Annotated in this window: 50 protein-coding genes and 2 pseudogenes (1 of these 52 running past the window's edge); 21 read left to right on the top strand and 31 right to left on the bottom strand. The window is 50.9% G+C overall.

The window, feature by feature from the left end; all coding sequences use genetic code 11:
• Positions 1 to 18, bottom strand: the start of a protein-coding gene (locus tag JCR24_RS06205) for a VanZ family protein (protein WP_238980305.1). Its footprint begins 435 nt before the window's first position; 18 of the gene's 453 nt are visible here — the first part of the coding sequence; the start codon lies at positions 16 to 18; the stop codon falls past the left edge of the window.
• 551 nt (positions 19 to 569) lie between these two features.
• On the opposite strand from JCR24_RS06205, the gene JCR24_RS06200 reads away from it, so the two are divergent.
• Positions 570 to 800 (top strand): hypothetical protein, encoded by a 231-nt coding sequence (locus JCR24_RS06200; RefSeq protein ID WP_238980304.1) that lies wholly within the window; start codon positions 570 to 572, stop codon positions 798 to 800.
• 182 nt (positions 801 to 982) lie between these two features.
• Here the strand turns inward: JCR24_RS06200 and JCR24_RS06195 are convergent, their stop codons facing one another.
• The 6 genes from JCR24_RS06195 to JCR24_RS06170 form a co-directional block, all read right to left on the bottom strand.
• Positions 983 to 2,167, bottom strand: a complete 1,185-nt coding sequence (locus JCR24_RS06195; protein WP_238980303.1) for a M20 family metallopeptidase — start codon at positions 2,165 to 2,167, stop codon at positions 983 to 985.
• Between the two features lie 33 nt (positions 2,168 to 2,200).
• On the bottom strand, positions 2,201 to 3,430 hold the full coding sequence (locus JCR24_RS06190; protein ID WP_238980302.1) for a Zn-dependent hydrolase: 1,230 nt from the start codon (positions 3,428 to 3,430) through the stop codon (positions 2,201 to 2,203).
• 156 nt (positions 3,431 to 3,586) lie between these two features.
• Positions 3,587 to 4,915, bottom strand: coding sequence for a helix-turn-helix domain-containing protein (locus JCR24_RS06185; RefSeq protein ID WP_238980361.1), 1,329 nt, complete (start codon positions 4,913 to 4,915; stop codon positions 3,587 to 3,589).
• A 256-nt stretch (positions 4,916 to 5,171) separates the two neighbouring features.
• Positions 5,172 to 6,545, bottom strand: a complete 1,374-nt coding sequence (locus JCR24_RS06180) for a UDP-glucose dehydrogenase family protein (protein WP_020279260.1) — start codon at positions 6,543 to 6,545, stop codon at positions 5,172 to 5,174.
• A gap of 242 nt (positions 6,546 to 6,787) precedes the next feature.
• Positions 6,788 to 8,134, bottom strand: a complete 1,347-nt coding sequence (locus tag JCR24_RS06175; protein WP_238980301.1) for an N-acetylmuramoyl-L-alanine amidase family protein — start codon at positions 8,132 to 8,134, stop codon at positions 6,788 to 6,790.
• A 409-nt stretch (positions 8,135 to 8,543) separates the two neighbouring features.
• The gene (locus tag JCR24_RS06170) at positions 8,544 to 8,786 is read right to left on the bottom strand and encodes an SEC-C metal-binding domain-containing protein (RefSeq protein ID WP_238980300.1); all 243 of its coding nucleotides are present in this window, start codon (positions 8,784 to 8,786) and stop codon (positions 8,544 to 8,546) included.
• Between the two features lie 120 nt (positions 8,787 to 8,906).
• On the opposite strand from JCR24_RS06170, the gene JCR24_RS06165 reads away from it, so the two are divergent.
• On the top strand, positions 8,907 to 9,617 hold the full coding sequence (locus JCR24_RS06165; protein ID WP_011232727.1) for a plasmid pRiA4b ORF-3 family protein: 711 nt from the start codon (positions 8,907 to 8,909) through the stop codon (positions 9,615 to 9,617).
• Between the two features lie 86 nt (positions 9,618 to 9,703).
• Here the strand turns inward: JCR24_RS06165 and JCR24_RS06160 are convergent, their stop codons facing one another.
• From JCR24_RS06160 to JCR24_RS06145, 4 genes are all read right to left on the bottom strand, one after another.
• A complete protein-coding gene (locus JCR24_RS06160) occupies positions 9,704 to 11,038 on the bottom strand; it encodes a YecA family protein (protein WP_042382200.1) in 1,335 nt (444 codons plus the stop codon).
• 96 nt (positions 11,039 to 11,134) lie between these two features.
• Positions 11,135 to 11,350, bottom strand: a complete 216-nt coding sequence (locus JCR24_RS06155) for a hypothetical protein (RefSeq protein WP_050367909.1) — start codon at positions 11,348 to 11,350, stop codon at positions 11,135 to 11,137.
• A gap of 214 nt (positions 11,351 to 11,564) precedes the next feature.
• The gene (locus JCR24_RS06150) at positions 11,565 to 13,760 is read right to left on the bottom strand and encodes a YecA family protein (RefSeq protein WP_238980299.1); all 2,196 of its coding nucleotides are present in this window, start codon (positions 13,758 to 13,760) and stop codon (positions 11,565 to 11,567) included.
• Positions 13,761 to 14,057: 297 nt separating this feature from the next.
• Positions 14,058 to 15,374, bottom strand: a complete 1,317-nt coding sequence (locus tag JCR24_RS06145) for an SEC-C domain-containing protein (RefSeq protein ID WP_370643313.1) — start codon at positions 15,372 to 15,374, stop codon at positions 14,058 to 14,060.
• Between the two features lie 216 nt (positions 15,375 to 15,590).
• Between JCR24_RS06145 and JCR24_RS06140 the strand changes: the two genes are divergently transcribed.
• Positions 15,591 to 17,237: an SWIM zinc finger family protein gene (locus tag JCR24_RS06140; protein WP_238980360.1), complete on the top strand. Its 1,647-nt coding sequence runs from the start codon at positions 15,591 to 15,593 to the stop codon at positions 17,235 to 17,237.
• On the top strand, positions 17,234 to 19,993 hold the full coding sequence (locus tag JCR24_RS06135; protein WP_238980297.1) for a DEAD/DEAH box helicase: 2,760 nt from the start codon (positions 17,234 to 17,236) through the stop codon (positions 19,991 to 19,993). Before JCR24_RS06140 ends, JCR24_RS06135 begins: the two co-directional genes overlap by 4 nt.
• Before the next feature lie 750 nt (positions 19,994 to 20,743).
• On the opposite strand, the gene JCR24_RS06130 is transcribed toward JCR24_RS06135, so the two are convergent.
• The 10 genes from JCR24_RS06130 to JCR24_RS06085 all read right to left on the bottom strand — a co-directional run bounded on the left by JCR24_RS06130 (position 20,744) and on the right by JCR24_RS06085 (position 31,098).
• Entirely contained in the window at positions 20,744 to 21,307 is a 564-nt protein-coding gene (locus JCR24_RS06130) for a Uma2 family endonuclease (RefSeq protein WP_025948761.1), read from the bottom strand.
• Positions 21,308 to 21,701: 394 nt separating this feature from the next.
• Entirely contained in the window at positions 21,702 to 22,673 is a 972-nt protein-coding gene (locus JCR24_RS06125) for an MTP-1 family protein (RefSeq protein WP_238980296.1), read from the bottom strand.
• A gap of 274 nt (positions 22,674 to 22,947) precedes the next feature.
• A complete protein-coding gene (locus JCR24_RS06120) occupies positions 22,948 to 23,436 on the bottom strand; it encodes a macro domain-containing protein (protein WP_020755180.1) in 489 nt (162 codons plus the stop codon).
• Between the two features lie 22 nt (positions 23,437 to 23,458).
• Positions 23,459 to 24,772 carry an AAA family ATPase gene (locus JCR24_RS06115; protein WP_238980295.1) on the bottom strand — a complete coding sequence of 438 codons (1,314 nt, stop codon included), beginning with the start codon at positions 24,770 to 24,772 and terminating at the stop codon, positions 23,459 to 23,461.
• An 84-nt stretch (positions 24,773 to 24,856) separates the two neighbouring features.
• Positions 24,857 to 25,744, bottom strand: a complete 888-nt coding sequence (galU, locus tag JCR24_RS06110) for a UTP--glucose-1-phosphate uridylyltransferase GalU (protein ID WP_238980294.1) — start codon at positions 25,742 to 25,744, stop codon at positions 24,857 to 24,859.
• Between the two features lie 281 nt (positions 25,745 to 26,025).
• On the bottom strand, positions 26,026 to 27,084 hold the full coding sequence (locus JCR24_RS06105) for a BtaManbiosPhlase (protein ID WP_238980359.1): 1,059 nt from the start codon (positions 27,082 to 27,084) through the stop codon (positions 26,026 to 26,028).
• 2 nt (positions 27,085 to 27,086) lie between these two features.
• Positions 27,087 to 28,034, bottom strand: a complete 948-nt coding sequence (locus JCR24_RS06100) for an MTP-1 family protein (RefSeq protein WP_238980293.1) — start codon at positions 28,032 to 28,034, stop codon at positions 27,087 to 27,089.
• Positions 28,035 to 28,075: 41 nt separating this feature from the next.
• A complete protein-coding gene (locus JCR24_RS06095; RefSeq protein ID WP_238980292.1) occupies positions 28,076 to 28,906 on the bottom strand; it encodes a carbohydrate ABC transporter permease in 831 nt (276 codons plus the stop codon).
• A complete protein-coding gene (locus JCR24_RS06090; RefSeq protein ID WP_238980291.1) occupies positions 28,893 to 29,771 on the bottom strand; it encodes a carbohydrate ABC transporter permease in 879 nt (292 codons plus the stop codon). The genes JCR24_RS06095 and JCR24_RS06090 overlap by 14 nt, the downstream gene beginning before the upstream one ends.
• A 1-nt stretch (position 29,772) precedes the next feature.
• Positions 29,773 to 31,098, bottom strand: coding sequence for an extracellular solute-binding protein (locus JCR24_RS06085; RefSeq protein WP_014195126.1), 1,326 nt, complete (start codon positions 31,096 to 31,098; stop codon positions 29,773 to 29,775).
• Positions 31,099 to 31,591: 493 nt separating this feature from the next.
• Here JCR24_RS06085 and JCR24_RS06080 point away from each other — a divergent pair, with 493 nt between their 5' ends.
• Positions 31,592 to 32,605: a substrate-binding domain-containing protein gene (locus JCR24_RS06080; protein WP_025039389.1), complete on the top strand. Its 1,014-nt coding sequence runs from the start codon at positions 31,592 to 31,594 to the stop codon at positions 32,603 to 32,605.
• 39 nt (positions 32,606 to 32,644) lie between these two features.
• Here JCR24_RS06080 and JCR24_RS06075 read toward each other — a convergent pair whose 3' ends face one another.
• Positions 32,645 to 33,538, bottom strand: coding sequence for an Rpn family recombination-promoting nuclease/putative transposase (locus JCR24_RS06075; RefSeq protein WP_013524772.1), 894 nt, complete (start codon positions 33,536 to 33,538; stop codon positions 32,645 to 32,647).
• Positions 33,539 to 33,739: 201 nt separating this feature from the next.
• Positions 33,740 to 34,672, bottom strand: a complete 933-nt coding sequence (locus tag JCR24_RS06070; RefSeq protein WP_238980290.1) for a DMT family transporter — start codon at positions 34,670 to 34,672, stop codon at positions 33,740 to 33,742.
• A gap of 294 nt (positions 34,673 to 34,966) precedes the next feature.
• Between JCR24_RS06070 and JCR24_RS06065 the strand changes: the two genes are divergently transcribed.
• Positions 34,967 to 35,440, top strand: coding sequence for a hypothetical protein (locus JCR24_RS06065; RefSeq protein ID WP_238980289.1), 474 nt, complete (start codon positions 34,967 to 34,969; stop codon positions 35,438 to 35,440).
• A gap of 43 nt (positions 35,441 to 35,483) precedes the next feature.
• On the opposite strand, the gene JCR24_RS06060 is transcribed toward JCR24_RS06065, so the two are convergent.
• Entirely contained in the window at positions 35,484 to 35,684 is a 201-nt protein-coding gene (locus JCR24_RS06060) for a hypothetical protein (RefSeq protein ID WP_011232749.1), read from the bottom strand.
• A gap of 233 nt (positions 35,685 to 35,917) precedes the next feature.
• On the opposite strand from JCR24_RS06060, the gene JCR24_RS06055 reads away from it, so the two are divergent.
• The 14 genes from JCR24_RS06055 to JCR24_RS05990 all read left to right on the top strand — a co-directional run bounded on the left by JCR24_RS06055 (position 35,918) and on the right by JCR24_RS05990 (position 50,502).
• Positions 35,918 to 36,415 (top strand): L,D-transpeptidase family protein, encoded by a 498-nt coding sequence (locus JCR24_RS06055; protein ID WP_238980288.1) that lies wholly within the window; start codon positions 35,918 to 35,920, stop codon positions 36,413 to 36,415.
• A 171-nt stretch (positions 36,416 to 36,586) separates the two neighbouring features.
• Entirely contained in the window at positions 36,587 to 37,510 is a 924-nt protein-coding gene (locus JCR24_RS06050) for an RpnC/YadD family protein (RefSeq protein WP_238980287.1), read from the top strand.
• A gap of 316 nt (positions 37,511 to 37,826) precedes the next feature.
• Positions 37,827 to 39,590, top strand: a complete 1,764-nt coding sequence (locus tag JCR24_RS06045; protein WP_238980286.1) for a PrpR N-terminal domain-containing protein — start codon at positions 37,827 to 37,829, stop codon at positions 39,588 to 39,590.
• 153 nt (positions 39,591 to 39,743) lie between these two features.
• Positions 39,744 to 40,706, top strand: a complete 963-nt coding sequence (locus JCR24_RS06040) for a 2-keto-3-deoxygluconate permease (RefSeq protein WP_238980285.1) — start codon at positions 39,744 to 39,746, stop codon at positions 40,704 to 40,706.
• Positions 40,707 to 40,727: 21 nt separating this feature from the next.
• On the top strand, positions 40,728 to 42,029 hold the full coding sequence (locus tag JCR24_RS06035; RefSeq protein ID WP_238980284.1) for a four-carbon acid sugar kinase family protein: 1,302 nt from the start codon (positions 40,728 to 40,730) through the stop codon (positions 42,027 to 42,029).
• Positions 42,026 to 43,021 (top strand): 4-hydroxythreonine-4-phosphate dehydrogenase PdxA, encoded by a 996-nt coding sequence (gene pdxA / locus JCR24_RS06030; RefSeq protein ID WP_238980283.1) that lies wholly within the window; start codon positions 42,026 to 42,028, stop codon positions 43,019 to 43,021. The genes JCR24_RS06035 and pdxA overlap by 4 nt, the downstream gene beginning before the upstream one ends.
• Positions 43,022 to 43,634: 613 nt before the next feature.
• Positions 43,635 to 45,689, top strand: coding sequence for a BglG family transcription antiterminator (locus JCR24_RS06025; protein WP_255781516.1), 2,055 nt, complete (start codon positions 43,635 to 43,637; stop codon positions 45,687 to 45,689).
• Positions 45,690 to 45,715: 26 nt separating this feature from the next.
• On the top strand, positions 45,716 to 46,204 hold the full coding sequence (locus JCR24_RS06020; RefSeq protein ID WP_238980282.1) for a PTS sugar transporter subunit IIA: 489 nt from the start codon (positions 45,716 to 45,718) through the stop codon (positions 46,202 to 46,204).
• A complete protein-coding gene (locus JCR24_RS06015) occupies positions 46,204 to 46,488 on the top strand; it encodes a PTS sugar transporter subunit IIB (RefSeq protein ID WP_238980281.1) in 285 nt (94 codons plus the stop codon). The genes JCR24_RS06020 and JCR24_RS06015 overlap by 1 nt, the downstream gene beginning before the upstream one ends.
• 80 nt (positions 46,489 to 46,568) lie before the next feature.
• Positions 46,569 to 47,837 (top strand): galactitol-specific PTS transporter subunit IIC, encoded by a 1,269-nt coding sequence (locus JCR24_RS06010; protein ID WP_238980280.1) that lies wholly within the window; start codon positions 46,569 to 46,571, stop codon positions 47,835 to 47,837.
• A 53-nt stretch (positions 47,838 to 47,890) separates the two neighbouring features.
• On the top strand, positions 47,891 to 48,925 hold the full coding sequence (locus JCR24_RS06005; RefSeq protein ID WP_238980279.1) for a zinc-binding dehydrogenase: 1,035 nt from the start codon (positions 47,891 to 47,893) through the stop codon (positions 48,923 to 48,925).
• Positions 48,926 to 49,002: 77 nt separating this feature from the next.
• Entirely contained in the window at positions 49,003 to 49,215 is a 213-nt protein-coding gene (locus JCR24_RS17530; protein WP_370643312.1) for a hypothetical protein, read from the top strand.
• Positions 49,172 to 50,215, top strand: a complete 1,044-nt coding sequence (locus tag JCR24_RS05995; RefSeq protein WP_238980278.1) for a galactitol-1-phosphate 5-dehydrogenase — start codon at positions 49,172 to 49,174, stop codon at positions 50,213 to 50,215. Before JCR24_RS17530 ends, JCR24_RS05995 begins: the two co-directional genes overlap by 44 nt.
• Positions 50,216 to 50,268: 53 nt before the next feature.
• On the top strand, positions 50,269 to 50,502 hold the full coding sequence (locus tag JCR24_RS05990; RefSeq protein WP_238980277.1) for a hypothetical protein: 234 nt from the start codon (positions 50,269 to 50,271) through the stop codon (positions 50,500 to 50,502).
• A 555-nt stretch (positions 50,503 to 51,057) separates the two neighbouring features.
• On the opposite strand, the gene JCR24_RS05985 is transcribed toward JCR24_RS05990, so the two are convergent.
• Positions 51,058 to 52,824, bottom strand: coding sequence for a GmrSD restriction endonuclease domain-containing protein (locus JCR24_RS05985; protein WP_238980276.1), 1,767 nt, complete (start codon positions 52,822 to 52,824; stop codon positions 51,058 to 51,060).
• A 256-nt stretch (positions 52,825 to 53,080) separates the two neighbouring features.
• Here JCR24_RS05985 and JCR24_RS05980 point away from each other — a divergent pair, with 256 nt between their 5' ends.
• Positions 53,081 to 53,533, top strand: a complete 453-nt coding sequence (locus JCR24_RS05980; protein WP_238980275.1) for an N-acetyltransferase — start codon at positions 53,081 to 53,083, stop codon at positions 53,531 to 53,533.
• A gap of 349 nt (positions 53,534 to 53,882) precedes the next feature.
• On the opposite strand, the gene JCR24_RS05975 is transcribed toward JCR24_RS05980, so the two are convergent.
• From JCR24_RS05975 to JCR24_RS05950, 6 genes and pseudogenes are all read right to left on the bottom strand, one after another.
• Entirely contained in the window at positions 53,883 to 54,140 is a 258-nt protein-coding gene (locus JCR24_RS05975) for a DUF2283 domain-containing protein (protein ID WP_011888351.1), read from the bottom strand.
• On the bottom strand, positions 54,109 to 54,504 hold the full coding sequence (locus JCR24_RS05970) for a hypothetical protein (RefSeq protein WP_023634263.1): 396 nt from the start codon (positions 54,502 to 54,504) through the stop codon (positions 54,109 to 54,111). The genes JCR24_RS05975 and JCR24_RS05970 overlap by 32 nt, the downstream gene beginning before the upstream one ends.
• Positions 54,504 to 54,794 (bottom strand): DUF3467 domain-containing protein, encoded by a 291-nt coding sequence (locus JCR24_RS05965; RefSeq protein ID WP_021321464.1) that lies wholly within the window; start codon positions 54,792 to 54,794, stop codon positions 54,504 to 54,506. The genes JCR24_RS05970 and JCR24_RS05965 overlap by 1 nt, the downstream gene beginning before the upstream one ends.
• 276 nt (positions 54,795 to 55,070) lie before the next feature.
• Positions 55,071 to 55,547, bottom strand: coding sequence for a transposase (locus JCR24_RS05960; protein WP_238980274.1), 477 nt, complete (start codon positions 55,545 to 55,547; stop codon positions 55,071 to 55,073).
• A gap of 5 nt (positions 55,548 to 55,552) precedes the next feature.
• Positions 55,553 to 57,080, bottom strand: a pseudogene (locus tag JCR24_RS05955) (YifB family Mg chelatase-like AAA ATPase).
• Positions 57,081 to 57,395: 315 nt separating this feature from the next.
• Positions 57,396 to 57,575, bottom strand: a pseudogene (locus JCR24_RS05950) (AAA family ATPase); the annotation flags it as partial.
• Positions 57,576 to 57,671: the final 96 nt, after the last annotated feature.

Below are 57,671 nucleotides of genomic sequence, written 5' to 3'. Positions count from 1 at the left end.
GGAAAGGAAATCTCTCATCGTTCCACCTGCCAACAACCTTTTTACCAACAAAACAAGGTATCTAAACAACAAACGAAAGTAGACACCTTGTTCGCTAAACCCTTTATCATCATAACAGGGAGGGTGATCTTTTTCCATTTTCTTTTTTGAAAGCTGCTTTACCATTGTTTTAAAATCGTTCGCTCACAGGCTGGAAAGAAGACTTCTTTTCCGTTCCCTTTTTTCTTTCCCCATTTCCCTTTTAAGAGAGATTCTCTCCCTGTTTATGCTTTCATGAACAAGGGTATAGTAGTAAAAGAAAAATCTGTACATTTTTTCTGGCCAGCATTATAATTTTTAGAAAGGAGAATCAATGAGGTGATCAATATGCCCTCCGCTTTGGAAACGAAAATGAGGGTGACACTGTCTTGCACGGAACAGGCCAACAAACCGAATAAGGATCTTTCATTTGCCGAATTACGAAAAAAAATAGCCAAACCTTCTCCCTTTGGCAAAAAATTAGTAGACATCTACAAACAAAGGACGGTAGCCGATTATGTCGTTTGTGATGACATATGAAGATGCCATAGATGAACATTTTGGACAAGCGTCTATATACATCGATGCTTGCCAACATTCAAGATTTAGCCTTGGCTCAAATGCGGCTGTTCCAGCTCGAAGCCTATGATGCCTTGCATTATGCCATTGCAACATACCACCATTATGACTACTTCGCTACGCTTGATGGCGATTTTGTCCATACTCTTTACAACCAAGACCCCGACCCAGCGTCGATTACAAAAATTATAAAAATCGCCTAGCCTTGACGTTCTTGATCGAGTCGGGGTTGAAAAAGTAAGGGAGGCAGAGAACTCTATGCCCTCCTTCATTTCTTCTCCACTCACGCGAGCTGCACCAAGTTCAACCATGTGAATTGGTGACAAAGAAAGAGCATGCAATACATATCGATCCGCCTTTATGATGTGCAAAAAAGCGGAACCGGTTATTCCGCCCCCGCCAACAGTTTCAACGTCGCAGCGACAAACATTTGCACGCCGATCTCAAGCGCGTCTTCGTCAATCGTAAAACGCGGGTGGTGGTGCGGGTAAACGATGCCTTTTTCTACATTGCCCGCGCCGACGTAGAAAAAGCTGCCGGGCGCTTTTTGCAAGAACGCCGAAAAATCTTCGCCGCCCATGTTCGGTTTCAAGCGGACCACTGCCTCTTCGCCGAACAGCTCGCACGCCGTTTCCTCCATGACGCGGGTCACTTCATCGTAGTTAATGACCGGGCGGTAGCCGTAGTCAAATTGAAACTCATACGAGGCGCCGTGCGCTTCGGTGATCCCTTTGACAATGCGCTCCATCCATTGCGGCACCGTGCGCCGCAGCGTCTCATCGAACGTGCGCACTGTTCCTTGGATTTCAACTTCCCCTGGCAAGACATTATGCGCCGTACCCGCCACAAATTGTGTCACGGACAGAACAAGCGGCTCGAGCGGGTCGACATAGCGCGAGACGATGTGCTGCAAGTTCGTCACCACTTGCGCCCCAATGGCGATCGCATCGATCGTTTGGTGCGGCATCGCTCCATGGCCGCCTTTGCCGATGATGCGGATGAAAAAGCGGTCGGGTGCGGCCATCATCGGTCCATACACAATGCCGATTTTTCCGCGCTCAAGCGGCGACCAAAGGTGAGTGCCGATGACGACGTCCACCCCGTCCATGACGCCAGCTTGCACCATCTCCTCGGCCCCGCCGGGGAACAATTCTTCCGCGTGTTGGAACAAAAAGCGAATCTCGCCATGAATTTGATCGCGAAGCTGGGCGAAAATTTTCGCTGCCCCCAAAAGCATCGCCGTATGGCCGTCATGCCCGCACGCATGCATGACGCCTGGGTTTTTGGAGGCAAATTCAAACGTGTTTTCCTCTTGAATGGGCAGGGCGTCCATATCCGCGCGAATGGCGACGACTCGGCCTGGCTGTTGGCCAATGAGCCGCGCCATGACGCTCGTTTTCGTCGGGCGGGTAATCTCGAGACCGCCGAACGATTGCAACGTCTCGTAGACAAACTGCGCCGTTTTCTCTTCCTGGAACGACAATTCGGGATGGGCATGCAAGTGGCGGCGCCAGGCGATGACGTCCGTTTTCACTTCATCGACGAGCCGTTTGATTTCTTCCTTTGTCATCCATAATCTCCCCCTGTTCGTTTGTCTTTTTCGTTATTCCCCTTGGGCTAGTTGCCACACCGTATGATAAAGCACCTCTGCTCCAGCGGCGCAGTCTTCTTTCGTGCTCCATTCCGCCGGACTATGGCTCACCCCGTCTTGGGAGCGGACAAAAATCATCCCGATCGGGCAAATCGGAGCCAACTGTACGCCGTCATGGGCTGCGCCGCTCGGCAGCCAAAACGGCGGATAGCCAAGTTTTTGGCACGCCGCCTCCGCCGCGCGCTTCACCTCATCGGAACATAGCACCGGCGCCATTTCTTGCAGCCGCTCGGTCGTGAGGCAAACGTTCCGCTCCTTGGCGATCGTCTCTGCCCGCGCGGCTATGGCATTCCATACTTGATCGCGCACCTCAGCCTTCAAGTCGCGCAAATCGAGCACAAATTCGACCCGTTCCGGAATGACATTAATACCGCCCGGATATACATGCAACTGTCCTACAGTACCGACCGTTGTCCCTGTTCGTCTTGCTTCCTCTTCGATCACTGTGATGATCTGGGCAGCCGCCGCCATCGGGTCGCGCCGCAATGACATCGGCGTGGCGCCGGCATGTTCTGCCTTTCCTTCGATAGTAAATTTCACCCAAATCAGACCGGCGATGCCAGTGACGATGCCAACTGGAAGACCAGCCTCCTCCAGCACCCGTCCTTGTTCGATGTGCAGTTCGACATAGGCTTTCACCGTTCCTGGTTTTCGTGCTGCCTGCGGCAAGCGGTCCGGGTCAAGCCCCGCCTGTTTCATTGCTTCAGCGAGGGAAATCCCTTCCGCGTCGCGGCACTCGAGCGCTTCCGGAGGCAACGTCCCCGCCATCGCGCGGCTGCCGATCATGCCGAAACGAAAGCGCGCTCCTTCTTCGTCCGTAAACGCCACTACTTCAATTGGATGGTGCGTCACAACCCCGTGCTCGTTCATCGCCTGAACAACTTCCACGCCGGCCAACACCCCGAGCGGTCCATCAAAGCAACCGCCGTTGTAAACCGAATCGAGATGAGACCCAACAAGGACGACCGGAGCATCCGGATTCGCCCCTTCTTTCCGTCCGATCAAGTTGCCAGCCGCGTCTTCATATACGAAAAGCCCCGCTTCGCGCATGTAAGAAGCGACGAGATCTTTGGCCCTCCGCTCTTCAGCAGTGAACGAGAGGCGCGTGACGCCGCCGCTTGGTTTCTTGCCGACCTCCCCTAGTTCCATGAGCCGTTGCCAAAGACGTTCCCCTTGAATCAAGCTATCCTCCCCTCACGCCAATTACGGATGATTTTCGGATATGTCCTTAATTATAATGGAAATAGAGTAAATTTTCAAATAATACAAATAATAAAAACGTCTTCAAGACAACAAAAAACTTCTGCCTGGCGCTAAAGACAGAAGCTGATCGAGCGATTATAAGAAAATGCGGTATACTTTGCGCGGACGCCCGCGCGGATACGGGTTTGTCTCCCCGGCCACTTCGGCAAGGCCCACGGTCTCCAATTGGTTTAAAATCCGGCGGGCGCTGCGCGGCACAATCCGCATATAAGAAGCCAACTCATGCGCTTCGATCTCGTTGGTTCCGCGTTTTTGCAATATGGCTTTCAATTTGCAGAGCGTCGCGGCGCTTAATCCCGTCCGCTCCGCCAGCTGCCGCAGTTCTCCGCCGCCGAGCGAATAGCGGAGGTGCACACTTTTTCCTAACGGACCCGAGATCGTTCCATCATCAAACACCACCATCCACGCACCCCGTCCGCTTTGTTTCGCATGCAAAAACGCCTTCCCAGCCTGAATTTCGGCCTCATACGCCGTTCGGCCGATGCCGATTCCGCACGCGATGACCTCGCTGTACAAGAGCTCCGTCTCCTCCGCCGAGGGGACCGTTTTATAGCCATCGGTGATCTCTTTTAATGCGCCCCTTGTCGTAAAAATGACATAGCGGCCCGGCCCGGCGCTTTTCAGCGACCCTTGGACTTTTTTTGCATACCGTAGCAATTTTTCCGTTGTCTTCATCTCCAGACGATATATGTCATCGGTCGAAAATGTCTCTGGGGAGGCCGCCTGCATCGCATCGACTTCAATCATTTGCACGGCGATTTGCGCATCTTGCACCTGCAGCATCTGTCCGGTGCGAATGATTGTTTGGATGACCGCTTCCACCGCCGAGCGGGCAGGCAATACCCGATACACCGGCATCCCGAGTTTCTCCAGTTCGAGATGGGCTGTCCGCAAACAGGTGACCGCTGCTTCCGTTTTCCCTTGTTTCCAAAGGGTGTAATGATAGTCGGACAGTTCCTGGGCCGAAATGCCTCCCTCGTAATGCTTGACGTATGGAATCGGCTCCTCGATGCCCGCCTCTTCGAGCAGCCGTTCGATTTCGCGGCGCTCGTACGTGTCAAAACTAAGCCGGCTGACCGGAATCTGCTCCGTATAGTGCGCCTGCAGCAGTGTGCGGTACAAGCTGGCACCAATATGTGGCACATAAAACAGCGGCGCATCGACCTCACTGGACTGCTTGACGATCGAATACGGCACTTGTCCGGAAAACAGCCACATATCAACTTCTGACGCGAGCGGGCGGATCAAATCGATCACTTCACTTTCATCCCAATACACAACGGGAACGCAAACAAGCTCTTTGTACTCTTGCGCCACCGCCTGAATAATTGACAGCGAATCGTCCGCACCAAACAGACCTAAGCGAATGCGGATGATACATCCCTCCTTTTGCCGCCTGCCCATAGCGGTGGGAAAAGACGGCTTCTTCAGCCGCTCTCTTCCCCGCCTGTCTCCGCTTTCAAAGTGGCGGGCCACGACCCCACGTTTTCCCATAAAACCACTGGAAACATAACCTTCTCTTTCTTTGAAACGGCGATTGATGCCCCGCGCCCGCCGGCATGTCTACTATCCCACTTCCATCGAACGGACAGACCGCCTTATTCCCTTTTTTACAAAAAAGCCGTCGTGGCGATGCGAACGGGACAATTAAGCGGCATCCCTATTCACTTTGTTTGTGGAAAAAGGCAGCTGAGGCGCACTGGAGAACGTCAACAGCCCGATCCACTTTCAGCTGCCTATGCCCCACCGGCCGACCGATCGACTCGTAGATGAGGCCGGCGGCGTCGGCTTGTTTCGGGTCGTAGCAGTTGCGCCCGTCAAGCACAATTGGCCGATTCATCAGCGTCTTGTAACGGTGAAGGTCAAATTGCAGCACAGCCGGCCATTCGGTGAAAATGAAACAAACATCCGCGCCGCGAATGGCTTCCTCCATTGTCTCGCAACAAACAACCGCATCGCCAAAACGGCGCGAGACATGACCGAGGGCGGCCGGGTCCCAGACGCGCACGTCGGCTCCTTCGGCAATGAGCCGTTCGATGTTCGCCAATGCCGGCGATTCGCGCACATCGTCGGTGCCGGGCTTGAACGCGGCGCCAAGCACAGCAACAGTCCGGTTGCGAAAATCTCCGATGTGCGGACGCGCTTTGTCAAGAAGCTTCCATTTTTGTTTCTCATTGACGTCCATCGCCGCCCACACGGTTTTGAGCGAATAGCCATGGGAGGCAGCCAACGCATAAAGCGCCTTCGTATCTTTCGGCAGGCAAGAGCCGCCATAGCCGACGCCGGCGCGCAAAAAGCGGCGGCCAATGCGCGGATCCATGCCGATTCCTTCCGCCACCGCCTGAATGTCGGCCCCTACCAACTCGCATACGTTGGCGATCTCGTTGATGTACGAAATTTTCAGCGCCAAAAACACATTGGCAGCGTACTTGATCATCTCTGCGCTTTTGCGGTCGGTGACAACGTACGGGAGCGCAAACGGGGCGTAGAGGTCCTTCATTATCCGCTCAGCTCTCTCCGATTCGACGCCTAACACAATGCGCGGCGCCTGCAACGTATCGCGCACCGCCGTTCCTTGTGACAAAAACTCCGGATTGGAAACGACATCGATACGCACCCCGCCGCGTCCGTGTTCCGCCAAAAAGCGAGCCGCTTCGTCTCCCGTACCGACTGGCACGGTCGATTTGATGGCCACAAGGCAGTCGCGTTCGGCCGACGCGGCGATGCGGCGCAACGTTTCCCATACGTCATCGAGCTTGACCGATCCGTCCGGCAACGGCGGGGTGCCGACCGCGACCATGATCACTTCCGCCCACCGATACGCTTCCGCATCGTCTGTGGTAAAGCGAAGGCGGGCGCTGTTCCGTTGGATGAGCGGTTCGAGCCCCGGTTCATAAATGGGGACGATCCCTTCATTCAACCGCCGAATTTTTTCCTCATTGACATCCACGCATATGACATCATGACCTTTATCAGCCAAGCAGGCGGCGGTCACAAGCCCAACATACCCCGCCCCGGCGATCGTGATTTTCATCGTTCCTCACACCTTTTTGATCCATTGCAGCTATTGTCGCTTGTTCTCATTATATCGAATCGCCTGGGGATTTTCATTGTTTTCGCCTAGCCGCTGAGTTCACCGGTTGTGCTCTGCGGCCAAAAGAAAACCGGGAGGAGCCACCCCCCCGGTTGCACGACGTGTTTCCGTTTGCTTGATGACGGCCGATTGATCACAAAAACGAACAGACCGCCGATCAACGATTTCTCCACCATCATTCCTTATTCAAAATAATGCCGAACCGCATCCGCAATCGCGGTCGTCACCGCTTCCTGATAGTCGTCTGTCGCCACCGTCGCCGCATCTGTGCGGTTGCTTACATAGCCGAGCTCAAGCAATACAGACGGTCTGTCGTTTTCCCGCAGCACGTAATAGTCGCCAAACGCAACGCCGCGGAAAGGCAGTGCGGCCAATCGGGAAAGCGGGTCTTCGAATGATTGCGCTAAGCCGTAATCGGCAAAACGGTCGTAATAATAAACGGTGATGCCGCTCGCCTGTTGGTCATCTGCGCTGTCATAATGCAGGCTGATAAACGCATCCGCTTGATACAGGCGCGCCATCGCCACGCGCGCGGACAGCGACACATACTCATCGCTAGAGCGCGTCAGCACGACGCGGGCGCCGTAAGATTGCAGCTTGTTTTTCAGAAGCTTGGCGGTTTCCAACGTCAACTCCTTTTCCTTGATGCCATCGACACTTTGGGCCCCGCCGTCTTTGCCTCCGTGGCCAGCGTCAAGAACGATCGTTTTTCCGGCCAGCGCCTGAACAGGACCGCGCGTCCAGCTGTCTACATAAAGGCGGGAGTCGCTAGGCGCGATGGCTGAAAGCAGCGAGCGGTCAGCCGACTGGGGCGCTTCCGCTTCCTTTTCATTGGCTTGTCCACCCTTTACCTGCACATATGCGGATGACACCCACCCATCAAGCCCTGTTTGGGAGGCAATTTTGTACCATCCCGGTTTCTTTTCCACAATCTCGACCTCTTCGCCCCGGACAAGGCGGCCGACGCGCGCTGCCTTCAATGACGGCTCAGCCCGCACGTTGAGCGAACTGACGTTGACGATTCCGGTTTGATGCGAAATCGATGACTCCCGAGCCGCAGTGAGGTATGCTGAAGACACCCAGCCGATCGCACCGTCTGCGATCACTTCCGTCCATTCCCCATCTTCCTTGATGACCCATACCGTTTCTCCCCGCGCCAAATGCCCGATAATTCGCCCATCTCGGCTCGGCTCTTGTCGAAGGCGGAGTCGGTTTTCTTGCACGACGGCCGTCTCTTTTGCCAACGCGACGTACCGCGCGGCGATCCACCCGGTTCGATTCGGTTTCCACTCGATGTTCACCCATCCATCCTTGACCTCGATCAGCCGATACGCCTCGCCGCGGTGAACGTTCGCCAATGGACGGTATGGCACCCCCGGCCCTTGGCGGACATTCACGCGATCCGCCGTCACCACAGCCAGACGCTTCGTTTCCTCCATTTCCTTTTCCCCTTTCGCCCCCACCGGCCAAGCAGCCGCAGCCAGCCATAGCAAACAAAACAACAGGGCGAGCCATGTTCCTCGCCTCATGCGCATTCCCTCCCCCGTTGTCTCCAATTTGTCTACTATATCGTTCGCGCACAACGGGGAATTTCCTGTCTGTCACTTGGGAAAACCGCTCGACAAAACTAGCGGGGCGGCATCCATCAACCGACAATAGCTCTCCTTTTTCTGCATGATGCCTCTTCACACGACAACGGCAGCCACAACGCGCAACCCAGTCGAACCATCCATCTACGGCCGACATACCACCATCGCTTCTCTAACCGATGTCCGAATGGATAAGCCGTCCCCATGAAGAAACACGCAGAAGCGCCAAAAGCGCTCCGTGCTCCAACGGGAGACGGTGTCCTTTGTCGCGCTGGAACCATTCAATGCCGCGCATTCCATTGGGAAAACGGTGAATGAACAAGTACCAAAGCGTTTCAAAACATTCCAACTATTCCAAATTCTTCATAACCTCTATTTTTTGGTAAAACGTCCGTCTCGCCGCTGCTTGTTCGTTGTAAGACAGCGATTCATCCAAAAACCGCTGCACCATTTGCGACAGCTCATATTTTTGGTCAAAAAAGCGGCGCTGGCGCACCCGTTTGATTTCATGATTCTGCTGTTTGTTCATGCAGCACTTCTTATACTTTTTCCCACTTCCACACGGGCATGGGTCATTCCAGCCGATCGACATGCGTCATCCTCCTCTCCCATCTTTCTTTTTTCAATATTTCCATCAATAATGTTTAAATTCTACTATGGACAGGATAAACTACTATTATACAAAACGTTTATCCGAAAGGAGACGAGGGCTATGAACCCCGACAATCTTGCTAAACTGATCGACGAATTGTCTGCCATGTTCCATCCGACAGAGCGGGACCGTCCACACGGCAGATGGGTTGAGGCGCCAAAGAGCGCACCCCCTTCCAAACGGCGGCGGTCCAAAACAGCCTACCAGCTGAAAATCACATTAAACGGCATCCGCCCGCCGATTTGGCGGCGCGTCCTTGTTCCCGGACATGCGACATTTCACGAGCTTCATCTCATCATCCAAGAAGCGATGGGATGGGAACAAGCCCATTTATACGAATTCGATTTCGGAAGCGTTCTCATCGGCATCCCTGACGGCTGGGATTCGTTTCAGCTGGAAAAAGAACTGATGGACGCCCGCCGCATCCCATTACAGCAATGGCTGACGGAAGAAAAACAAAAGTTTCTATATATTTACGATTTTGGCGACTACTGGCGCCATACCGTCACTGTTGAAAAGATTGAAACACTCCCAAAACCGTTGGAACGCGCCGCTTGCCTGAAAGGAAAACGGGCATGCCCTCCCGAGGATTGCGGCGGTGTCTATGGCTACCTGGAGCTGCTGGAAGCGGCGGCGCAAAAAGACTCTCTTGCCGATCCCGAATTGCGCGAGCTGGTAGACTGGATGTACGACATGAAAGGCGAAGATTTTGATCCTGATGCCTTTGACGTCGAGGAAGCGAACGAGCGGCTGGCCTATATCCGATTGTAACGCATGCGAAAGAAGGTATCCGTCATCTCTCAAGGGCACCTTCTTTCGCATCCATCTGTCCTTTGTTGCCTGCTTTGTCCATCGCCTTACAAAAATCCCCGTTCAGCAAACGTCTCCCAGACGAGCTCCTCGAGCTCCTTGCGCAACTCAGCTGCATCGACTCCTTCAAGCAACCCGTCCTTTTTCCATGTTCGGATCGCTTTGTCGATCAAGCGATGGACTTGATCAACGTCCCAGCCCTCGCAATCAAACAACTCCTCAACTTGGTCAAGCCATTCCTCAATCGCACGGTCCAGCTCATCGCCATCCTCCATCCCACCGTCGTCGAACCAGATCTCATCACCGTCATCCCCATCGTCAAAGAGCCACTCATCATCATTCTCGCCCTCATCATCTCCATCATCGAGCAACTCTGTGCGAAATAAAAACAATTCCATCACAGCGGCTTCCACTTCCTCTACAGGAACGCCGTAGTGTTCCGCAACCTTTTCCATATTGACAAATTCTCTTCCAGCCATTTCACTCGCCAAATAACGGAGTGCAGCCGCATACACAGCAGGATTCTTGATGACCGGTTCATCCATTTCGCAATATGCGCGCCAAAGGAACGCAGCCTCGCTGAGCACTAGGGAGGAGGTTGTTTCTTCCTTTTTCTTTAATTCGCGAAAAACATCATCTTGATCTCGATCCCCCCAGTCCTTTTCGCTCAGCAGCTGCCACAACAGCTCATGGACCGCTATTTCAAGCAATTCCGGAAACGACTCGCGCAAAAACACTTCACACGTTTTCGTATCCGGATTCCATTCCGCTTGAAGCGCCCGCGCAAGCCGATCCTTCCCGCTCTTTAGAATCGGCAGCACCTTCATGAAGTACGCCCACTCGTCCCCATGCGGAACGAGGCATCCTACTAGCACGTCCCCCTCCCTAGCAGACGGAAGCTCCTCCGGCGTCAAAAAACGGACGTACTTTTCTTTTCTGGTCAACAGATCGCGTACAAGGAAACGCCGCTCATCCTCGATATGAATGATCTCGTCAAACGACGGAACCGCCTCGTCCCATCGCTTCAAATGAGTTTGCACTGCTGGACGCCACCGCGTGCGGCGCCGGCTTCTCATATAGGCTGAAAAAATTGTCATCCCTTTGTCATCAACGTGTCTGTGAAAAATCGCCCAGTTCGTCAGCAATAAATTGGCGCTGGTCTCCAGCTCGTTAGGAAGCCCTTGAAATGGAGAACCAGACATCATGAAAGCAAGCTCTTCCTCATATCGCTCTAACGCAAACGAAAACACATCTTGCATACATTTGGCCACTTCACGGTCAATTAGAGATTCTATCGATACTGCTTCTTTCTTCCCACAACAATGCTTGTACATTTTCCCACTGCCGCATGGACAAAGATTGTTTCGCGATGCCTTCGCCATATAGCTACCTACTTTCTTTGTATCATAGTCATTGAACGTTCTCCCCCTCTACGCTAACGCTCGGGCCAGCTAAACACCTTGGGGAGACATTCACGATCAACGTGTGATGGAACTGCTTTCAGCAACACATATCGCAAGCACTTTGGGACTTCCGCCGCTCATGTCGAGAACATCGATTCGCATTCCATTTTTTATGCCTAACCAAAATCCTGGTTCTTCACCAAAAGGTGCCCTTGGCTTTTTCAAAACATGCCATATTTCCTTCTCCAAGGAGAAAATCAGCCAATCCATGATTTTCATGCCGGTTGACACTCCGCACTCCTAAAGGTGTAGGATTCTTGGATCATTCGCGTCCTCATCCGTTTCTGGGTAAAACGAGAAAAACCCTGCTTCTCAAGCACACGTTATGGTGATGGACCAAAATCCTAAGAATATGAATGACTCTTACCATTGGTCTTGCCTGCATAATGGAGAATCATAGAGGCCGAGCCGAGAGAAACAAGCGCCCCGTCATTCATCGGGACGCCTACGGCCGGCGAAGCAAACGGGACAACGAGGCAAGCAGGCGCTCTTGAAACGCAGCCCGTTCTTTCTCCACCTTGTCTGGCCACTCTTGCAGCGCCTGAAGCCACGGCTCTACGTACGGAGAGAAAGACGGCGGATACACGCGGGCAAGATCGTCCAGCTTGCCGTTGCGATCGGTCGCGGCGACGATATACATGCCCGGCAACAGATGCGGCTCTGCCCGCTTCGGAATGTCCCATGTCACCGTTCGGTTATGGGCAAGCCAATCCAGCACCGCCTTCCCCTGTTCCACACGCTTGACGCGGAAAAACGAGAAACCGACGGAAAGGGGAATAGGCAAACCAAACAAACGAGCAAGCTGCCAAGCCATCAGTTCCTCATCCGCCTTTCCGTTCTCGCCCCTCCATTCATCCAGCAAAGCAAAGCAATGTTCCAATTCGCTTCTGACCTCTTCCAGCACGGCACAAACAACAGTTCGATGATTCGTTCCATAACGGCGGTCCAGCCAATCGGCCCACTCAAGCAACATATCGAGCGCTCGGCTCACCACTTCCCATGAAAACGAACTCCATCTTGACGGGATTTGCTCGACGATGCATTGTTTCCAGTCTTCTTCTCCTACGTCCTCCCACGATGAAAACGTCCGCCCGGTCATATATTCACACACGAGCAAAACCACGGCCCAACACGCCTCTTTGGCCTCTTTTTCTCCGCTCACGATGACTTCGTTATAAAACGCCAATGCGTCATCGGTAAAATACATCCCTTCCCATTCCGCGCGGATCAACAATGTCTCGGTTCTTTCCGGCCCCATCCATTTCATTTTCCATAAGTCCGAAAGACGATGTGATGAGCTAAACGGAGATGGGGGCAATCCATAACGGGAGCGAATGGGATTCACTCCGATGAGCACCGGCAAATTGGCTCGTTCTTGCATGTTAAACAAATGGAATTCATACTCTTTCAGCCACTCATCCACTTCCTGCACACGCCCCTCGCGCGCCATTTCGTGAGGGGTTTTTCCATTCCATTTCTCAAGCGGGGTGTGAAGGGCTTTTTCCATTTGAACATCCAATCCGGCCATCGTTGCCACCCAAGGGGGAGAGTCTGGGTCTGAATCAATATGAAGCGAAACGTTTTCGATCCCTTTTCGGCGCAAAACGGCTTCTGTCCCCCGTTTTCGTTCTTTTGGGGAATACCCAAACGCCTGCAGCAGCGACACGAGCTGTTCGGCCGTCCCTTCCTCCTCGGTAGACAACACGAGACGCGACCGATGAGCGGATAATGACCCGCCTAATTCAAACACATGAATCGGCTTGGGGGAAATCACTCCGACATAATGGTACACATTGGTGCACCATGAACCTTCCACTTTCTCCCCATCGTCATGATCAATGTGAGCGCGTCCGATCGAAGCAAGCTTCCTCATCGCCTCAGCGGCTTCCTGGCATTCGTATTCATACGTCCATCGCGTGCGCTCCTCTTGCACATCGTCCGCCCTCGGAGGATAGCCTGCATCAACGATATCGAGAAAATGTTCAACGGCTACCTTTTCATACGGCCAATCGGTTTGCGTCAACAAGACGCGAATGTTCTCTTCCGCCCGTTCCACGCCCTTCGGATCCACAATCGATGATACACCGCAAACGTAATAGCCGCCGTCAAAGGGCTCCAAAAAGGCAAACATGCCGCCCCAAGGGCGCACAACCTCCAATGTCTCGCAATACGGCATGAGAAGTTTCTCGCCCGTCAACCGGTCGACCGCCACTCCTCCTTCATCATGCAAATCGACAAATTGCACAAGGCGCGGCACAAGTCGAACCCAGCGGTCCAACATTTCCTTGAGCTCCGGAGACAGACGACGCCCTTTTTCCTGTTGAAACCATTCAACGCCGCGCAATCCATTCGGATAACGATGGAGGAAAAAACGCCAAAGCGTCTCAAACACCTTCAACTCTTCACGATGATCCTTTTGTTCGATCATTCGGCGAAATGTACGGTTGACCGCTTCGCGTTCATCATAAGACAGCGATTCATCCAAAAACCGCTGCACCATTTGCGACAGCTCATATTTTTGGTCAAAAAAGCGGCGCTGCCGCACCCGCTTGATTTCACGCTCCTGCTGTTTGTTCATGCAGCACTTCTTATACTTTTTCCCGCTTCCGCACGGGCACGGGTCATTTCGGCCGATTGCCATGCAAAATCCTCCCTTCTAATCATTCCTTTCCAAAACGGCGACCAAGATATTAAAAACTGTCGGAATCGCGCACAAAGCCATTTTTCCCAATCCATTATGGATTCGGTCAAAACCGATCGTTCCCCGCCGCTTTTTTTGGAGTTTCACGAATGGAACGCATTCCATTCCCTGTTTCTACTTATAGAGGGCTTGGGTTGAGCCCAATGATGTTTGAATGAGAGAGCCCTTGTGGAACCGGCTTTCCTTTCTGACGAAATGCCGCTGACTTGCGCGCAGCGCCCGTTTTTCTGCCAGCTTCTAGATGAATCCCCGATCGGTGAAGATCTCCCACGCTACATCGCGGAGTTCTTTACGCAATTCTTTTTCATTCACTTCCTCAAGCAGGCCCTCATTCCTCCACGAACGGATGGCGCGGTCAATATGACGGTTGACTCGCTTCTCGTCCCATCCTTCACGCATCAACATCAGATCGATGTCATCGATCCATTCATTGATGCGCGCATCAAGCTCATCCCCTTCCTCTTCGAACCAGTCTTCCTCCCAGTCATCGAGCCATTGCTCGTCGTCTTCATCATCAACAGCCATCAGGAAAAAATCCAACGCCGCCGATCGCACATCTTCTGGCATCACGTCATACCGATCGGCGATGTCTTCCACCTCCGATCCTTCCGCCTTCATCAAATGCCCAGCCACATAGCGGAGCGCCGCCGCGTAGACGGGAACCGAATAAGGGAGGCGGGATGTTTTTCCGCAATAGATCGCCCATATGGCGAACGCTTGATTGAGCAGCGCCGCTGGCGCCTCCGGCTCGTTTTCATCGAGCTCGCGAATGACGGCCGCTTGTTTCGGATCATCCCATTTGAACTGTTTGGCGAACTGCCAAAGCCACTCCAAGAGCACATCGGAAAGCACAGCGACGAACCGATCGCGCATCCATAAAGCCGATGGCTGACCGCTCCACTCCCCTTCTTGTTGAATCGCCCGAAGCAATCGATCTTTCCCTGACGCCGGGAGCGGAAACACCGCTGTGAAACACGTGAACACGTCTTGGTACGGCACAAGGAAGCCGAACACCACATCTCCTGTTTCGATCACGCTCGGCCATTGATCGGAAGTCAATAAATGAACGATCTTTTCCTCTCCCGTCAACAAATCCCGGACAACGGGGCGATTGTCGTCATCATAGCCGATGAACTCGCCAAGCGACGGAACGGCTCCTTCCCACCTCTCGATGTGCGCCTGAACGGACGGGCGCCACCGCTCCCAATGACGGCTTTTCCGGTAAGCAGAAAAGATCGTTTGTCCTGTTTCATCAACCGGCCAACAAAACAACATCCAGTTCACCGCCATGATCTGCACGCCAAGCTCGAGTTCCTCCGGCATCTCATCAAGCGGGAACTGGTCTAAAAGCTCTTCCGCCTCCCTCTCATACCGCTGCAAAACAAACTGACGCATATCATTCATGCATTCGATCAACTCGCGGTCAATCAATGACGAAATCGAAACCGCCTCTTTTTTTCCGCAACAATGCTTGTACTTTTTCCCGCTTCCGCACGGGCATAACGCGTTCCGCGGCGTTTCCGCCATATTCGATGCACCTGCTTTCTTTTCCATTTGGACTTTTTCTATTCCTATTATACCATCATCGATAGACGTTCAACCATCACCAGCTTTCTTTCTATCAAAACGCGTACACGTTCAAAAGCTCGCAATGTCCTTTCATGCCGGCTCGAGAACAGACGCGTTTTGTCACATTGCCCCTCTTTTTTCGACACGCTGTCACATGCTATAATAGGATGATAAGGAATGGATCGGAAAGGACGGACCGACATGTTGCAGACCACGATCTCCAAACCGCTTTTGCGGCAAGCGGCAGAAGAATTGGTGAAAGAATTGCCGTATCCCATTTTCCACACGCTCATTCAAAAAGGACGGGATTTGTCCAGATACGGGTTCGTCTATAACGTGATGGTCATCAACAGCCATGAAGTGGAAGGGGTCGTGTCTGACAAAACTCCTCATGACGTCATGGTTGATTTGTCCAACGTCACCCGCCGCCATCGCTGCCCGTGCGGGACGGAAGGGCTGTGTCCACACGTTTTGGCGCTGTTCTTTTATATATACGGCAACGTGTTCGACGTTGGCGAGCTGTTCCGCCTTTGGAAAAAAGGGCAAATCGGCGCGTTGTGGAAAGAGACAACCGCTCCCCATGAACGGGAGCCGCTCGCTCAAAAAAGGGTGGGGAAACCGACCGCCCTTTCCATCACTCAAAATGAAACCGTCGAAGATTGGCGGGACCAATTTGAGAAACAGTATCAAGACTTTTTCTCGCGCCATCAAAACGGCCAAAACTGGCCGTACCGTTTGGCCTTCCAACTCCTCCCGAAGCTGGGCAAAAACGAAGGGAAGCAAGCCGGCGCCCGTCCGCTGCGGGAGCTTCATGCCGCTCTATTTTTATTGGAGAAGCTTCGGCAGTACGGGGAGGCGCAAGGTTGGAATGAAGGCGGATTCGCCTCTTACGGACAGTTTTCCTGGCAGCAGGACGTCAACTATGTCGCCGACCGTGCCTTTGACGCCCTGGAGCAATTCTCTGCCAAATCACCGCCGCGATCGCTCAACGCGTTGATTGAACAGACGATTCCGTATGTTCGTGATGTATTGTTTTTGGACGGGTTGCTATCGTCATTCGGCTATGACTTTTACACAACCGCGTGGGAGTTGTTGTTCACCAAGCCAGCATGGCGGCAGGAAGAACGAATGGAATTGCTTCGGCTCGCCAATGAATACGGCAAGTCCCGCGCCGCCATGGCGGCGGCCCATCTTTCCTTTTTGCTTGGCGAAGATGACGAAGCCATGGCTCTGTACCGCGCGTTTCCCCATCAGGCAGGCTTGTTTTTGATTGAATGGATCGGGCGATTCATCACCAACGGCCTCGTCAAGCGGTTTGAATCCGTTTGGGAAAAAGCGAAGGACGATTGGCCGCTTTATCTTTCCCACATGTCCGACCTCGCCCGGGGAAGTTTTTTGGACGAAGCGGTTCATTTGTTTGAAATGTATGCCCGCCAACGAAACCGACCGGATGCATGGGAAGATTTTTTGCAGCGCAGTCTTCCATACAGCGTCAACTATTATACCAACTTTTTGTATCGGCAAGGGCGATACCGAGAAGTCGTTGACCTGTTTTTATGGGCGAACATCACCGCCGATGAATTGCATCCACAGCTGCTTAAAACATTGCAAGCGCGCAATCCAGAACTCGTGATGCCGTTATATCACCGGGCCGTGATGAGGCGGCTGGAAGAAAAAAACCGGGCGAGCTACCAAAGGGCGGTCCGCCATTTGAAAACGATGCGGGCTCATTACCGCTCGATGAAGCGATTCGATCAATGGGAAGCGTATCTTGAACAGCTGCTCGCCAAAACGGCGCGCCTGCGCGCGTTTCATGAAGAATTAAAGAAAGGAAAACTGCTTCCATGAAGGCATTGGAGACGATTCAGATTTCCTGCAGATGGAATGAAGAGATTCGATGTTTCGAGCTCTCTGGTTCCACCCATCCCTCATCATGGGTTTCGCCTTTATTGGCTTGGCACGAAGAAACCTTTTACGGGACCATGATTGATATCGAAGACGACATCGTGCGGCTGTCGCCGTGGCAAGCGCTCACTCTGTTCGCGTTGCGTCCGCACTCGCGCTTTTCCGTCATCGAATGGGCGGATGAATTCACCGCCCGATTGGAAGAGTGGGCGAGACACATTTGGAATGGGTTGGGGGAACGCCGCTTCCTTCCAGACGCTTCCCTTTGGAAAAACACAGGCGGCGCATGGAGCGAAGCGGGTCGCACCCGCTGGCGCGGCGCGGATGACGATCCCGATCCGTTCGTCGCCACATGGCGGTCGCTGGCAATCGCCGACTGGCTGTCGCGCGACCCAGAGCTGCGCGGCATTTGGGGCGACATCGTTCGCGCTTATCCATTAATCGCCTCCCCCAGCGGCCAATGGATCGGAACGGAAGACGATTGGCTGGAACAAATCGGCTGGCTCGGCGACCGGCCGCCGTTTACGGTCGGGCTTCGCCTCGTCGAGCCGTCCGAGGATGGCGACGCATGGACGCTGGAAGCGGTGTTCATCGCCATCGACGACAGCGTCATCGCCTCTGCCCGTGATATTCCGCGCGCCTGGCGCCCATATGAATCATCGATCCAGCGCGCCATTCGCCGCATTTGCGCGATCGTGCCGTGGCTTGACGCCGGGGAGGGTCTGCGGACGGAACTGTCTAATGAAGAAGCGTGGCGTTTTTTGTCCGAAGACAGCTTAAAGCTCACCGAAGCGGGCGTGCGCCTGCTGCTTCCCGACTGGTGGCACGACATTCGCCAGGCGCAGCTGTCGATCAAAGCGAAGCTGTCGCCTTCCGTCAACGCCGAATCACTGTTCGGCCTTGAGCGGCTCGCTGATTTCGATTGGCGCGTCGCGACCAACGGGATTGAGCTGACGGAAGAGGAGTTTGCCGCTTTGGCGGAACAAAAGCGGCGCCTCATTCGCCTGCGCGGCCAATGGCTCATCCTTGACCCCGCCCTTGTCCGCCGCGCCCAGGCGCTCATGGAAAAGGCGAAAAAAGAAGGCGTGCCGATCCACGATATCGTGGCGCAAACGCTGCTTTCAGAAGCAGAGGAGCGCGAAGAGGCAACGGACGAATCGATCCCGATCCACATTGACGTCCATGATCAGTTCCGCGCGTTCATCCGCCAGCTCCAGCAGCTGGATGGATTGCCGAAAGCGAATGTGCCGCCGTCGTTTCGCGGCACGCTCCGCCCGTACCAGCAGCGCGGCGTCGACTGGCTCGTCTTTTTGCGCCGATTCGGCTTTGGCGCCTGCTTGGCCGATGACATGGGGCTTGGCAAAACGGTGCAGCTGCTCGCTTATTTGGCGCACGTCAAAGAAACCGAGCGCCCGGACACGCCGGCGTTGCTCATTTGTCCGACCAGCGTGATCGGAAACTGGCAAAAGGAATGCGCCCGCTTCACCCCAGACTTGCGCGTCTACGTGCACCATGGACCGAACCGAGCGAAACACGAGGCGTTCGTGCAAACGGCAGGCGAGGCCGATCTCGTCATTACGTCTTACAACCTTGCCCATTTAGACCATGACGATTTAAAACAGATGCACTGGCACGTCATTTGCCTGGATGAAGCGCAAAACATCAAAAATGCGCAAACAAAACAAGCGCGCGCCATCCGCCGCTTGAGCGGAAAACATAAAATTGCCTTATCCGGCACGCCGATTGAAAACCGTCTCGGCGAACTTTGGAGCATCTTCCACTTCCTCAACCCTGGCTATCTCGGCAGCCGTGCGGAGTTTGAGCGGCGCTTTGCCGGGCCGATTGAAAAAGAAGGAGATGCCCGCAAAAAAGCGGCGCTGCAAACGCTCATCCGCCCATTTCTCTTGCGGCGGACGAAAACGGATGAAGCGGTTGCGCTCAACTTGCCGGATAAGCTTGAACAAAAAGAATATTGCCCGCTCACGGCCGAGCAAGCAGCGCTGTACGAGCAGCTCGTCAACGACACACTCGAACGGGCAAAGGAAGCCAGTCCGTTTGCGCGGCGTGGGTTGATCTTGCAAATGCTAAACGGTGTGAAGCAAATTTGCGACCATCCGGCGCTGTATTTGAAAGAACGCCGACCCCGCCAGCTCGTCGAACGGTCGCACAAACTCGAAAAGCTCATCGAACTGATCGAGCAAATTCGCGCCAACGACGAATCGTGCCTCATCTTCACGCAATACGTGCGAATGGGCGAGATGATCCAAGAACTGCTTTCCGACTTGTTTGATGAGCGGGTGTTGTTTTTGCACGGAGGCGTCCCAAAACAAACGCGCGATCGAATGGTCGAGGAGTTTCAAGCACGAAAAGCGCCGATTTTCCTTTTATCGCTCAAAGCGGGCGGCACCGGGCTCAACTTAACAGCGGCCAACCACGTCATCCATTTCGACCGATGGTGGAACCCGGCTGTGGAAAACCAAGCGACCGACCGCGCCTACCGCATCGGACAGACGAAATTCGTCCACGTCCATAAATTGATCACCATCGGGACAATCGAAGAAAAAATCGACGAGATGCTCGAACAAAAACAAGCGCTCGCCGACATCATCACCGAAGGCGAGGCGTGGATCACCGAACTGTCCGATGACGAACTGCGCGACTTGCTCGCCTTATCGGCCGCCGCGAAAGGAGGCGCTTGAGCATGGCGGAAGAAAAACGAAAGCGCAAGAAAAAAACGACGGAAAACCCGTGGGAAAAGCTGCTGAAGCGGATGGAAGAGAAAATGAAGGAGCGGGAAAAGCGTCAAAAACAACCGTAAAGGACAGCACGCAGGCGATGAACATCCTGTTGGACACAGAAAAAACTTCATCCTATTTCGCGCAGGAGACTCCCACTTCAACGACCAAAGGGAGTAAGTGGGAGAGGAATGCGCGTTCCCCCTTTCTTTTGTGTATGATAGAATAAAGGCGTGGAGAAAACCGTTCAATAAAGGCACTCCAATAACTGCTACTCGATGTATGGAGTTGGTTACAGGAAACGTTGTAACCGTAAAACATCGAGCGTAGGTCCGTCTGTTGTGTGTGGAAGCCAAGTACTGCCAACAGACACACCGAGAGAATCGGTAACGATGCAGGCATGACCTGCGTCGTTGGGTAGTCGTCAACCTGCCCCCTGATGCAACCCCAAGTCAAGGAAGGAGGACGAAGTCCGTTTGCACTTCTGGGGAGTTGCAAGCCCCCACTTCAAGCGTTAGCGAAGTGGGGGTAGTTGACCAACAAGTGTTGTTCTTGGTCCAGCCATGAAAAGGGCCAGTCCAGACGCACGTGTGTTCATCGAAACATCTCATGGGCAACGTTTTGCCCTTCATCCGGGCATGAACATGAATCATCAAAAACAGCGTGGGATTGTTCCCACGCTGTTCGCTTTCAAGCCATCCTCTCAGCATCTTGTCAACGAAACAATTCGGGCATGTCGATTGCAAGCCCCGGAAAATACACGGAGCGAACCGTTCCCGTTTTCACTTGAACATCCGCCTGCTCATACAGCCGTTCCTCATTGAGCACATACACCGTCACAGCCTGCTTCATCGGATTGACGATCCAATATTCATGGACACCGCATGCCATGTACAAATTGAACTTGGTGACAAGATCATGCGCCTGGTTCGACGGACTTAAAATCTCGACGATCAGCGGCGGCACTCCGATATACTTCGTTCCATCCAATCGTTCTTCGCCGCAAATGACCGTCAAGTCGGGAACGACCACATGTCGTTCCCCTGTTTGCTCATCAACAAGCTCCACATCAAGCGGCGCCGCCAGCACATCGCACGGCTTTCCTCGAAAAAACAAACTGAACTGAAAATGAAGCCGGCTCGAGATGAGCTGATGCCGCACGCTTGGCGACGGGGTCATATACACGGCCCGATCAATATACTCTAAACGATCATCGCTTTGTTCACGCAGGACCCAATAGCGCTCATACGACACGCCAGAAGCAAGCGGAAAAGACAACGAAGGCCCCTCCCCATTCCCTTTTTTCTCAGTATACTGGATGGCTTCGAAAGGGGCAATGGGAGGCGAAAAGGGTCTTCCCTAAGAATCCGTCCAATGGATTGAAGTCAGCGAATATGGATGCAAAATTTTCCGTTTTATACATTATGAACATTCGTTTATGTTACTGTTTTGGATCCATATCCGCCAAAATGGTTTCGTCCGACCGACTCCTAGGAGAACAACGCGGCTCCGACTGCCGCTGGCTATTATGGTCTATCGCGCAAACAAGTCACGTTTATGTCAAACCGAAGCCCTTCGCACAAGGCAAGAAACATGGCCGGCCAAATGTGAAAAAGGACCGGCCGCCAACCTTCCCCATTCATAGAGAAGGTTTGTCGCACCGATCCTTTCCCTAAACGGAAGCATACATCCGATCAAGCTCTTGCGCTTCGTATTTCGCAAACGGGTCGATCAGGGAAATTTTTTGCGCCTCGGCATCGCCGACGCCGGCGTACAGCTCAGCCGTGCCGTCGCCTTTGCGGATGAGTCCGCCGCTGAAGACGACATTCGCCAAATCCGGCCGTTTCGCCGGTCCGTCCAAAAAGTGGGAGCGAAGCGCAAGCAATTCCAGCTCTGAGCGCTCCATCGTCTCCGGGTTCAACACGAACACCATCGGGTAGTAATGGCGGTTGCCGTGCTCGTCAAAGCAAGCGATATGGCCGAGCGCCCCAACAAGCCCGTTCGCCAGCAAATGCGCCTCGTTCACGCCGCCCCATTCTTCATCCGTAAATTGGGCGTCCAAAATCGGCGCGGCGTCAATCACGTCCGGCGTCAACTCATCGAGCGAGAAAATGCGGGTGAACCCGATTTTCCCGCGGCCGCCTTTTTCCCCTTGCGGCCGGGTGAACACGCCGATCGACCCATCTTTCAGCTCGACAAGGCGAATGTCTTTCATCCCATCCGGCCCTTCGGCGAACTTTTCTAAGCGGCGAATGTTCGGTCCGCGGTAAAAGACCGTCCGCCAGCTATGCTCGCCAACAAACACCGGATGCGGAAACGTCTCCACGCCGCCGAACACCAACTGGCCGTGAATGCGCGCCACAAATGGGTCCTGCAGGGCGAACACCGGCGCCCCTTCACGAGGAACCCAAACGCCGTCGCGCTCGACGAAAAAGTACACTTCCGACTGCTCGCTGTCGCGCGCCTCGACGCGCCCAGCGATCACCCATTCTCCTTCATCCACAAACGGTGCGGAAATATTATAAACGTCCCGGTCCCCGACACCCGCAAAGCGGAGCTTTTCCGGCTCAAACGGCTGTGGGGCCGAACGAAATTCATCCACTAACACTTGACATGTCTTTAATGTTGGCAATGAGAATAACATGATTCATCCCTCCGGATGGCGCCAAAAACGCCCGCATTGGCATTTTTGGCTGTTTTTCCTGATCGCGGTTCGAACAGGAAACCCCACTCCCTTTCACACCGGCTTCGTCATTCGGACACCAACGATGATGCCACCCCCCGTCGCCGGATCAGGAAGTCAATGAAACTCATTCATTCGTGTGTTCTTATTATAATATGATATGAGAAAGAAGGAAACACGTTATTCATTGCCAAAAAAGCAGGGCCAAGACGAAGTCAAGGCCCTTTTTCTCCCTTTATTGGCGCTGTTGGACAAAACGGATGAATGCTTGATCAATATCCACCACCACAAACTCCACATCCTCGACCGGACCCAACACCTCGACAAACAACTGCGCCACGTTTTCTTTGTCAAGCCTTCCGACGCCTGTCCCTAGCGCTGGCAACGCCACCTTCTTGATTCCGTTCTCCCGACAGTGCGCGACGAGCCGCTCGAGACACGCCCGAACGATGTCATACGACGTCGCCCCTGCAGGCTGCTTCATCGTCACTAAGTGAAGGACCCCGCGAAACGGCAGCGAGCCTGCTCCTGTCACGTACAAATCGCCGGGCTTAGGGTCTTGCGCTTGACAGACGCGGATCGCTTCCTCTTCGATCACACGTCCCCCCGCCCGACGGATCGCCGCTGCCACGCCGCCGCCCATCGGCCCGATGCCGTTGGCGGCATTGCAAATGTACTCGACTCCTTCCACTTTGGTCAGATCGCCGACCATGGCGCGAATCATCCGAACCCCTCCTTAGCGATGTTTATTCCCCCTCTTCCTCCGCCTCCATAAGCTCATCCAGAACACGGTTGATGGCAGACGATGCTTCATCGATGGCTTCCGCTTGTATTAACTGCAATTCATGATCGATAATGCTTCGATAGCAGAATCTCCCTCCTTCATTCTTCAGAATATAGGCCTTTACCCTTTGCGGAGAAAGCCGCAACTTTCGGTCTATAATCGGATTGGCACGCCCATCCAATTTCCTTCCGATTTTGGCAGCGTACAAATAAATATTAAAAGCAGACAAAATGTACGGGCTATGAGTCGTAATCACGAGCGTACTATTCGTCACATTCAGCAACAACGCAAATAAGGCAACCATTTCTTTTTGTGCGTTCGGATATAAGTGTGCCTCGGGTTCTTCAATCACCATAAACACTCGTTGCCGTTCCAAAATGACGGTGAAAATGAGCAATAAAATCCAAACCACTTCCTGCTGTCCAGAAGAGGAAAACTTCAGTTTTGTATACTCTCTTTCATTAAAAAAAATCCGCTCTCCATAATCAGAGAACATGTATTTTCCTTTCATCACGCCTTCGATCATCTTGATGGCCAGTCGGATGGCTTCAAAGTCAATTTTTTCTGTCGAGAATTTTTTGCGATCTTCGATGATTTCCTCAAATGAATGGGAAAACATCTTCTTCAGCAAATTGATTCGCTCGATAAACTGCTCTGTCAACACATCGAGCTGTTGCGGGTTAATGTCCTGAAGCTGATCCGACAAGGTCGCCACTAGACTTCTGCCCGCAGGGATAAAAATAGGTGTTTTGGAATCACCGAATACTTCAGCGATGGAGGCTTTGACCGTTTCCAATATATTTTGCTGCCGCACTTTCCAGGAGGAGACATTCCAAAAATCATCTAACTGTTGTTGTTCGTATTGCATCTCCTTTTTCAACTTCACAACATGCAAAAAATTTTCCTGGATCTCCCGTTTGAGCGGATCGCTGAAATGGATTTGCACATAACCGTCCTTTAAATCTAGGCGAACAAACTTTTGAACATCATACTCATAACGAATATGAAACGGTTTCATATGTTTGGTTGTGCCAAAGTATCCGACAAATTTTCTTCGCAAACGTTTATTGAACTCGAAAAATGGGTTGTGTTCTTCCGTTTGACGCACTGAAAGCAAATAGTTGACCCATTCGTCAGGAATGGATTGAAAGAAAAAAATCAATTTGCTGATCGTACTTTTTCCGCTCGCTTGGGGGCCAATCAAAACGGTCACATCCGCGATCTCCTCATCAAACAGCTCCACAGGGCCAAACTGTTCAATCCGTATGCGCGCCACATCCTACCCTCCTTTTTGTCTCCATCCCTAAAAAACGACAAGCTGTCATGCAAAACATGGAAATGCGACCGACTGATGGTTGAATTAGCTGCTCTTCGATCCCTTCGCCTCGGCCACCACCCGCTCCAAAAACGAAAGCAAATCGGCGCGCAGCTCCTCGTTTTGCAAGGCAAACTCAATCGTCGTTTCGATAAAGCCGAGCTTCTCCCCGACATCGTACCGTTTTCCTTCAAACTCGTAGGCAAAGACACGCTGAATTTCATTCAGCCGCCCGATCGCATCGGTGAGCTGAATCTCCCCGCCTGCGCCGACCTCCTGCTTCTCCAAAAACAAGAAAATTTCCGGCGTCAACACGTACCGCCCGACGATCGCGAGGTTCGACGGCGCCGTTCCTGGAGCTGGCTTTTCGACAAAACGCCGCACTTGGTAGCGCCGCCCCTGTTGCTCGAGCGGGTCGATGATCCCGTAGCGATGCGTTTCTTCCTCCGGCACGCGCTTGACACCAATCACCGAGCTGAACGTTTGTTCATACTGCTCAATGAGCTGTTTTAAACAAGGTTTTTCCGCCTGGACGATATCATCGCCCAACAACACCGCAAACGGCTCGTCTCCAATGAAATTGCGCGCGCACCAAACCGCATGCCCGAGCCCTTTCGGCTCTTTTTGGCGAATGTAGTGGATGTCCACCTTCGACGGCTCTTTCACTTTCTCAAGCAGATCCAGCTTCCCTTTTTGCTTGAGCATCTGTTCCAGCTCAAACGCGTAGTCAAAATGATCCTCAATCGCCCGCTTCCCTTTCCCGGTGACGATAATAATGTCCTCAATGCCTGAGGCGATGGCTTCTTCGACAATATATTGAATCGTCGGCTTATCAACGATCGGAAGCATCTCCTTCGGCATTGCCTTCGTCGCCGGCAGAAACCGCGTCCCAAGCCCGGCCGCCGGAATGATCGCTTTGCGTACTTTTTTCATCTCCGATGGTTCCTCCTCTATCCGATGATCATCTGTTGTTTCGAGTCATGGCCAGTGTCTTTCATTGCCCAGCCGCAAACCGCTCTGCCGACCTGACCGATGAATCGGCGTTGTTTTTATTATACCAAATCCTGTTGAACGGAAAAGAAACGAAACGACGCAATGAGCGTTGAACGCTCTCCCACCTGCGCTCACGGTATGTTCGCGGCAAACCAAAAAAGAAACGCCCGGCCATCCAGGCGTTTCCGTTCTTACACCGCAACGTGCGGGCAACTTCGCTTTCATACTTTCACAAGCGAATCCAAAATCTCGTCCAGCTTCAGCTCGACGCACGCCATCGACGTATCGGCGGCGCCGTAATACATTTTCACAACATCGCCGTCAACAAGCGCCCCGCATGAGAACACGACGCGGCCGAAAAAGCCGTTCACCTCATAATCCGCTTCCGGCTCGACTAGCGGCTGCTCTGAGCGGGCGAGGACTTTTGACGGATCATTCAAATCAAGCAGCACCGCCCCCATGCAATAGCGGTGGTCATCCGATGCGCCGTGGTACAACTCAAGCCAGCCGTGCTCCGTTTTGATCGGCACCGCCCCGCCGCCGATGCGGGCGCTGTCCCACTTCCCTTCGCGCAGACCGAACAAAAAGCGGTGATTTCCCCAATGAAGCAGATTCTCCGACTCCGCGATCCACACCTCAGGGCGGCCGTTGCTTCGCGGCACGGGGCGGTGAAGGGCGTAGTACTTCCCATTGATCTTCTCTGGAAAAATAAGCACATCTTTATTTTCCGGCGCGAAAATCATGCCGTGGTGCGTCACCGTCTGGAAATCCTTCGTCGACACCATCGCCTCGCCGACCCCTTTCGGCGACACGGCGCTGAAATAAATGTAATACGTGCCGTCAATGCATGTAATGCGCGGATCTTCAATGCCGAACGTCTCGAGCTCATTCGATGGATAAACGAACGGGCGGTCGTCAATCGTAAACCGCCGCCCATCCCGACTGCGGGCAAGGCGCAAATACGAAAGCGATGTCAAATACGCGAACCGCTCCGCCCCCGCCTCTTTGATCACCCGAGGATCGGAAAAATCATAGCGCGGATCGTCTTTGCGAAATTCGTAAACATCGACCTTCCCCGTCTCTGGGTTCCATACCGGTGCTTTCACGATGTTCGGGTCATCCGACATCGGCCGCTCCGCCACCCGAAGAAGCAGCAACACTTCCCCTTGAAATTTCGCCACCCCAGCGTTAAACGCCCCGATCACTTCAAACCCGTCGTGGTGCGGCGGCACATCGTTCGGTGTAATCAGCGGGTTTTCTTCGTAGCGGTAAAGGTGCATCGTCACCCCTGCCTTTCGTATTTCGTAAATGGATCAACGATTGTTAGTTTTTGCGCTTCTGCGTCACTTGTTCCAGCGTAAAAATCGGCCGTGCCGTCCCCGTTGCGAATCAGTCCGCCGCTAAACACGACATCCGCCAAATCCGGACGCTTCGCCGGGCCATCGAGGAAATGGGCTCTTGTGGCGATCAACTCCATGTCCGACGCTTCCCCCGTATCTGGATTGAACGCAAACACCATCGGATAATAATGACGGTTCCGCTCCTGATCGAAACAAGCGATATGGCCCAAGACGCCGACGAGCCCATTGCCAAGCAAATGCACTTCGTTGGCGCCTCCCCATTCTTCATCGGCAAATTGGCCGTCAATCAATGGGGCATTCTCAATCGCCTCCACCGTCAACTCATCGAGCGCACCGATGCGGGTGAAGCCGATTTTTCCGCGTCCGCCTTTTTCCCCTTGCGGACGGGTGAAGACCCCAACCGACCCATCCCGCAGCTCGACAAGACGAATGTCTTTCATCCCGTCGGGACCGGTGAAAAAATGCGCCAATTCCTTGATCGTTTTTCCGCGGTAAAACACCGTCCGCCAATACAACTTCCCGTGAAGCACGGGATGCGGAAACGTCTCCACGCCGCCAAACACGAGATGCCCGTGCACCCGCGAAACAAACGGATCCTGCAAGGCAAACACCGGCGCCCCTTCCCGCGGCACCCATGTCCCTTCACGCTCGACGAAAAAGTATACTTCTGATTGCTCGCTGTCTCTTGCCTCCACCCGTCCGGCAATGACCCACTCGCCATCGTCTTCAAACGGCGCGGAAATGTTGTACACATCCCGCCCCCCAACGCCGGCAAACACGAGCTTCTCCACCCGAAGCGGCTGAGGAGCACGCTGAAATTCCTCAAGCAGTGTCTGGCATGTTTTCATCGTCGGCGTCCTTGTCTGCATCACGTCTCTCCCTGCTCCCTCTTCCTATCATGATGTTTTTATTATTTTAATATGAACTGCATGCCTTCTTTAAAATTCTTGCTAAACAAAAGGAACAAAATCAAAATCGGCAGCGTGAGAAGCACTGAGGCGGCGTACATCGGCCCCGGATATCCGCCGTATGGTCCAAACATTTGCGCCAACAACACGTTTAACGTCAACATCTTTTCGTTATTCACAACAAGCATATCCCAAAGCAGTTCCACCCATCGTTCCATAAAAAGGAACAAGAAAATGATCGTCGTAATCGAGCGCGACATCGGCCAGACAATGCGGCGAATGATGGTGAAATGGCCCGCTCCATCCATCTTTGCCGCTTCGATCAATTCATCGGGAATGCTGCGGAAAAAGTTCGTGTACATAAAGATGGCCCACAAGTTGACGGCCTTCGGCAAGATCATCGCCCAATACGTGTTGTACCAGCCGAAATACCGGACGATCAGAAACAGTGGAATCAACAAAATGATCGACGGATAAAACATTTGAAACAAAATCGCGTTGTTGACCCATTGTCTCCCTTTAAATTTCACTTTCGACAACGCATATCCAACCATCACGGCCGTCACAAGCATGAGCAGCGTTGACGCCGACGTGACGAGCAAACTGTTGAAAAATGCCCGAAGCCACGGACGCGGCACGACATCTTCGCCGCCTTGAAACAGCCATTCATACGAGCGAAGCGTCAATGACGACGGAATCAACTTTCGATCGACTTCATCCCATGGAGCAAGCGAGCCTAACACCATATACAAATACGGGAAAACCATGACGAACAAAACCGCAACCGCCAAAACATAAAGCAATCCGACCTTCCACGTTTTACTCCCAGCCATGTTTGCCACCCCATTTTTCCAACACCTTGCGAAAGACGAAAATCGACGCAAAGGTGACGATCGAATTGATGATCGCGACCGCCGTTCCGTAACCCGCGTTCAATTTTTCAAACGCTTGGTTGTAAATCTCCAGCTGCCACGTATGGGTCGCATACTCTGGCCCACCGCCCGTCAACACATACGGTTCGGTGAAAATGCCAAACATCAAACCGACCGCCAAAATCGTCACGGTATAAAACGAAGGGTACAGCATCGGAATCGTCACGTGCCAAACCCGCTTCCAGCCGATCGCTCCGTCCATTTCCGCCGCTTCATACACTTCTTTCGGGATGCTTTCCAAGCCGGACAAAAACAGCAGCGCATAATAGCCGACAAACTTCCACGCCATCATGAGCGCAATGACGAGCGGGGCTAAGATGGGCGAGCCGAGCCAGTCAATATCCCAGCCCAACGCGTCCCGCAAAAATTGATTCAACGGGCTGTTGTAGGAAATGACGCCTTTGACGACAATCGACGACGCCACCCCCGACGCCAAATACGGCAGAAAATATCCGACGGCAAACAATCCTTTCCACCGAGGCAGATGGTGAAGAATCAGCGCCAAAAACAGCGAGCCGGCGATGACGATCGGCACAAACATCAACATAAACTTGTACGTCACCCAAAACGCCGCCCGCACGCTCGGACTCGAGAAGGCGTCAAGGAAGTTTTGCATTCCCACCGTCTCATATTCGGGAGAAATTAAATTCCAGTTCGTAAAAGCGAGATATAACGCCCAAAACAGGGGGATCAAAAAGAAAATAGCGGAATAGATAAGGTATGGGCTGGCGAGCAGCCAACCCACTTTTGCCGCATGTTTATTCATGTTATTTTAACACCCCATTGATCGCCTTTTCCATGTCCTCCCACGCTTTTTCTGGGGTTTTCTCGCCTTTGACGACCGGATTCAACGCCTCTTTGCCGATCAGCTCTTGAAGCTCAACCATTTTGGCGTTATCCATAGGCGGTATGGCATTCGGAACGTTTTCCGCATACAGTTTCAGCTGCGGATTTTGTTCAAAATAGGAGACAAACGCCTCGTTCGTCGACAAGTCGTCCCGCGCCGGCGGCAAGTTCGTTTCTTTCAGCCATTCCAAATCGTTTTGCGGATCGGAATACACCCATTTGACGAAATCGAACGCGGCTTGTTGCTGTTCTTTCGTCGCCGAAGCGTAAATGACCAGCCCTTTTGTATCGGCGAACGTTTTCGCCTGCGACGGGTCCATGCCATCAGGCACAGGCGGCATCGACAACACGTATTTCTCGTTAAACTTCATTTCCGGAAACTTCTCAGCCCAATACGGGAACGTCCACGGCCCTAAATCGGACATCAAGGATGTACCGCTTTCAAACGGATCTTTCGTCTCTTTCGTCAACACGAGCTGATTTTTGCTTAAATCAGCGAAGAACTGGAGCGTCTTCACACCCGCGTCACGATCCGCACTCAACTTGTTTCCATCGATGAAATGCGTCCCATTCGACGCCGCATTGTAAATCATGAAGAAGTCAAACCATCTCGCCCACCACGTCGGTTTGACCAAGTCGGCTCTCGCCCATAGAAACTTGTTCGGATATTTTTCTTTCAACTTTTTGCCGACTTCCATGACTTCGCTGTACGTCTTCGGCGGAGCGTTATACCCCAACTCTTTCAGAATATCGATTCGCCAACCGAACAGCATGGCGTTGGAGTAAATCGGCAGCACATATTGATGCCCATCGGCGAACTTCCATGTTGAAATCGTGCTTTTCATTTGCCGTTTGCCGATTACATCATCAAACCCTTCAAATTGATCCAGCGGCACAATCGCCCGGCTGTCCGCCAGCTGTGCGGCAAACCCGCGGGAGATGTTTTCGGAAATAACCGGCGCATTTCCCGCCGCAATCGCCGACTGAATGCCCGCCTCCGAAGAAGGGCTTTCCGGCATCGGCGATACTTTGATTTTCACGTTTTGATGCTCTTCCATATAGCGATCCGCCATCTTCTTCCAGAATGCCTGCTGCGTCGGATTCGGCGCCGCCCAAAACTCAATTTGCACGGTTGATCCTTCCTTCTTCTGCCCCTGTTCATTCCCGGTCTGTCCTTGACAGCCTGTTCCCGCCACCGCAGCGGCAAGCAACAACGAAGCCAGTTTGAACCACTTGCGCTTTTTCATCGTCCATTCCCCCCTTGTATTAATGAGTAGGTGATTAAAACGCTTACATAAACAACCGCTTCAGACAACCCCTCTTCTTCCCGTGACAAATCATGGAGACGAACAATCTTGTTAGCTAAAAAACAAATTTATGTAACGGTATTTTATAACATTACAATGACATTATTTCATGATTCAACGAAATAGTCAACTTCTTTTTGCGGAAAAGACAAGAAAAAACCGTGAGTTTAGACGCAATCCATCAACTTGACAAATAACAATTGTAACGTTACAATATCATTCCGTATATATTTGTTCCGAGGTATTGAATGTCTTTCGTTTTCACAAGGGATATACTTGAACTAGAGAAAGCAAGCAAACGCTGCGAAAGCGGAGCCAACCTCAAGATTTCGATGTATACTTGAATGATGGAAAGCGAAAAATCGCAACGGCCGTCCTTGTCGACGCCTCAAATCACCGAAAGGCAAAAATAGCGAACAAGTGGAGGTAAAGAATGAAAAAACGCGTCACCATGCAAGACATCGCCGATCGACTGAACATTTCCAAAAACTCGGTCTCTCAAGCGCTGCGCGGCAAAGAAGGGGTCAGCGAAGAAACGAGGGAGCTTGTGAAGCGTGTAGCCAAAGAAATGGGGTATGAATATCCCGCCTCCCGCGCGAAGTCGCGCGGCAAACCGCCGAGGCAAATCGCCCTCATCGCCTCCGACCGCACGTTTTCGCTGAAATTTTTTGGCGAAATCTACTTAAGCATTGAACAGGAAGCGCTGTCACACGGCATGAAGCTGCACATCCAATCGGTGAACAAAGAACAAAAAGAACGGCTTCTTTTGCCTTCGTTCATCGAGGAAAAACAAGTCGACGGCGTGATCGTCCTTTCCCACATCAGCACCGAGTACATCCAACAAATCGTCGCCACCGGCATCCCGACCGTCCTGGTCGACCATCACCATCCGAACATTCCAGCCGATGCGGTGCTGACAAACAATCGGTTCGGGGCGTATGTGGCCGTCCAGCATTTGTTGGAGCTCAACCATACTGACATCGCGTTTGTCGGCGACGTCAACTATTCGCCAAGCTATCAAGAGCGGTATGAAGGGTACTTATTGGCGCTGAAAGACTATGGAGTGAAACCGAACGAGGAGTGGATGTTCTGCCAGGCGCAAGAGGACGAAACGGTCATCGCAGGCTACATCCGCGAGCTGAAGCGGCAGCCGACCGCCTGGTTTTGCGTCAATGACGGGCTTGGCTTTTTCGTCAGCACCGGCCTGCAGCAGTACGGGCTAAAAGTGCCCGATGACGTTTCCGTCTGCAGCTTTGACAACGGGCAGCTGTCGCAAATCGCGACGCCGAAAATCACGACCGTCGACATCGACCTGAAGCGCTACGGCAAACGAGCGGTGGAATTGTTGCGATGGCGGTGGGACAACCCGAACGAACCTTTTCAGGAAGTGCTATTGTCTACGAAACTGATCAAACGGGAATCCACAGCAGCAAAACCAACGCGCTAGGGCGGGGCTGGCCTTTTGCCCCGCCTGTTTGATTTCCATTCACTTGAAGCCGCTTTGTTTCATTTCCTCAATCTCCGTCACAGGCAATCCGGTCAGTTCGTGAATCGTCTGCGCATCAAACCCTTTCATCAACATCCGTTTCGCAATGTGCCGTTTTTCTTGTTCCGCTCCCTCTTTGCGCCCTTCCTCCCGTCCTTCCTTTCGGCCTTGAATTTTTCCCTTTTGCTCGTACGAAATGATCAATTCCAGCACGCGTTCTTTTTCTTTCGTCTCCATTTGTTCCACCTCGCTTCGAAGCTGTTGTTCTTCTTCATCGGACAGCTTCACATACGTTTCAAAAAAGCCCATCAACAAACGCTGTCTTGCCTCGTCTAGCTCAAGACGCACCAACATGCGCAAAAATTGCTTTTTCAGTTCCACTCGTTCACTTTCAGTATACCCCATTTTGCTAAGCAGCGCAGCCGCCACCGGGTTGTCGGTGCGGATGAATTGGCGCCAGTTTTGCTTGCGCAACTCCACATGGAAAAAGCGAAAGTCAAGCACATCGCCAAACGGAAAGGAGAGCGTGAACGAAGAGGGTTCATCTCGGATGGCATCATAGCTGAAGACGGCAATCGGAATGATCGGAGTGCGGTATTTTTCAAACAAGCGGCTGAAGTAAAGAAACATTCTTTCTGGAAATGACGATTGAACGTACGCTTGGTTTTCTACGTGAACAATGATCAATCCGTCTTTTCCTTTGAACTTCGTCTCGACGAGCAGGTCAACGCGGTACTTCTCCCCAGCCGTTACGTCCGTAAACAGCTCTTCGGACAAAAACGACAAATGGTTGAAATCAATATGCTCGTGCATATCCGGAAAGAAGAGAAGCACAAATTCCTCAAAAAACGTCTGCAACAACTCCTTGAACAACCGGTCGTGATCGATCGCCATACATTCACCTCACACGAATACGTTTCGTATTCTCTTTTTCGACATCATCAAGCAAAATCCTGCCGATGGCACAAAAATGGCTGTCCCTTTTCGAGAAGAGACAGCCAAGACGCCGACCGCAATGTGAAGCCCCCTCCATTCCTGGATATGAATGTTTCGCCACTTGCACGCAAGGCCTAGAAGTGGGGGATTCCAAGGCTACTACATCCCCGCCTTCCTTCTGCCCTCCACCGCCTTCGCCCGGCGGAAACGGGCGATCACGTCATCCATCCCCCCGCTGCCGAACATCACGCCCGCGACGATGAAGAGAAAACCAGCCAGCTGCATCCATGAAATCGGCTCACCAAGCAACCAGTGCGCCCCAAGCAACGAAAAGAGCGGATTGAGGTTGATGAACACCGCCGACTCAGCGGGACCAAGATGTTGAACAGCCTGGTTATAAAACATATGGCCAAGCGCCGTCGCCACGACAGCCGAAGCAAGGAAAATGAGCCAAAGCGGCAACGTACCCTCTTTCAAACTCGATAGGCCGCTCGGCTCGAGCACGAGGCTTAAGACAAACAGCCAAAGCGACCCGAAGACGAGCATCCACCCAGTCATCACCCGCGCCTCGACCGTCGCCTTTTTGATCATAATGAAGCTGATCCCTTGCGCCAAGACGGCCAAAAAGATGTACACATCCCCGATTGACAAATGGCCGAGGCCGCCATCGCCGTTCGCGACGACAAACACGACGCCAAAAAACCCGAGCGCGATGCCAAGCAAACGAAACAACGTCGGCCGCTGCCCCAAAAACACGATCGCCAACAGCGCCGTCACAAGCGGCACCATTCCTAAAACAAGGCCCGCGTTCACCGCCGTCGTCCTCGCGAGCCCCAAAGCTAAAAAGAAGTGATGGGCCACCACGCTGAACAATGCGGCCAAACCAATCTGTTTCGCCTCATTCCAACTGACTTTTTGAAGCTTGCCGATCCCCCATAAAAACAAAAGCACGACCAACCCGGCCGTTAGAATGCGAAGCGCCGTCAACGCGACGGGCGAAAAATGCTCCACAAGAATTTTCAACGCCGTCACGTTCAAGCCCCAAGCAACCATAATAGCGACCAACAGCGCATAAATAAATGATTTCCGCATCGCTCTCTACCTCTCCTGCATCTCTGTTTTCAGCGGAACGGCAAAGGAAAAACGGAGCCCTAAACGCTCCGCCTTTTCACCCGCCTCCAAATAGGACAAACCACCGTTTCTCACGCTAGTGCATCATTTCCAACAACTTCTGCCATCCATTTTACTACACTCTGATGAATTTTTTGACTAAAAAATGCGGCCGTATGTCTATCCTGTGACACATGCCACGGCGCTTCCGCCCTTTCCCTGCCCATATCCGCCGCCCATCGTGCATATGGTATAACAGAGAGGAGAGGAGACCCCATGTTCCCACGCTACCGCCAAAAGACGATCCGAGCCAGGACTGGGGTGGCGGTTCTCACTGCCGTCGCCGTGTTGGTGGCGATCTTGTCTCTGTTTCTTTCGAACGAACGGAACGAGGCAAAGGAAATCGTTTACACGTTTTACCACTACGAGCAGGCAGGGGATTTTGGCAGCTCTTGGGAGCTGTTTCACCCGCTTATGAAAAAGAAATTCCCAAAAGACGTCTACATCCAGCGCCGCGCCCACGTCTTTATGCAAGACTTCGGCGTCGAGACGTTCGACTACCGCATCGATGAGGTGGAAAAACTGTCGTCATGGTCGATGTCTGATGAGAACAAACCGCTTCACGACGTGTATCGCGTCCGCGTCATTCAGACGTTCCATAGCGCTTTTGGCGTGTTCGAAATCCATCAAGACGTCTTCGTCGCCAAAGAAAAAGGGGAAAAGAACATTTTGTTCCCTTACCGCCCGTAACCCCCAACATCGATGCGGCCCCGATATCGACCGGGCGCCGCTTTCACCGCTCCTTCCATTCCTCGATGATCTCAAGCGTCCGATTAATGCCGACATTGTATATCAACAGCTTAAGCAAGTTTTCCCGCTCCTCTTTCGTAAAAAAGAGATCGCCGTCAATGATCTCAAGCGGGACAGGGGAGAGCTCGGCATACAGCTCATAATCAACCTTCTGTCCTTCCGGTTTTAGGACAAACGTTCTCATTCGCGCCATCCTCCTTTTTCACCTACACGTTTTGACAAGAAACACCCGTTAGGCAACGCTCCCTATCAAGTATAGACTAACGCACAGCGCGTTCATACGGCATTGGCGGCCGCATGCCATGCGCATGAGACTCTCTTCCCATTTGAGCAACCTTATTCGAATCTTCTCATACACTAATGTATCATCAATCGGAGCTATTTTCTCCATCCAGCGAAAAAAAGGAGCGAAATGCCATGTACAAACATATCGTCAAACACGGGGAAACGATCGCCTCCATCGCCCGCGACTACCGCACATCTGTTGAGGCGCTCCTTCGCGCCAATGGTTTAACCGCCGCGTCCGTCATCTTTCCCGGGCAGGAGATCGTCATCCCCCACCTTCCGCCGAAAGGATCGATTCCGTACACGATCCACATTTCGATCAGCCGCCGCCAGCTGACGTTAAAACACCGAGGGCGGACGATCCGTACGTATCCCATCGGCGTCGGGAAAATGGTCACCGCCACCCCCGTCGGCGACTTTGTCATCGTCAACCGCCAGCCGAACCCAGGCGGGCCGTTCGGCGCGATGTGGCTCAGCTTATCCAAACTCCATTACGGCATCCACGGCACGAACGACCCGTCCTCGATCGGCAAATACGTATCCAAAGGCTGCATCCGCATGCACAACAAAGACGTGCTCGAGCTCGCCTCCATCGTCCCGAACGGAACGGAAGTGTTTATCCGGCCGTGAGGGCAAAACAGCGCCATTCATCCATCTGTTCCGGGTCGCAACCCGTTTGATTTTTCAGGAAGATGTCATTCACTCCCATCGAACGAACACCGTGTTTCCGCTCACGATGGCAGCTGACAACCGATCGGGCAAGTAGTATAATTGAGATAAAAAGCGAATGGAGTGGAGACGATGCCAGGCGGGATCTCGCATCACGCCAAAGACATTTTGTTCAAGTCGCTGAGCGCATTGTACCAAAACCAAGCCCTCGATGTATACGGACTTCACGGACTCCCGCGGATCAAAGCACTGCTTCCAACCGAATTTCCGTCTGTACGGGCGGATGAACGGCGCGCCGACACTGTGTTTCTTCTCGAAGACGATTCCATTTTGCTTCTGGAGTACGAAAGCAACGACCGATTTCTCGACAACCATTTAAAGTATCTTGATTATGCCTGCCGCATCCTTCACACATACTATCAACAGGAAAAACGAATCCATCCGGTTCGCATTGTGGTTATTTACACAAGCGATGTCACGAGTGCCCGCGAACAGCTTGACGCCGGCGACGTGCTTCTTTCATCCAAAGCGGTGCTGCTTGGCGAATTCAACGGCGATGCCATTTTCCATGCCATTGAAGAAAAAGTCCACAACGGCGAACCGCTCACTCCGGAAGAAACGATGAAACTCATCCTCGTTCCGCTCATGCACACCCGCTTCGACCGGCAAACGATGATCGAAAAAACGATCGAACTGGCGAAAACGATCGACGACGAACCGAAACAGCTGCACATCATCGCCGGCGTCCTGACCGCCACAGATAAATTCATCGACCGGTCATACGCCGAAAAAGTAAAGGAGTGGATCAAAGTGAACAAAGTGTTCCGTCTGTTAGTCGAAGAACTTGAACAAGAAAGAGAAGAAATGTTGAAGAAAGTGATGCAGGAAAAAGAACAGGCGATCAAGCAAACGGAAAAACGGAAGGCCATCGAAATCGCCAAAAATTTGCTTGATGTTCTTCCCATTCACGAGATCGCCAAACGAACCGGGCTGACCGTCGCCGAAGTCGCCGACCTCGCGAAGGAAATGGACAACCATCAGACGCCGTCCTCATAACGTCAAAGAGCCGCCACTGTGCGGCTTTTTTCAGGGACAAGAGCCAACCTTCACTTCTTTTTTCAATAAGGTTAGAGAAAAAAACAGATACCTCTTGTAAATTGACGGTATTTCACCAGAAAAGAAAATGTGTTTGGCAAGGTTTCTCTAATTGAAAGACGGTTGGGACACCAGTCTTTTTCACTAAATCACCAGCCCCGTAAATATTTCAGCCACCATCTAAACCTCTATAAGTACATCCCATCGCAATCCTACCGAAAATTAAGCTATAATGAAATGGGAATGAAACACAGGACAAAACAGGTGATGAATCCACATGAACATCAAAATGTTACTGATTGCCCCTTATCCTGGACTCAGAGAACTTGCCTTATCGATCGCCCAAGAGCAGAAAGATCTTGATGTCATTGTAGTGCAGGCAGACTTGCAAGAAGCTGTGCCGATTGTAAAACAATACGAGAAAGAAGGAATCGATCTTGTGATCAGCCGCGGCGGCACGGCGAAGCTGCTGCGGCAACATACGTCACTGCCCGTCATTGAAATTCAAGTGTCAGGCTATGATATCTTGCGCATATTGACATTAGTGAAAGACTATCACAACAACCATTGGATCATCGGGTTCACGAACATTTGCCAAGGTTTTGTTTCTGTATCCAACCTCTTAGGGATTCATATCCCGTATACGATTATCCATAACCAAAGCGAAGTTGACGAGGCGGTGGAGAAAGCAAAAGCAGCAGGCGCCCAAACGATTATCGGAGATACCGTCACCTGTAAAACAGCGGAGGCGCACGGGTTGCACAGCATCCTCATCACGTCGGGCAAGGAATCGGTCATCGAGGCATTTGAACAGGCAAGGCAGACGTATCAAATGATCCAACACAAGGCCAACGAAGCCGCCCTGTATAAACAACTGTTGCACAAAAGCGGCGCTGCCGTGGCGCTGTACAATGAACAAGGCGTCATCCAGTACGCCAGCCCAACCTTTCAACACCGGTTGGCACCAATAACAACCGACCTCGGCGAATCATCGATTGGCGCCTATTTTCCGTTCCTTGACCGCGAATATCACGCGCTATGCCGGGCAATCGCGCCGGTGGAAATTGAATATGTGTATATAATCAACGATGAGCGCGTGCACCTGCGGCAAGGGCATTTGGATGAAAACTACTATTACTTGCGCGTTTCCGAACCGGACAGCTCCCCCGCCGACCATGGCCTCACCGTCACCGCCATACAGCCGGTGATGAGGTCCTTCTCTCAAATCATCGGAAACAGCGAACCGATTCAAACCATGATCCGCCAAGGTGAACAAGCGGCCATGCATCGTGAACCGCTCGCCTTATACGGGGAACAAGGGACCGGCAAAAAAACGTTGGCAGGAATCATCCACTGCGAACAGAAGCAGCCAAGCGAATTGCTCTTGTTCGTCCGCCTTGTTGCCGACAGCCGCGGACTCATGGATCGTCTCCGTTCCATTTTTGCTTATGCAAACAACGGAACGTGCGTATTGCAAGGGATCGAACAGCTTCCAGCAATGCGCCAGGACGAAATCGCCCAACTGATCCCCGCGGCCTCGGCGCGCATTTTGTTTTTATTTGAAGACAGCCCGGTTCGTTTGTGGCGGCAAAAACGGTTGTCCCCTCATCTTCTCAAGCAGTTGAAGCCGAATCAAATCCGACTGCCATCCTTGAGGGAATGCCTCGATGATCTAGAGGAATATGCCCGAAAGTTCATCGCCCAATACAATGTCAAATACGGAAAACAAATCGTCGGCATTGATGAGGAAGCACTCAAGCAACTGCGCCGCCACCATTGGAAAGGCAACTGGAAAGAGCTTTCGAATGTCATCGAACAAGCCGTTCAATCCGCCCGCCGTGAATATATCGGGATCGATGAATTGCGAGCGGCCGGGTTTCTCAGTAATGAAACGGGCCTCTGCCTTGATTTACAAAAACCATTGGCTGAAATCGAGAAAGAGATCATTTGGAAAGTCCTTAAAGAGGAGGACATGAACCAAACAAAAGCGGCGAAACGACTTGGCATTAATCGAAGCACGTTATGGAGAAAGCTGAAATAATGTTGCAAATCGCAACGTTATTTCAGCTTTTTGTTTTATTTCTAAAAATCATGTTGATAAATTAAACAAAATGAACTACAATCTTTAATGCAAGCGATTTCAATTTAATTAACTATTTCATTTTTAAACAATATGTAAGGGGGAAAGGGAGAAATGAAAATCAAAGCAACGTTAGACCGCATTCCGGGCGGGATGATGATCGTTCCGCTCATCTTAGGGGCCATCATCAATACTTTATTTCCAGGCACAGCCCAAACGTTTGGTTCGTTCACTGGCGCGCTCCTAACCGGCGCGCTGCCGATTCTCGCGGTATTTTACGTCTGCATGGGCGCAACCATTGACTTTAAGGCCACACCGTATATTCTCAAAAAAGGGGGCGCGTTGCTCCTGACAAAAGTCGGCGTCGCTGCGCTGATTGGCATTATCGCCGCCCGCTTCCTCGGGGAAGGGATGATCGACAGCGGGCTGTTTGCTGGTTTGTCTGTACTGGCCATCGTCGCTGCCATGAATGACACAAACGGTGGATTATACATGGCGCTGATGGGGCAGTTTGGAAAAAAAGAAGATGTCGCTGCCTATTCGATTATGAGTTTGGAATCAGGACCGTTCTTGACAATGGTCACCCTTGGGGTGGCAGGACTTTCTGCCTTCCCTTGGCAAACACTCGTCGGAGCGATTTTGCCGCTTGTGGTCGGCATGATCCTCGGCAACTTGGATCGCGACTTGCGTGACTTTCTCGGCCGCGCCGTTCCCGTATTAGTTCCGTTTTTCGCCTTCGCCTTAGGAGCGGGATTGAATTTGCAAAACGTTTGGAAAGCAGGACTCGCCGGAATCTTATTAGGCGTTGCCGTTGTCGTGGTCACCGGTTCCGTCCTATGGCTTGTTGACCGATTGACTGGCGGCAATGGGGTTGCAGGACTGGCCGCCGCCTCGACAGCAGGCAATGCCGCAGGAGTTCCAGCGGCTGTCGCTGCCGCCAACTCCGCCTATGCCCCGGTCGCTCCCGCAGCCACCGCCTTGGTTGCTTCGTGCGTGATCGTGACCGCGATTTTAGTACCGATCGTCACCGCTTGGTGGGCGAAACGGGTTGGGGCAGGTGACCAACCGACTGCTTGATGAACAACGGAGGGAGACAAAATGAACCGATTAGCCATCATTGCCGATGACCTGACAGGCGCCTCCGATTCTGGCGTCCAATTCGCCAGACAAGGATGGACCGCGCACGTCTTGTTTGACTTGATAAAACTAGTCGAGGGACAGGAAGCGGACGTTGTCGTCGTCGACACCGACAGCCGGGCGCTTCCTGCGCCTGAGGCCTATCGAAAAGTGCAAGAAGCGGCACAGGCATTGCAACAGATGGGATATACCCATTTATACAAAAAAATCGATTCCACTCTCAGAGGAAACATCGGGGCGGAAATCGATGCCATTTACGACACCGTCCAGCCCGCGTTTATGATCATCGCACCAGGCTATCCGCAAAACGGGCGGACGATTTACAAGGGGCATCACTTTTTGCATGACACCTTGCTTCATGAGACCGAATTATCACGAGATCCGAAATGCCCGATCGATGAATCCTACATTCCCCGCCTGCTTGCCAAACAGACAAAGCGGCCGATCGGGTTGATCGATTACCAAACCCTTCACCTCGGCTTCGACAAGGTGAGGGAACAACTGGATCGCTATCGAGCTGACGGCATCCGGTATATCGTCTTTGATTCTATCGGCGAAGATGACTTGCAACGCACCGCCCAATATGTACGCCAGCTCAACGAACGGGTCGTCTGGGTCGGTTCGGCAGGGCTGGCTCACTGCCTTCCCGAGGCGTATGGCTGGCAAACGTCACCCCGCACAACAACGATCAAACCGAGCGCGCGCCCTGTCCTGCTTGTTGTTGGGAGTGTCAGCCAAGTATCGCGGACACAGCTTGATCGTGTCCTTTCTTTGCCAAATGTAAAAGGCATCCAAATCGATTCTATACAACTCGTACGCGATCCCGAATCTCGCATCAGGGAAATGGCAAGAGCCCTGTGCCAAGCCGAAGACGGGGTAAAGCAAGGGTTTCATATCGCCCTCTATTCCTCCGCCTCTCCCGACGACATTAAACAAGTGCACGCCATTGGGGAGGCGAGCGGGCGAAGCCCGGTGGAAATGAGCAACTCGATTGCGGAAGGATTGGGAGAAGTCGCGGCAGCGCTGATCCGCGGCGGCCATTTCGGATCGATGGTATTAACCGGCGGGGATACCGCAAAATATGTATGCAGCCGGATCGGAGCGGCCGGTTTTGAACTAATCAATGAAATCGAACCCGGGGTGCCCTTGTCCAAATTGATCCATGACCTAGACATGTACGTCGTCACCAAAGCCGGAGCTTTCGGCTCCGAAATGACCTTAGTTCATGCTCTTCATCAGTTACAAGGAGTCGATGCGAAATGAAACCAGCGATTGGAATCACCATGGGAGATGCAGCAGGAATCGGACCGGAAATCATCGTCAAAGCCCTGCAAAACCCATCCGTTTATGAACAGTGCAACCCGTTGGTGATCGGGGATGCCAAAATCTTGGAGCGGGCCGTGCGCATCACCAATGCTAACGTATCGATCCGCCCGATTTCCAACGTCGCCGAAGCCGTATATGAACACGGATCAATCGACTGTCTCGACTTGGATTTGCTCCCGGCCGATTTGCCGTTCGGGCAAGTGTCGGCCGCAGCGGGAGATGCCGCATTCCAATTTTTAAAACAAGCCATTGAACTGGCCAAAAGCGGTGACATCCACGCCATCTGCACCGCCCCGCTAAACAAGGAAGCACTGCACAAAGGCGGTCACTTGTATCCGGGGCACACGGAAATTTTGGCCGACTTAACTGGCACAGAAGATTATGCAATGATGCTGTCTTCCCCGCAACTGAAGGTCATCCATATCACAACTCACGTCGGGCTCATCCAGGCGATCGAGATGATTAACCCCGAACGTACGTATCGAGTCATCAAGCTCGCCCATGACACCTTAACGCGGGCCGGAAAAATCAACCCGCGCATCGCCGTATGCGGCATCAACCCTCATGCAGGCGAAAACGGCCTGTTCGGAAACGGGGAAGAAGAAGAAAAACTCATCCCCGCCATCCGCCGGGCTCAGGAAGAAGGAATCAATGTCTCGGGGCCATATCCGGCCGACACCCTCTTTTACCGGGCCGTGCGCGGCGATTTTGACATCGTCGTCGCGTGCTACCACGACCAAGGGCATGCCCCGATCAAAGTGCTCGGGCTCGAAGCCGGCGTCAACATCACCGTCGGCCTCAAAGGAGGCATCATCCGCACTTCGGTCGACCATGGCACCGCTTTTGACATTGCTGGAAAAAACCTGGCTGACGAACGAAGCATGCTCGAAGCCATCCGCACCGCTGTTGAGTTGGCGCCGAAACAGTAATGCCCAATAACATAGGCGGCATTCTTCCATCAATGCCGCCTATGTTCTAAAAACCACTCCTCCACTCTGCCATCAACGAACACATCCGGATCAGAAAGACGCCGTTATCATGTGAATGCGATCCTCCCCCTTATAGCGATTCGCTTCGCTAAACTTCCTGCAGATTTTCCATAGAGGACCTCTAAATGGAGACACATCATCACCCCCCTCCTCCGTAACCTTTGAGGCAATCATCATTCCCGTTTCCTCTTCAGCTTCTTTATCTTTTTCAGTTCCTTTTAATCCCATTGAACGAATGGTGAATCTTCGCCGAAAGAATTCTATCCTTTGCCTTCAACACCCCTTCATTGATAATTTATGAATATTCATATGATTTTCCGAACCGTCTCTTCGCCACAATTTTCAGGATTAGTGATGATCACTAACAAGTTTTCTTGCAACTACTCCTTCGCAACTACTCACCCTTCATAACTGTACTTATTCCCTCTTTTCAACATCCCCCTAACCAAATCACAACATGATACAATATTTTTTCACTCCACCTTAATGAAAGGGCACCCAAACGATAAAAGATCTATGATAAATTAAAAACCACAAGAGGGGGCGAGCTTCGATGGACATCAGTTTACGATGCAAAAGAATTCTTGACGAATTGTTGAATAATCCAACATTCACGAGCAAGGAACTGGCTCAAAAGCTCAATATCACCCAAAGGCAATTGGGATACGGGATCGAAAAAATAAACGAATGGTTGTTAAACCACAACCTTCCGCCTATTGAAAGAACAAGAAAAGGCCACTTTTCCATCGACCCGATGATTTTTGCCAAATTGTCGCCCCAAACTTCGCAATCGCTCGCAAAGAAATGGACGTTAACAATCAAACAACGAGTCGATCTCATCCTTTTGATGCTGCTGACGTCCAAAGAAGAGCTGTCACTCAACCACTTCGCCTTTGAATTAAACGTCAGCAAAAACACTGTATTGAACGATTTCCATCATGTCCAAACGGTTTTGGATCCATACGGCTTGACCTTACATTATACGAGAAAAACCGGCTACTCTTTGGATGGCGAGGAGTTTCAAAAGAGAAAGCTGCTCATCCATCTCATCCATAACCTATTGTTAACAGCTGAAGGCGAATGCCACTTAAAAACGATCACAAAAATTCAAGACAACACGATTTTTGAATTTCAAAAACGCATTCAAAAAATTGAAAATCAGTTAGGATTGAAATTCACTGATGAAAAATTGAAGTCACTGCCTTACATTATCATTTTTGTTCTAGAGCGAATCGAACGGGGGCATATGATTGAACAGTTCGCCATTGATTATCAAGAGCTGTCAGATACAAAAGAATACCAGGCCACAGAAGAAATTTTATTTGACCAACAAGGGATTCCGGAGAATGAACGGGTGTTTATCACCTTAAACTTATTGGCTTCCAATATTTTTTCCATCGATGACCCTAATCGCCACTCCATCCCGCATCTAAGAGAAGCGGTCGATCGAATGTTACGAAACTTTGAAAAACAAGCGTGCATTTATTTGAAAGACCATGATGAACTCGTGAACATCTTAATTCAGCACATCAAACCGGCGTATTTTCGGATTAAATACGCGCTGACATCCGACATCGATCTATTTCAGGGAGAAGCAAGCAAACAATTCAATGAGCTGCAGCATCTCGTGAAGCATTCTGTCGCTCCATTGGAACACCTCATGGGGCGAAAGATGCCGGATCACGAAGTGGCATATATTGCGATGATCATCGGCGGCTGGATGTTGAGAAAACAACAAACGTTGGATCACAAATTAAAAGCCGTTGTCGTCTGTTCCCAAGGCGTGTCCGTATCTGGCTTGTTGCTATTCGAACTGAGAGAGTTGTTTCCCGAACTGATTTTTCTAGATGCCCTGTCAGCAAGAGAATTTGAAACATTTCATTTAGACGTCGACATTGTCTTTTCAACCATCGAATTGAAAACGGATAAAAAATTATTTATTACGACTCCCTTTCTGAACGAAGAAGAGAAATTTCGCTTAAGAAAACAAGTGATGATCGAAATCAACGGATTTCTTTCCCATGAGATCAATACGGAACATATTTTGGAAATCATTTCGAAATACGCCTCCATCCATGACCAGGAAGCGTTGGCGCACGAATTGGATCGATATTTGTTCAGAAGCATTGATCCACCGGTGAAAAAATGGGGGAAACGGAATGCGAAAATCACTTTGCAAGAATTGATTCCACCAGACCGGATCACATTAATGGAAACCGTCAGTTCATGGGAAAAAGCGGTGAGAATGTGCGCCAAGCCTTTGCTCAGAGAGGGATATATTACACCGACATTTGTGGACAAAATGCTCGCTTACGCTGCTCGAGACCCTTATATCGTCATCGGCTCCCATGTCGCCATTCCTCACGCATCTCCTGAGGATGGCGTAAACAAAATCGGCATGAGTCTATTGAAAATCCGAAACGGCGTCGATTATCTCGGTCACAACATCCATATCATCGTCGTGATCGCAGCGATCGACAAACAGCAACATCTTCACGCCCTAATGCAATTGTTGAATTTGGCCCAATCGCCAGAACATTGCCAGGCGATTATCGAATCCAATTCGAAAAGGGATATTCTGCACATCATCCATCAATATTCGCAGTAAAAACTAACGATACTGAGGTGGAACATATGCGTGACATCACGTTTGACGAATCGCTGATTCTTTATGATCTGGAAGCTGAAAACAACGAGGAAGTACTGGCAAAAATGGCCCGAAACCTAGCAAACAAATCTTTAGTAAAAGAAAGCTATATCCATGCCGTAATCGAACGAGAAAGAGCGTTCCCAACCGGTCTTCCGACACAAGGAGTTTCCGTAGCGATTCCGCATACCGATGTAGAACATGTCATCGAAAAAGCCATTAGCGTCGCTACACTCAAACAACCTGTGCCGTTTGCGGTTATGGGGGAAAACGATCGAACCACCCCTGTCCAAATCGTCTTTATGCTGGCTATGAACGAGGCGCATGCCCAGCCCACTTTGCTGCAAAAGCTGATGCAGCTCATTCAAGATGAAAAAGCTTTGAAATACATTTTGACCGAAAAAAACAAAATGACACTGAAACACTGGATTGTCGAAAGATTAGGGTTTCATCACTTGAAAGGAGGTGATCAATAATGGCGAAAAAACGGGTGTTAGTCGCCTGCGGAGCTGGCATCGCCACCTCCACTGTCGTCGCCAAAACGATCGAGGAAATGGCCAAAGCGAGCGGCATTGATATCGATGTGAAACAAGTCAAGATCAGTGAAATTGGTTTTTATGAAGATGATGCTGATTTGCTTGTCACGACAGCGCGAATTCAAAAGCCCTACAAGTTCCCCATTATTCAAGCCCAATCGTTCTTAACGGGAATCGGAGTAGAGGATACAAAGAAAAAAATTTTAGAGGAATTAAGCAAATAAAAAATGGTGATTGGGGAATAGGCCACTGTCCCCAATCAGTTTTCCTTCTACGAAAATCATAAATCATGGGGGGAATGCGTGTGAAAGGGGCAGTAGAATTTTTCCAAGCATTTTTAAGTTTAGGCGCTACGGTCATCCTCCCGGTCGTCATCTTCCTGTTGGGTTTGCTGTTTGGACAAAAACCGGGCAGAGCCTTTCGCTCAGGTTTAACGATCGGGGTCGCCTTTGTCGGTATCTTTCTCGTAGTCGACTTGCTCACCAAAAACTTAGGTCCTGCCGCTCAAGGAATGGTAGAACGTCTAGGTGTTGACTTGACGGTAATCGATGTCGGCTGGCCCGCTACATCATCGATCGCTTGGGCCAATACAGCGATCGCCGCATGGATCATTCCGATCGGATTGGCTGTAAACGCCATCATGTTAATCACCAAAACAACAAAAGTGATGAACGTCGATATTTGGAATTTCTGGCATTTTACCTTTATGGGATCTGTTGTATACACCATGTCTGGAAGCATCATTCAAGGTTTGATCGCCGCTGTGCTCTTTCAAATCGTAGCCTTGAAAGTGGCCGACTGGACAGCACCCATTGTGAGCGATTTTTACGGCATGCCCGGCGTCTCCTCCGCCACGGGCAGCACCATGTCGTACGCTCCTGGCATTTTCTTAGTGAAATTGATTCAAAAAACGCCAGGGCTAAAAAATTTGAAAGCGGATCCAGAAACAATTCAAAAACATTTTGGTATTTTTGGCGATTCGATGTTCATCGGCTTGATACTGGGCGCTGTTATTGGATTGCTGGCGGGGTATGATGTAGGCGGCGTATTAAATATCGGGATTTCCATGGCAGCCGTCATGGTGCTCATGCCAAGGATGGTCAAACTTCTCATGGAAGGGCTGATGCCCGTTTCCGAATCTGCCCGTGAGTGGTTGAACAAACGTTTTGGAGACAAAACGAATGACATCACCATTGGGTTAGACGCTGCTGTTCTGTTAGGCGATCCATCTGTAATCGCAACGGCGTTGATTTTGACTCCGTTAACCATTCTGATCGCGGTCATCTTGCCAGGCAACGCGGTATTGCCTTTCGGCGACTTAGCCACCATTCCGTTCATCGTAGCCTATATCGTCGGGGCCGCAAGGGGAAATGTCGTGCATTCGGTCATTGCCGGCGCCATTATGATTGCCTTGTCGCTTTGGTGCGCCACGGATATTGCCCCTACCTTCACGAAGATGGCTGAAGCAGCACACGTCAAACTTCCTGCGGAGGCTGTCCAAGTGTCAAGCATCGACCAAGGCGGCAATATCGTCAATTGGATCATTTGGAAACTATTCTCCCTTTGGAATTGACGAAACGCTCTATTCTTCCTAAACCCTAATCTTCAAGGAAGGGAGAAACAACAATGAAAGCATTAGTCAAAACAGCTCCTGGGTTTGGTCATTTGGAGATGATGGAATACCCGGATCCAAAACCAGGAAAAGACGAGGTCAAAATCGAGGTCAAATTCGTCGGCATTTGCGGCACGGACCTCCATTCATATGAAGGGCATTATAAGAACATCACGCCTCCTGTTATTTTAGGCCATGAGTTTTCAGGACAAATCGTTGAAGTCGGGGAAAACGTTACAGAATTTCAAATTGGTGATCGAGTCACCTCAGAAACAACCTATTATGTTTGTAGACAATGCCCCTATTGCCAAACCAAAGATTATAACCTGTGCCCACATCGCAAAGGATTGGGAACACAACAAAATGGGGCATTTGCGAAGTATGTGATTGCTAAAAAAGAAAGCCTTCACAAAATTCCAGACGAACTCGACTATCGCTCTGCGGCCATGACAGAGCCCCTCGCGTGCACGTATCATGCCGTCGAAAAAGCAAACGTGCGTGCAGGCGATGTTATCGTTGTCATCGGACCTGGCCCGATCGGCTTGCTTACGGCCCAGGTGGCAAAGAGCCGAGGGGCAAAGGTGATGATCATCGGGTTGACTAAAGACCGCATCCGATTAGATAAAGCAAAAGAGCTTGGCGTTGACTATGCAGTCGATTCCCAGCAAGAAGATGCAAAAGAGCTCGTTCATCGCTTAACCGATGGCTGCGGCGCCGATGTCGTATTTGAATGCACAGGAGCCGCGCCCGCTGCCAATCAAGGGCTGGATTTGCTTCGTAAGAAAGGGATATATGTACAGGTAGGAATCTTCCCTGAATCGTTCATTTCCTTTGACATGGAAAAAGTCATTCAAAAAGAAATTCATGTAATCGGAACGAGAAGCCAAAAACCATCAGACTGGGAGCCGTCCCTTGCCTTAATGAACGAAGGAAAAGTCAAGGCGAAAGATCTTGTCACCCATGAATTCAACATCGATCAATGGGATCTAGCCTATCAAGCCATCAAAAACGGCGAAGCGATCAAAGTGTTGTTAAAACCGATTGACTAACTCCATTCCCATGGACAATTAAGCCATTCATTGGCTTAATTGTCCCGTTATCTCTTGCGCATAGGAGGAATCCAGAGATGATCGATTCCTTTCTTGATTTCATGTTGGGCGACTTGCGAAAAATAACAGATTTGTACATCCGTCATCAACTTGTTTTCAATTCCATTGTCGTTGGTGCAGCTCTGCTCAAACTCATCATCTCCAAAAAAGAAACAGACTTCAGAGTAAACGAGGAGGGAGTACAGGGTGAAAGCATTGAATCTTTACGGCATTCAAGATTTAAGGTTTGAAGATTCCCCGAAACCGGTCATCCAACATGAACATGACGTCATCATCAAAGTCAAGGCGGCGGGAATTTGCGGGTCCGACCTTTCCCGGTACCAAAAGCTCGGTCCTTATGTACCAGGCATGACATTTGGACACGAATTTTCGGGTGAAGTGGTCGAAGTCGGCGCGGGGGTTGAGCGCTTCAAACCAGGAGATCGAGTCGGAGCTTGCCCTGCTTTTGTATGCGGAACATGTGAACCATGCAAAAGCGGACATCCTTCCCAATGTATCGAATTGCACGTGATCGGCGCAAAACACCCCGGCGCATTTGCCGAGTATGTCAAACTCCCAGAAGATCATCTTCTTCACTTGCCTGATGAAGTGGATTTTGAAACAGCGGCGCTCCTAGAGCCTTCCTGTGTCGTCGCTCATGGCTTCTACCGAGCCAACATTCAGCCTGGTGCGGACATTGCCATCATGGGAGTCGGCAGCATCGGGCTTTTGGCCATTCAATGGGCGAAAATTTTTGGCGCCAAACGCATCTTTGCCATTGATGTTGATGAACATAAATTAGAAATTGCAAAACAGCTTGGAGCAGATGTGTTGATCCACTCCTCCCTCCAGTCCCCTTATGACCAACTGATGGAACATACGGATGGGCGCGGGGTGGATGTAGCAGTGGAATCAGCCGGCTCTCCCTTCACGTCCGCCCATGTTCTGTCGCTGCCGAGAAAAGGAGGAAAAGTAGTATTCATGGGAATTCCTTATGCAGATGTCAAAATCGAACGCTTTTACTTTGAAAAAATCGTCCGCAGCGAGCTGACGATCTATGGCTCATGGAACGCCCTTTCGGCTCCCTTCCCAGGCAGAGAATGGGCTTCTACCCTTTACTATATGAGCACCGGTCAAATCACCGCAAAACCGCTCATTTCCCATCGTCTAGAGCTGAGCCAAGGGCCGGAAACATTCCGAAAAATCATGAACAAAGAAATGCCCTGCGTGAAAGTCTTGTTCCTTCCTTAAGAACTCCCATTTCGCACCCTCTCGATTTTCATCGGAAGGGTGTGAAATGCGAGGTGTACAACAAAATTGCAACTTATATAGCAAAGCCGATCACTCTGTACGCCGTAAAGAATCAACGCACCCGTTGTTCTGTTCTCTCCAAAGAAAATTGGATATTCAAAGCTGGCGATGCACATGGGAGCATGGAAAAACCCACAAGCGAGGCATTGGCGGAGAGTTTGCGATTGGAGGAGTATAAAAAAACTGAACATCATCACAAAGTGAAAACTCAAACCTTGTTCGTATAAGCATCCACCGCTTCGATTAACACCCAACGATTCGGAAAGGCTTGGCAAACGTCTTTCCATTTCATTCTGCTTTCCTCCTCTCCTTATTGCCCCATTCCATTTTTGATTTTCAGTATAACGCAGATCGCGTCTTGAACGCTCTTCCACCTATCCATATTTTGCTTCGATTTGCCTGCTCCCCGGCAGTCCTTGTCTCTGTTCCTCTTTTCCCATCAATCTTTCCCCCTTCATCTCCCTGCGGATGTGTGGTTCCAAGTCACTTGCCCTCTCCCCCTTTTTCTCCATCCCCCTTTGCATGATTGGGGGTGTTCATTCATCATCGGCCGCCTTCCGGATGCTGCCCCTCCTTGCTTTTTTGCATCGCAACGAGTCATCTGATATCGGAATGAACCCCCTCATTGATACTTGTTGGGAAGATGCGAACTAGAAGTCTCACGTCGTTTTCGCGCCTCGTTCATAAGCCCCGATCGCATCCTCCCAAAATGAAAATCGCCTTTCACCGTACGTATGCTCTATAAACGATACCCTCGCTCACCAAACATCGACCTGTGCCGTTCACTCCACTTTCTTGCCCATCACCCGCTCGATCATCGCAAGCAGAGCCAGCCTTCTTTTTTCAAAAAACTGGTCAAAATCATCCGCCCTTATGGATGCCACATCAATGACATGCGTTTGCAGAATGTCATCCAATACCGCTGCCGAAACGCCTTTCCTCTCCTGCAGTTTCTTCAAATATACACTTGGAGCATCACGGCCAATCATCCGATTCGTTTTATAGGACAATGGAGTTTTATTCATAATGCAATCGTACTTCGCTTTCTCAATCCCTCGTTTTTCGCAATAGTCACGAGGGAAAATATGGTGAATATCAATCGATTCGCCGTAATACGTCTGAATATCGATCGGCACCCCAGATAAGAAATCCCGCGCCCCTTCCCTCATGAGCAAGGCTTGCAACCCTTTATAAGCGGCGCTGTTTCGCGTGCGCAGCGTGAAGAGGCGATCAGCGGCGAAATGGGCATCCCGCACCGTCGTCGGCTCCGCACCGCCGCGAATCCATTCGACGACTTCCACCACGTCACGGGCAATCCGCGTCTCCGTCGCTCCTCCATACAATTCGCCCAATACACCGCACCAATACCAACGGGCGATTCGGTCACGGACACAAACATTGTGCGCCTCTTTTCCCAGCTCGACAAAAATGGCCGCCAGCGGGATCAACTGGGTGCCGTACGGCAAATCGCGCGCGGAAAACACATGCTGCTCATGCAAAAATTGAGCCGCCTGAATAAACCCTTCCGTCACCCGATCCGCCCATGTTCGGTAATCCGCCAGCTTCAATTGCAAGATGTCGCGCCGCTTGCAACTGACCGCCACGCCGTCCCCCGCTTTTCGTCGATTGTACGTGGCCAACAACGCAACTGCCTGCAGGAAATCGGTGCTGCTGATATCGGCCAACACTCTGTTGTAAATTTCTCCAGATCTCTTTAATTTCGCTTCCTTCTCTTCCCAATCATCCCTCAACTTGAAATCTTCCGCCGCAAACGTAGCCGTAAGAAGCTCGAAGACGGTCAGAGAGACGCCCCCTGTGTTCACATTTTCAAACACTTGGCAAACCGCCTCTTTCGGAGTCGGCTTCCGAAGCATAATGACAGGCACTTGATATTGCTGAAAACGGGGAAATACATCCATCATGAGCTTTTGCCATTTCAACGACCGTTCCGCAAGCCTCGCTGGATCCGAAAAATAGCACGTCTGCCACGCCAACAACCCCGCAGGATCGAAAAGCAAATTCACCGGAAGCATTCCCGCTTCGCATTCTTTCTCCAAGTCAGAACAATCAAGAACGACTCTCCCTCCCGGCCCGCGAATGATCCGGTCTTCCGGAACACTGACGATCGTCTCTTCCCGGTCGACGTTCGGATCTAACATTTTGTCAATGTCAATATAGTAGAACCGTTTGATTGCCTTGTCTCTCTTGTCTCTTGTCGCTACAGGCGCTTTCAATTTCAATGATTGAAACAACGCCGTCAGCCGCTGTTGACCGTCAAGAATCAGCCGTTCCGGTTCCACTTGGTTCACGTTATCGACCCCTTCGATCGGCCTTGAGGCAAAACGGACATTCGGATTTCCCGTCTGGAGCATCATCACCGCACCGATCGGATAAGAGAGAGAAACACTGATCAACAAATTCCGAATCCGCTCGTCATCCCAAACCCAGCCTCTCTGAAAATCAGGAAGCTGTGTTCGACATTCCTGAATGCTTTCAAGCAAATCAAGCAAACTTTCGACCGTACTGTCAAACGTGGTAATCGTGCTCATATCCTTCCCCCTCGTTTCATGAAAAACCCTACACTTCCATACGATTCAATCGACCAATATTCCATCATCCAATGCATATTCCTGTTGCTTTCCAAAAAACACTTTATTCTTTCGACAATGGCATTCTTTTTCCTCTTCCTGCCGCGCAGCGTTTGACAGAAACATCCCCTAGCCAACGAAAATCCGTAGTTGAATATAAAAACAAAATATTGTATATTTATAAACATACAATGACGATTGATCGCGAGGGATCCAAATGAAAATCGACCATGCCGTCACGAGCGATGTCAAAGACATGCACGCGCTCATCCAACACTATGCAAAAAAAGGACTCGTGCTGCCCCGCTCGCTGCTGTCCATCTACCAGCACTTGCAATGCATGTATGTCGCCAGGGAGAACGGCCAAATCGTCGGCACCGCCGGGCTGCATATCCTGGGGCACGATCTCGGGGAAGTGCGTTCGCTCGTCGTATCTCCTGACCATATGGGGAAAGGAATCGGCCGCCTGCTCGTCCACCATATTGCCGACGAGGCGGCCAGACTCGGAGTGAAGCGGTTAATATCCTTTACTTACCAAGTCGAGTTTTTTCGAAAATGCGGGTTTGAGATCGTGGACAAATCAACACTGCCGGAAAAAGTGTGGATTGATTGCGTCAACTGCCCGAAACTGGACTGTTGCGATGAAACGGCGATGATAAAATACATTTGATCCCCCTCCCACCCGCATCACGGGGAAGGGGGAGATCCCTTGGAAAAACCTTTTTTCCTCCGCTGTTTCGCTCTCTATACCCTTAACTAAAAACGAGTATGTTCGAAACTGGAAGGCTGGTGATTTCGTGAAAAATCGCGGAAAACGGAATCTCTTCTCAAATTGAGAAGTCCTGTAAAATCAACGCTTCTCTTTCAGCCGAAAGCAACGGGTTCGGCGAAATCGGTCGTTTTTCACCAGCCCTCTAGAAAATAAAACCGCTTTGCCCCCCTGCTCGTGCGCCCCAGCCGCATTAACGTAGCGAAGGATAATATAGTGGAATCCATTTCAGAGGCAAAATCGGCCAAAACTAATGGATTTGTTCGTTAATCATATGAAAATTAATATTCACCGGTATAAATTTCTTGATACGCTCAATATCCCGCTTCTTGTAGTCCATAATCACAATGCCAGTAATGACCTCATCCTCTTCAGAAAACCGGATAAACACACCAGGAGCTGCTTCGTCATCATACGACACTTTTGGTTCGCCCAAATAAATATAAAGAACATCGTGATCATAGTCATAGGAGTATTTAACGTTTTCCTGTAAATTTTGGACGAACATAAATCGCACCTCCTGTCTCTTGGTTTAACCTGCTTTTGGCGATGACGGTAACAACGTCACCATACGCTTCATCTTCATGGTCGACAATAACGACCAATGCCTTTAGCGACTTAAACTTAGGCAATTGCACAAGATCTATATATTTTTGTCTTGTATCATGCTGATCGTCCGGATTATTTGGCAATATAAAACAAGGATCTTGAATGACGCTCTTGACCATATCTTCTTGGCCTATAAACTCTTCCCTTGTATGATCCCCACCAACAATATGATAATTCCATGTTGTGCTTTTAAGCCGAACCTCTCTGCCTAGAGGATCCTCAGTTATAAATATGTAGTCTGTATTGATCTTGTTACCTTCCATTATTGCTCACTCTTCACACCAATAATACCTAATTGCGAAAGTTCCTGAATCTTTTCCTCGCTTGGCGGGGAAGGGATTTCACCGAATATCTCTTCATACTGCTTAATGTAATTCAATAACAAATAGGCAAATTGTTTGGCGTGTTGTGGGCTCATAGTAACCTTTCCGAGGTATATATTCTCATCGGGCGATTGCTGTTGAAGATTAAGGATGATATCATGAAGACTCATACTTAAACTAATGGAATTACAATAAACATTGAAGGGTCTCTTTTCCATATTCCCTTCCAATATACCTTTCCTCTCCCTTTTATTTTAAAACGGTATTGTAATTATATTTTACACCTTAAAGAATTTTCTTGCACTCATTTCATTAGGGAAACCGCTGTATATAGAAAATGCCTATAAATAAACCGCCCCACCAAGGGATAGCCTAATCATCGTCCTTTCCGCTGATGCCATTTCCACGCGCTTTCGATGGCTGACAAGTGACAGGCAGCCTCACCCCCTCACAAATTCAGCATATTTTTTCTTCCGCTCTGTTTTTGTGCCTGAAAAGTAATCTAATCATGCATCCATATTCATAAATTTCGGAGGCAGCGATTTTGGATGCATATACAAATAAACTCTCCATCGGTAATGTTCCGGCGCATGCACCATATGAGCTTCTACAGGATTGAGATGAATATATCGACTCACTTCCAACATTCCACTGTCATTGTCAATCCATTTACCATAATAACGTTTTTCAAATACATGTCCCGTCAAACGATAGCGAGTATTATAATAATTCGCATACCGTTTGTTCATGAGCGCCATGACTTTCGAAATCGGCTCCTGTTGTGAGCGCAGCTGCAGGTGAAAGTGATTCGTCATAAGGCAATATGCGGCTATTTCAAATGGGATTTTTTCGTGAAGCTGGTGGAGGATATGAAGAAAAGCGAGAAAATCATTTGTTTCCTTGAATAGGGGATCACGCCGATTGCCGCGGCAAACGATATGATAAAACCGATGGGGCACCCAGATCCGCTTTTGCCGTCCCATTCTTTTTACCTCGCTGTTGCCTGTTGCTTCGTATATGTTTTCATCCATCTTAGCGTCATCGCTTCCCAAAGCGATTCATCCGCTATCTCTTCGGTTCCCTTTAAATCGGAAATGGTCCTTGCCAACCGAATGATTTTCGTTTGTACACGATTGCTCCATTGATGTTGGGATGCCCATTGCTGCAACAGAAGTTGCTGCCTGTTGGCAAGCGGGCTTTTTTCCATTAATAACTCAAAAGAAACACGCCCATTCGTTATTTCTTTTCCGTAACGTTCATATTGCTTTCTTCTTGCTTCTTCTACTCTTTTCCTTATGGTTTCCGAAGATTCCGAAACCCTCGTTTCTTTGGTGAAATCAATGACTTCCAATGATAATAAAACATCCATCCGGTCATAAATCGGCCCGGAAACACGATTTCGATACGCTTGAATTTGTTTCGGACTGCATGTGCAATAGCGCGTTCTTGAGCCTAAATATCCACACGGACACGGATTCATCGCCCCAAGCAAAATAAAGTCCGCGGGATATGTCACCGTCGACGAAATACGGCTAATCGTCACTTTCCCCGTCTCTAACGGCTGGCGAAGCATATCCAGCGTCTTTTTCGCAAATTCCGCCATTTCATCGAGAAACAAAACACCGCGATGTGCCAGCGACACTTCGCCAGGCTTTGGGTGCGTTCCCCCGCCAATTAAAGAAAGCGATGAAGCGGAATGATGCGGATGACGAAAAGGCGGATGGCCGCTCTCGATTTTTTCCCCTGCCAGCTGGTACAAACTGATCACCTCTAACTGTGCATCATGAGAAAGGCTCGGCAAAATCGTCGGAAACGTTTCCGACAACAAACTTTTCCCGCACCCAGGCGGTCCAACCATTAACACGTGATGTCCGCCTGCCGCTGCGATCTCCAATGCTCGCTTTGCTTGATGATGACCAATAATCGATTGAAAATCTCGATGATGCTTTCGCGGGGAGTTCGTAATTTCAGGAGTGCGAAAAGCTGGGGATAACGAAAGAACACGTTGTCCTTGCAGATATTGCACCGTTTCTTCCAATGTCTGAACAAAGATACAACCGAGATCTTTCAAATGATGAAGCGGAAGTGTGGGATCATACGGAAGGTATACTTTTTGAAAACCGAGCTTCTTTGCCGCCAATATTGCTGGAAGCATGCCATCCACCGGCTGAATCGCTCCATCCAACGATAACGAACCTAAAAACGCTGCATCGGGGGAAACCGGCGCTGTCAGCTTGCCCATTGCCTTCAAAATCCCAATCGCCATCGCCAAATCAAACATCGGGCTATGCTTTTTTCCGCTCCGGCGGAGACAAATGAACAACAAGCCTTTTATCAAAAAAGTCGCATCCGAAAGCATAAAGCGAAGCAAGAACACGTTCCTTTGCCTCTTTCACCGACGCATCCGGCAACCCAACAATCACCATCGCCGCAATCCCAGGCACCTCCTGCACCTCCACCTGCACCCGATACCCTTCTAACCCCCTTAACCCAATGCTTAAAATCTTCACCGTCACTCATCCATCCCTCCCAATCACAGAACATTAGTTCTTATCCATCACTGTAATACCCTCCTTATTCTCTTTCAATTACTAATATTTCGACAAATTTTGGGTGATGACAGGCACCAAATAATTGTAAATTAGCACATTATTTCAGAATCCCTTTTTCAAATTATTTCGGACGGATTCGGAAATAATGTGCAAAATCTTTGCGAATTATTCCAGGTTTTGCAGATTATTTCCGAACATTTGCACATTATTTCGGATGATTAACTAGAATGAGGATGGATCGGGATGAAACATAACAGGGGTCGATCAGCCCCTGCTGTGTCAGTACCCCATTTCTTCGGCTGCCATACGCACAATGTCTTCGTCAATCATATGTTTTTTTAATTGAGCGCCGTATAACAGGCAAGTGGTGGCGAGGTTGTTGATGATCCGCGGCCACCCCTGCGACTGCAGGGCGATCGCTTCTAAGGCAGCTGGGGTAAAAATCGGGTGTTTCGCCCCATACCCGTCAAGTTTAGCGGTATAAAATTTTTAAGACGATACTCGTGTTCATCCCCGCAGTGAATGATGGGGATCACATCCATTATTGGGCATACC

It is taken from the genome of Geobacillus sp. YHL, assembly GCF_022341265.1.
Classification (GTDB): Bacteria; Bacillota; Bacilli; order Bacillales; family Anoxybacillaceae; genus Geobacillus; species Geobacillus thermoleovorans.
Note: the sequence above shows the minus strand (reverse complement) of the source record. Positions and strands in the feature narration are given on the sequence as shown.

What these genes read in the sequence shown, in the direction of transcription:
- JCR24_RS06200 (WP_238980304.1), top strand. Translation starts at nt 570, where the DNA reads ATGAACATTTTGGACAAGCGTCTATATACATCGATGCTTGCCAACATT.
- JCR24_RS06195 (WP_238980303.1), bottom strand. Translation starts at nt 2,167, where the DNA reads ATGACAAAGGAAGAAATCAAACGGCTCGTCGATGAAGTGAAAACGGAC.
- JCR24_RS06185 (WP_238980361.1), bottom strand. Translation starts at nt 4,915, where the DNA reads ATGGGCAGGCGGCAAAAGGAGGGATGTATCATCCGCATTCGCTTAGGT.
- JCR24_RS06180 (WP_020279260.1), bottom strand. Translation starts at nt 6,545, where the DNA reads ATGAAAATCACGATCGCCGGGGCGGGGTATGTTGGGCTTGTGACCGCC.
- JCR24_RS06175 (WP_238980301.1), bottom strand. Translation starts at nt 8,134, where the DNA reads ATGAGGCGAGGAACATGGCTCGCCCTGTTGTTTTGTTTGCTATGGCTG.
- JCR24_RS06170 (WP_238980300.1), bottom strand. Translation starts at nt 8,786, where the DNA reads ATGTCGATCGGCTGGAATGACCCATGCCCGTGTGGAAGTGGGAAAAAG.
- JCR24_RS06165 (WP_011232727.1), top strand. Translation starts at nt 8,907, where the DNA reads ATGAACCCCGACAATCTTGCTAAACTGATCGACGAATTGTCTGCCATG.
- JCR24_RS06160 (WP_042382200.1), bottom strand. Translation starts at nt 11,038, where the DNA reads ATGGCGAAGGCATCGCGAAACAATCTTTGTCCATGCGGCAGTGGGAAA.
- JCR24_RS06150 (WP_238980299.1), bottom strand. Translation starts at nt 13,760, where the DNA reads ATGGCAATCGGCCGAAATGACCCGTGCCCGTGCGGAAGCGGGAAAAAG.
- JCR24_RS06145 (WP_370643313.1), bottom strand. Translation starts at nt 15,374, where the DNA reads ATGGAAAAGAAAGCAGGTGCATCGAATATGGCGGAAACGCCGCGGAAC.
- JCR24_RS06140 (WP_238980360.1), top strand. Translation starts at nt 15,591, where the DNA reads ATGTTGCAGACCACGATCTCCAAACCGCTTTTGCGGCAAGCGGCAGAA.
- JCR24_RS06135 (WP_238980297.1), top strand. Translation starts at nt 17,234, where the DNA reads ATGAAGGCATTGGAGACGATTCAGATTTCCTGCAGATGGAATGAAGAG.
- JCR24_RS06125 (WP_238980296.1), bottom strand. Translation starts at nt 22,673, where the DNA reads ATGTTATTCTCATTGCCAACATTAAAGACATGTCAAGTGTTAGTGGAT.
- JCR24_RS06120 (WP_020755180.1), bottom strand. Translation starts at nt 23,436, where the DNA reads ATGATTCGCGCCATGGTCGGCGATCTGACCAAAGTGGAAGGAGTCGAG.
- galU (WP_238980294.1), bottom strand. Translation starts at nt 25,744, where the DNA reads ATGAAAAAAGTACGCAAAGCGATCATTCCGGCGGCCGGGCTTGGGACG.
- JCR24_RS06105 (WP_238980359.1), bottom strand. Translation starts at nt 27,084, where the DNA reads ATGCACCTTTACCGCTACGAAGAAAACCCGCTGATTACACCGAACGAT.
- JCR24_RS06100 (WP_238980293.1), bottom strand. Translation starts at nt 28,034, where the DNA reads ATGCAGACAAGGACGCCGACGATGAAAACATGCCAGACACTGCTTGAG.
- JCR24_RS06095 (WP_238980292.1), bottom strand. Translation starts at nt 28,906, where the DNA reads ATGGCTGGGAGTAAAACGTGGAAGGTCGGATTGCTTTATGTTTTGGCG.
- JCR24_RS06090 (WP_238980291.1), bottom strand. Translation starts at nt 29,771, where the DNA reads ATGAATAAACATGCGGCAAAAGTGGGTTGGCTGCTCGCCAGCCCATAC.
- JCR24_RS06085 (WP_014195126.1), bottom strand. Translation starts at nt 31,098, where the DNA reads ATGAAAAAGCGCAAGTGGTTCAAACTGGCTTCGTTGTTGCTTGCCGCT.
- JCR24_RS06080 (WP_025039389.1), top strand. Translation starts at nt 31,592, where the DNA reads ATGAAAAAACGCGTCACCATGCAAGACATCGCCGATCGACTGAACATT.
- JCR24_RS06075 (WP_013524772.1), bottom strand. Translation starts at nt 33,538, where the DNA reads ATGGCGATCGATCACGACCGGTTGTTCAAGGAGTTGTTGCAGACGTTT.
- JCR24_RS06070 (WP_238980290.1), bottom strand. Translation starts at nt 34,672, where the DNA reads ATGCGGAAATCATTTATTTATGCGCTGTTGGTCGCTATTATGGTTGCT.
- JCR24_RS06065 (WP_238980289.1), top strand. Translation starts at nt 34,967, where the DNA reads ATGTTCCCACGCTACCGCCAAAAGACGATCCGAGCCAGGACTGGGGTG.
- JCR24_RS06060 (WP_011232749.1), bottom strand. Translation starts at nt 35,684, where the DNA reads ATGAGAACGTTTGTCCTAAAACCGGAAGGACAGAAGGTTGATTATGAG.
- JCR24_RS06055 (WP_238980288.1), top strand. Translation starts at nt 35,918, where the DNA reads ATGTACAAACATATCGTCAAACACGGGGAAACGATCGCCTCCATCGCC.
- JCR24_RS06050 (WP_238980287.1), top strand. Translation starts at nt 36,587, where the DNA reads ATGCCAGGCGGGATCTCGCATCACGCCAAAGACATTTTGTTCAAGTCG.
- JCR24_RS06045 (WP_238980286.1), top strand. Translation starts at nt 37,827, where the DNA reads ATGAACATCAAAATGTTACTGATTGCCCCTTATCCTGGACTCAGAGAA.
- JCR24_RS06040 (WP_238980285.1), top strand. Translation starts at nt 39,744, where the DNA reads ATGAAAATCAAAGCAACGTTAGACCGCATTCCGGGCGGGATGATGATC.
- JCR24_RS06035 (WP_238980284.1), top strand. Translation starts at nt 40,728, where the DNA reads ATGAACCGATTAGCCATCATTGCCGATGACCTGACAGGCGCCTCCGAT.
- pdxA (WP_238980283.1), top strand. Translation starts at nt 42,026, where the DNA reads ATGAAACCAGCGATTGGAATCACCATGGGAGATGCAGCAGGAATCGGA.
- JCR24_RS06025 (WP_255781516.1), top strand. Translation starts at nt 43,635, where the DNA reads ATGGACATCAGTTTACGATGCAAAAGAATTCTTGACGAATTGTTGAAT.
- JCR24_RS06020 (WP_238980282.1), top strand. Translation starts at nt 45,716, where the DNA reads ATGCGTGACATCACGTTTGACGAATCGCTGATTCTTTATGATCTGGAA.
- JCR24_RS06015 (WP_238980281.1), top strand. Translation starts at nt 46,204, where the DNA reads ATGGCGAAAAAACGGGTGTTAGTCGCCTGCGGAGCTGGCATCGCCACC.
- JCR24_RS06005 (WP_238980279.1), top strand. Translation starts at nt 47,891, where the DNA reads ATGAAAGCATTAGTCAAAACAGCTCCTGGGTTTGGTCATTTGGAGATG.
- JCR24_RS17530 (WP_370643312.1), top strand. Translation starts at nt 49,003, where the DNA reads ATGATCGATTCCTTTCTTGATTTCATGTTGGGCGACTTGCGAAAAATA.
- JCR24_RS05985 (WP_238980276.1), bottom strand. Translation starts at nt 52,824, where the DNA reads ATGAGCACGATTACCACGTTTGACAGTACGGTCGAAAGTTTGCTTGAT.
- JCR24_RS05980 (WP_238980275.1), top strand. Translation starts at nt 53,081, where the DNA reads ATGAAAATCGACCATGCCGTCACGAGCGATGTCAAAGACATGCACGCG.
- JCR24_RS05975 (WP_011888351.1), bottom strand. Translation starts at nt 54,140, where the DNA reads ATGTTCGTCCAAAATTTACAGGAAAACGTTAAATACTCCTATGACTAT.
- JCR24_RS05970 (WP_023634263.1), bottom strand. Translation starts at nt 54,504, where the DNA reads ATGGAAGGTAACAAGATCAATACAGACTACATATTTATAACTGAGGAT.
- JCR24_RS05960 (WP_238980274.1), bottom strand. Translation starts at nt 55,547, where the DNA reads ATGGGACGGCAAAAGCGGATCTGGGTGCCCCATCGGTTTTATCATATC.